General features: G+C 59.8%; 58 protein-coding genes (1 of these 58 only partly in view). 28 read left to right on the top strand and 30 right to left on the bottom strand.

Features of this window, described 5'->3' with window-relative positions; genetic code table 11:
- Positions 1-1153, top strand: the 3' portion of a protein-coding gene (locus tag NF676_RS16065; protein WP_252886376.1) for a helix-turn-helix transcriptional regulator. 344 nt of this gene lie to the left of the window's left edge; 1153 of the gene's 1497 nt are visible here — the last part of the coding sequence; its start codon lies beyond the left edge, outside the window; the stop codon is at positions 1151-1153.
- A 140-nt stretch (positions 1154-1293) separates the two neighbouring features.
- Positions 1294-1551 carry a DUF1652 domain-containing protein gene (locus NF676_RS16060; protein WP_150635024.1) on the top strand — a complete coding sequence of 86 codons (258 nt, stop codon included), beginning with the start codon at positions 1294-1296 and terminating at the stop codon, positions 1549-1551.
- Between the two features lie 1076 nt (positions 1552-2627).
- On the opposite strand, the gene NF676_RS16055 is transcribed toward NF676_RS16060, so the two are convergent.
- The 4 genes from NF676_RS16055 to NF676_RS16040 form a co-directional block, all read right to left on the bottom strand.
- The gene (locus tag NF676_RS16055) at positions 2628-3395 is read right to left on the bottom strand and encodes an SDR family oxidoreductase (RefSeq protein WP_041480848.1); all 768 of its coding nucleotides are present in this window, start codon (positions 3393-3395) and stop codon (positions 2628-2630) included.
- 37 nt (positions 3396-3432) lie between these two features.
- The gene (locus NF676_RS16050; RefSeq protein ID WP_056789195.1) at positions 3433-4500 is read right to left on the bottom strand and encodes a phosphotransferase family protein; all 1068 of its coding nucleotides are present in this window, start codon (positions 4498-4500) and stop codon (positions 3433-3435) included.
- A 163-nt stretch (positions 4501-4663) separates the two neighbouring features.
- The gene (locus NF676_RS16045; RefSeq protein ID WP_056789197.1) at positions 4664-5632 is read right to left on the bottom strand and encodes a 2-hydroxyacid dehydrogenase; all 969 of its coding nucleotides are present in this window, start codon (positions 5630-5632) and stop codon (positions 4664-4666) included.
- Positions 5633-5787: 155 nt separating this feature from the next.
- Positions 5788-6171, bottom strand: a complete 384-nt coding sequence (locus tag NF676_RS16040; RefSeq protein ID WP_056789204.1) for a tautomerase family protein — start codon at positions 6169-6171, stop codon at positions 5788-5790.
- 248 nt (positions 6172-6419) lie between these two features.
- Here NF676_RS16040 and NF676_RS16035 point away from each other — a divergent pair, with 248 nt between their 5' ends.
- The 3 genes from NF676_RS16035 to NF676_RS16025 all read left to right on the top strand — a co-directional run bounded on the left by NF676_RS16035 (position 6420) and on the right by NF676_RS16025 (position 8369).
- The gene (locus NF676_RS16035) at positions 6420-6614 is read left to right on the top strand and encodes an FtsB/FtsL family cell division protein (RefSeq protein WP_056789207.1); all 195 of its coding nucleotides are present in this window, start codon (positions 6420-6422) and stop codon (positions 6612-6614) included.
- Between the two features lie 49 nt (positions 6615-6663).
- Positions 6664-6834 (top strand): hypothetical protein, encoded by a 171-nt coding sequence (locus NF676_RS16030; protein WP_163032915.1) that lies wholly within the window; start codon positions 6664-6666, stop codon positions 6832-6834.
- Between the two features lie 254 nt (positions 6835-7088).
- Positions 7089-8369 carry an HAAAP family serine/threonine permease gene (locus NF676_RS16025; RefSeq protein ID WP_252886375.1) on the top strand — a complete coding sequence of 427 codons (1281 nt, stop codon included), beginning with the start codon at positions 7089-7091 and terminating at the stop codon, positions 8367-8369.
- A 198-nt stretch (positions 8370-8567) separates the two neighbouring features.
- Here NF676_RS16025 and acnB read toward each other — a convergent pair whose 3' ends face one another.
- Positions 8568-11177: a bifunctional aconitate hydratase 2/2-methylisocitrate dehydratase gene (gene acnB, locus NF676_RS16020; RefSeq protein WP_039763151.1), complete on the bottom strand. Its 2610-nt coding sequence runs from the start codon at positions 11175-11177 to the stop codon at positions 8568-8570.
- A 467-nt stretch (positions 11178-11644) separates the two neighbouring features.
- Between acnB and NF676_RS16015 the strand changes: the two genes are divergently transcribed.
- The gene (locus tag NF676_RS16015; protein ID WP_024013275.1) at positions 11645-12115 is read left to right on the top strand and encodes a DUF1289 domain-containing protein; all 471 of its coding nucleotides are present in this window, start codon (positions 11645-11647) and stop codon (positions 12113-12115) included.
- 85 nt (positions 12116-12200) lie between these two features.
- On the opposite strand, the gene NF676_RS16010 is transcribed toward NF676_RS16015, so the two are convergent.
- The gene (locus NF676_RS16010) at positions 12201-13064 is read right to left on the bottom strand and encodes a universal stress protein (RefSeq protein ID WP_041480840.1); all 864 of its coding nucleotides are present in this window, start codon (positions 13062-13064) and stop codon (positions 12201-12203) included.
- A gap of 159 nt (positions 13065-13223) precedes the next feature.
- Here NF676_RS16010 and NF676_RS16005 point away from each other — a divergent pair, with 159 nt between their 5' ends.
- The 3 genes from NF676_RS16005 (at position 13224) to NF676_RS15995 (ending at position 16089) form a co-directional block, all read left to right on the top strand.
- The gene (locus tag NF676_RS16005; protein WP_056789213.1) at positions 13224-13832 is read left to right on the top strand and encodes a MiaE family protein; all 609 of its coding nucleotides are present in this window, start codon (positions 13224-13226) and stop codon (positions 13830-13832) included.
- Between the two features lie 262 nt (positions 13833-14094).
- Positions 14095-14802 (top strand): response regulator, encoded by a 708-nt coding sequence (locus NF676_RS16000; RefSeq protein WP_252886374.1) that lies wholly within the window; start codon positions 14095-14097, stop codon positions 14800-14802.
- Positions 14803-16089 carry an ATP-binding protein gene (locus tag NF676_RS15995; RefSeq protein ID WP_095180248.1) on the top strand — a complete coding sequence of 429 codons (1287 nt, stop codon included), beginning with the start codon at positions 14803-14805 and terminating at the stop codon, positions 16087-16089.
- Between the two features lie 99 nt (positions 16090-16188).
- On the opposite strand, the gene NF676_RS15990 is transcribed toward NF676_RS15995, so the two are convergent.
- Positions 16189-16677 (bottom strand): GFA family protein, encoded by a 489-nt coding sequence (locus NF676_RS15990; RefSeq protein WP_095180247.1) that lies wholly within the window; start codon positions 16675-16677, stop codon positions 16189-16191.
- A gap of 139 nt (positions 16678-16816) precedes the next feature.
- Between NF676_RS15990 and glsB the strand changes: the two genes are divergently transcribed.
- A complete protein-coding gene (glsB, locus tag NF676_RS15985; protein ID WP_024013269.1) occupies positions 16817-17725 on the top strand; it encodes a glutaminase B in 909 nt (302 codons plus the stop codon).
- Positions 17726-17921: 196 nt separating this feature from the next.
- Positions 17922-19424, top strand: coding sequence for an aldehyde dehydrogenase family protein (locus tag NF676_RS15980; protein ID WP_252886373.1), 1503 nt, complete (start codon positions 17922-17924; stop codon positions 19422-19424).
- 119 nt (positions 19425-19543) lie between these two features.
- Here NF676_RS15980 and NF676_RS15975 read toward each other — a convergent pair whose 3' ends face one another.
- Positions 19544-20203, bottom strand: a complete 660-nt coding sequence (locus NF676_RS15975) for a carbonic anhydrase (protein ID WP_095180245.1) — start codon at positions 20201-20203, stop codon at positions 19544-19546.
- Positions 20204-20261: 58 nt separating this feature from the next.
- A complete protein-coding gene (cynS, locus tag NF676_RS15970; protein ID WP_041480833.1) occupies positions 20262-20729 on the bottom strand; it encodes a cyanase in 468 nt (155 codons plus the stop codon).
- Positions 20730-20849: 120 nt separating this feature from the next.
- Between cynS and cynR the strand changes: the two genes are divergently transcribed.
- The gene (gene cynR, locus NF676_RS15965) at positions 20850-21737 is read left to right on the top strand and encodes a transcriptional regulator CynR (RefSeq protein ID WP_252886372.1); all 888 of its coding nucleotides are present in this window, start codon (positions 20850-20852) and stop codon (positions 21735-21737) included.
- Positions 21738-21990: 253 nt separating this feature from the next.
- On the opposite strand, the gene NF676_RS15960 is transcribed toward cynR, so the two are convergent.
- Complete coding sequence (locus NF676_RS15960) at positions 21991-22320, bottom strand: hypothetical protein (protein WP_252886371.1); 330 nt, start codon at positions 22318-22320, stop codon at positions 21991-21993.
- A gap of 542 nt (positions 22321-22862) precedes the next feature.
- Positions 22863-24806 carry a DNA topoisomerase III gene (locus NF676_RS15955; protein ID WP_252886370.1) on the bottom strand — a complete coding sequence of 648 codons (1944 nt, stop codon included), beginning with the start codon at positions 24804-24806 and terminating at the stop codon, positions 22863-22865.
- A 192-nt stretch (positions 24807-24998) separates the two neighbouring features.
- Here NF676_RS15955 and NF676_RS15950 point away from each other — a divergent pair, with 192 nt between their 5' ends.
- Entirely contained in the window at positions 24999-25361 is a 363-nt protein-coding gene (locus NF676_RS15950) for a DUF427 domain-containing protein (RefSeq protein WP_056789235.1), read from the top strand.
- 53 nt (positions 25362-25414) lie between these two features.
- Here the strand turns inward: NF676_RS15950 and NF676_RS15945 are convergent, their stop codons facing one another.
- Together NF676_RS15945 and NF676_RS15940 are read right to left on the bottom strand one after the other, a co-directional pair.
- Entirely contained in the window at positions 25415-27037 is a 1623-nt protein-coding gene (locus NF676_RS15945) for an MFS transporter (protein WP_024013261.1), read from the bottom strand.
- 132 nt (positions 27038-27169) lie between these two features.
- On the bottom strand, positions 27170-28831 hold the full coding sequence (locus NF676_RS15940; RefSeq protein ID WP_095180242.1) for a GMC family oxidoreductase: 1662 nt from the start codon (positions 28829-28831) through the stop codon (positions 27170-27172).
- A gap of 133 nt (positions 28832-28964) precedes the next feature.
- Here NF676_RS15940 and NF676_RS15935 point away from each other — a divergent pair, with 133 nt between their 5' ends.
- Complete coding sequence (locus NF676_RS15935) at positions 28965-29876, top strand: LysR family transcriptional regulator (protein ID WP_150635036.1); 912 nt, start codon at positions 28965-28967, stop codon at positions 29874-29876.
- 34 nt (positions 29877-29910) lie between these two features.
- The gene (locus NF676_RS15930) at positions 29911-30390 is read left to right on the top strand and encodes a GNAT family N-acetyltransferase (RefSeq protein WP_056789243.1); all 480 of its coding nucleotides are present in this window, start codon (positions 29911-29913) and stop codon (positions 30388-30390) included.
- 102 nt (positions 30391-30492) lie between these two features.
- Here the strand turns inward: NF676_RS15930 and NF676_RS15925 are convergent, their stop codons facing one another.
- From NF676_RS15925 to NF676_RS15915, 3 genes are all read right to left on the bottom strand, one after another.
- Positions 30493-31596: a DNA alkylation repair protein gene (locus NF676_RS15925; protein ID WP_252886369.1), complete on the bottom strand. Its 1104-nt coding sequence runs from the start codon at positions 31594-31596 to the stop codon at positions 30493-30495.
- 2 nt (positions 31597-31598) lie between these two features.
- Positions 31599-32204: a glutathione S-transferase gene (locus NF676_RS15920; RefSeq protein WP_252867782.1), complete on the bottom strand. Its 606-nt coding sequence runs from the start codon at positions 32202-32204 to the stop codon at positions 31599-31601.
- Positions 32205-32265: 61 nt separating this feature from the next.
- The gene (locus tag NF676_RS15915; RefSeq protein ID WP_236168658.1) at positions 32266-33174 is read right to left on the bottom strand and encodes a MurR/RpiR family transcriptional regulator; all 909 of its coding nucleotides are present in this window, start codon (positions 33172-33174) and stop codon (positions 32266-32268) included.
- Positions 33175-33577: 403 nt separating this feature from the next.
- Between NF676_RS15915 and NF676_RS15910 the strand changes: the two genes are divergently transcribed.
- The 3 genes from NF676_RS15910 to NF676_RS15900 all read left to right on the top strand — a co-directional run bounded on the left by NF676_RS15910 (position 33578) and on the right by NF676_RS15900 (position 36126).
- Positions 33578-33982, top strand: a complete 405-nt coding sequence (locus NF676_RS15910; RefSeq protein ID WP_016775095.1) for a TraR/DksA family transcriptional regulator — start codon at positions 33578-33580, stop codon at positions 33980-33982.
- A gap of 227 nt (positions 33983-34209) precedes the next feature.
- On the top strand, positions 34210-35814 hold the full coding sequence (locus NF676_RS15905) for a methyl-accepting chemotaxis protein (protein ID WP_252886368.1): 1605 nt from the start codon (positions 34210-34212) through the stop codon (positions 35812-35814).
- A 108-nt stretch (positions 35815-35922) separates the two neighbouring features.
- Entirely contained in the window at positions 35923-36126 is a 204-nt protein-coding gene (locus NF676_RS15900; RefSeq protein WP_016775093.1) for a hypothetical protein, read from the top strand.
- Between the two features lie 6 nt (positions 36127-36132).
- Here NF676_RS15900 and NF676_RS15895 read toward each other — a convergent pair whose 3' ends face one another.
- Together NF676_RS15895 and NF676_RS15890 are read right to left on the bottom strand one after the other, a co-directional pair.
- The gene (locus NF676_RS15895) at positions 36133-36372 is read right to left on the bottom strand and encodes a DUF2789 family protein (RefSeq protein ID WP_041480818.1); all 240 of its coding nucleotides are present in this window, start codon (positions 36370-36372) and stop codon (positions 36133-36135) included.
- A 49-nt stretch (positions 36373-36421) separates the two neighbouring features.
- The gene (locus tag NF676_RS15890; RefSeq protein ID WP_224787248.1) at positions 36422-36634 is read right to left on the bottom strand and encodes a hypothetical protein; all 213 of its coding nucleotides are present in this window, start codon (positions 36632-36634) and stop codon (positions 36422-36424) included.
- 459 nt (positions 36635-37093) lie between these two features.
- Between NF676_RS15890 and NF676_RS15885 the strand changes: the two genes are divergently transcribed.
- From NF676_RS15885 to NF676_RS15870, 4 genes are all read left to right on the top strand, one after another.
- The gene (locus NF676_RS15885) at positions 37094-37564 is read left to right on the top strand and encodes a hypothetical protein (protein ID WP_039763128.1); all 471 of its coding nucleotides are present in this window, start codon (positions 37094-37096) and stop codon (positions 37562-37564) included.
- Positions 37561-37758: a hypothetical protein gene (locus NF676_RS15880; RefSeq protein WP_076562405.1), complete on the top strand. Its 198-nt coding sequence runs from the start codon at positions 37561-37563 to the stop codon at positions 37756-37758. Before NF676_RS15885 ends, NF676_RS15880 begins: the two co-directional genes overlap by 4 nt.
- 125 nt (positions 37759-37883) lie before the next feature.
- Complete coding sequence (locus tag NF676_RS15875; protein ID WP_252886367.1) at positions 37884-38900, top strand: ABC transporter substrate-binding protein; 1017 nt, start codon at positions 37884-37886, stop codon at positions 38898-38900.
- Positions 38901-38992: 92 nt separating this feature from the next.
- Positions 38993-39433, top strand: a complete 441-nt coding sequence (locus NF676_RS15870) for a DUF3995 domain-containing protein (protein ID WP_150635046.1) — start codon at positions 38993-38995, stop codon at positions 39431-39433.
- Between the two features lie 116 nt (positions 39434-39549).
- Here NF676_RS15870 and NF676_RS15865 read toward each other — a convergent pair whose 3' ends face one another.
- From NF676_RS15865 to NF676_RS15835, 7 genes are all read right to left on the bottom strand, one after another.
- Complete coding sequence (locus NF676_RS15865; RefSeq protein ID WP_041480808.1) at positions 39550-39912, bottom strand: Na+/H+ antiporter subunit G; 363 nt, start codon at positions 39910-39912, stop codon at positions 39550-39552.
- Positions 39909-40187 (bottom strand): K+/H+ antiporter subunit F, encoded by a 279-nt coding sequence (locus NF676_RS15860; protein ID WP_041480807.1) that lies wholly within the window; start codon positions 40185-40187, stop codon positions 39909-39911. Before NF676_RS15860 ends, NF676_RS15865 begins: the two co-directional genes overlap by 4 nt.
- Positions 40184-40672: a Na+/H+ antiporter subunit E gene (locus NF676_RS15855; protein ID WP_041480806.1), complete on the bottom strand. Its 489-nt coding sequence runs from the start codon at positions 40670-40672 to the stop codon at positions 40184-40186. Before NF676_RS15855 ends, NF676_RS15860 begins: the two co-directional genes overlap by 4 nt.
- Positions 40669-42348 carry a monovalent cation/H+ antiporter subunit D gene (locus tag NF676_RS15850; RefSeq protein ID WP_095180236.1) on the bottom strand — a complete coding sequence of 560 codons (1680 nt, stop codon included), beginning with the start codon at positions 42346-42348 and terminating at the stop codon, positions 40669-40671. The genes NF676_RS15855 and NF676_RS15850 overlap by 4 nt, the downstream gene beginning before the upstream one ends.
- Positions 42345-42689 carry a Na+/H+ antiporter subunit C gene (locus NF676_RS15845; RefSeq protein ID WP_016775082.1) on the bottom strand — a complete coding sequence of 115 codons (345 nt, stop codon included), beginning with the start codon at positions 42687-42689 and terminating at the stop codon, positions 42345-42347. Before NF676_RS15845 ends, NF676_RS15850 begins: the two co-directional genes overlap by 4 nt.
- On the bottom strand, positions 42689-45607 hold the full coding sequence (locus NF676_RS15840; protein WP_150635048.1) for a monovalent cation/H+ antiporter subunit A: 2919 nt from the start codon (positions 45605-45607) through the stop codon (positions 42689-42691). Before NF676_RS15840 ends, NF676_RS15845 begins: the two co-directional genes overlap by 1 nt.
- Positions 45608-45777: 170 nt before the next feature.
- Positions 45778-46713, bottom strand: a complete 936-nt coding sequence (locus NF676_RS15835; protein WP_252886366.1) for a DMT family transporter — start codon at positions 46711-46713, stop codon at positions 45778-45780.
- An 85-nt stretch (positions 46714-46798) separates the two neighbouring features.
- On the opposite strand from NF676_RS15835, the gene NF676_RS15830 reads away from it, so the two are divergent.
- On the top strand, positions 46799-47362 hold the full coding sequence (locus NF676_RS15830) for a helix-turn-helix domain-containing protein (RefSeq protein WP_056789270.1): 564 nt from the start codon (positions 46799-46801) through the stop codon (positions 47360-47362).
- Complete coding sequence (locus tag NF676_RS15825; protein WP_252886365.1) at positions 47363-48766, top strand: FAD/NAD(P)-binding protein; 1404 nt, start codon at positions 47363-47365, stop codon at positions 48764-48766.
- Positions 48767-48968: 202 nt separating this feature from the next.
- Here the strand turns inward: NF676_RS15825 and ppnN are convergent, their stop codons facing one another.
- Complete coding sequence (gene ppnN, locus NF676_RS15820) at positions 48969-50342, bottom strand: nucleotide 5'-monophosphate nucleosidase PpnN (RefSeq protein ID WP_056789275.1); 1374 nt, start codon at positions 50340-50342, stop codon at positions 48969-48971.
- A 222-nt stretch (positions 50343-50564) separates the two neighbouring features.
- Between ppnN and NF676_RS15815 the strand changes: the two genes are divergently transcribed.
- Positions 50565-51092 carry a DUF3087 domain-containing protein gene (locus NF676_RS15815; protein WP_095180232.1) on the top strand — a complete coding sequence of 176 codons (528 nt, stop codon included), beginning with the start codon at positions 50565-50567 and terminating at the stop codon, positions 51090-51092.
- On the opposite strand, the gene NF676_RS15810 is transcribed toward NF676_RS15815, so the two are convergent.
- Positions 51089-51475, bottom strand: a complete 387-nt coding sequence (locus NF676_RS15810; protein ID WP_041480792.1) for a DUF2784 domain-containing protein — start codon at positions 51473-51475, stop codon at positions 51089-51091. The two genes, NF676_RS15815 and NF676_RS15810, sit on opposite strands and share 4 nt — an antisense overlap.
- 129 nt (positions 51476-51604) lie before the next feature.
- On the opposite strand from NF676_RS15810, the gene NF676_RS15805 reads away from it, so the two are divergent.
- Positions 51605-51748, top strand: coding sequence for a hypothetical protein (locus NF676_RS15805; protein ID WP_164488351.1), 144 nt, complete (start codon positions 51605-51607; stop codon positions 51746-51748).
- Between the two features lie 44 nt (positions 51749-51792).
- On the opposite strand, the gene NF676_RS15800 is transcribed toward NF676_RS15805, so the two are convergent.
- Both NF676_RS15800 and NF676_RS15795 read right to left on the bottom strand, forming a co-directional pair.
- Entirely contained in the window at positions 51793-52065 is a 273-nt protein-coding gene (locus NF676_RS15800; protein ID WP_041480791.1) for a hypothetical protein, read from the bottom strand.
- A gap of 263 nt (positions 52066-52328) precedes the next feature.
- Positions 52329-53009 carry an SOS response-associated peptidase gene (locus tag NF676_RS15795; RefSeq protein WP_252886364.1) on the bottom strand — a complete coding sequence of 227 codons (681 nt, stop codon included), beginning with the start codon at positions 53007-53009 and terminating at the stop codon, positions 52329-52331.
- 198 nt (positions 53010-53207) lie between these two features.
- On the opposite strand from NF676_RS15795, the gene NF676_RS15790 reads away from it, so the two are divergent.
- Together NF676_RS15790 and NF676_RS15785 are read left to right on the top strand one after the other, a co-directional pair.
- Positions 53208-54107: a polysaccharide deacetylase family protein gene (locus NF676_RS15790; protein WP_252886363.1), complete on the top strand. Its 900-nt coding sequence runs from the start codon at positions 53208-53210 to the stop codon at positions 54105-54107.
- Positions 54108-54212: 105 nt separating this feature from the next.
- Positions 54213-54455, top strand: coding sequence for a DUF1652 domain-containing protein (locus NF676_RS15785; RefSeq protein ID WP_016775073.1), 243 nt, complete (start codon positions 54213-54215; stop codon positions 54453-54455).
- A 3-nt stretch (positions 54456-54458) separates the two neighbouring features.
- On the opposite strand, the gene NF676_RS15780 is transcribed toward NF676_RS15785, so the two are convergent.
- Positions 54459-54821 (bottom strand): NUDIX hydrolase, encoded by a 363-nt coding sequence (locus NF676_RS15780; RefSeq protein WP_150741031.1) that lies wholly within the window; start codon positions 54819-54821, stop codon positions 54459-54461.
- Between the last annotated feature and the right edge of the window lie 56 nt (positions 54822-54877).

Genomic DNA, 54877 nt, shown 5'->3' with positions numbered 1-54877 from the left:
GGTGCTGACCGACCGCGTCGGCCAGCCCGAGTCGCTGGTGCTGATCATGAGCGACGTCACCGATTGGGCCAACGCTGAGCTGCGTTTCGAAAAAACCTTCAATGCCAACCCTGCACCGGCAGTGATCTGCCGACTCAGCGATTTGCGCTACATCAAGGTCAACCCGGGCTTTCTGGAAATGACCGGCTATACCCGCGATCAGGTGATCGGCACTTCGGCTTACGAAATCGATATCTTCGAGCAGGCGGATCAGCGCGATCTGGCTGTTCAGCGTTTGCGCGATGTCGCGACCATTCCGCAAATGCAGGCGGAGTTGCGCCTTCCCGACGGTGGCAGTAAACAGGTGATCGTTGCCGGTCAGCCGCTGCTGCTCAATGACGAGAATTGCATGCTGTTCTCCTTCGTCGACATGGAGCCTCGGCGCCGGGTCGAAGTGGCCTTGCGTCAGAGCGAGGAGCGCTTTGCCAAGGCTTTTCGTCTGACTCCGGTACCGATTTTGATCTGCACCGCTGACAAGCAGGAGGTCATCGATGTCAATCAGGCGTTCCTCGATACCCTGGCCTATGACAGCGATGATGTACTCGGCAAAACCGTGACGCAGCTGAGCTTCATCCACGATGACAGCGCGCGCACGCGCCTGCTGTCGGCGCTGGCGAAGAACGGTCGGGTCGATCGGGTCGACGTGCCCGTGCGCAAGAAGGACGAGGAGTTGCTGGAGTGTGCGGTCTCGGCTGACACCGTGAACATTCACGACACGTCCTGCTATCTGCTGGTGTTGATGGACATGACCGAGCGCAAGCGCACTGAGCTTGAGCTGGTCGCGGCGATCGAAGAGGTGATGAAGGATGCGTCGTGGTTCAGCCGAACGCTGATCGAGAAGCTGGCCAACGTGAAGAAGATCAACTCGCCGCAGCTGCCCAGTGCCTCATTCACTGACCTGACGGCCCGTGAGCGCGATGTCCTAGGCTTGATCTGTGAAGGTCTGGCAGACAAGGAGATCGCTGCGCGGTTGAAGCTGGCGCCCAATACCGTGCGCAATCATGTGGCCACCGTGTACTCGAAAATCGATGTGCATAGCCGCAGCGAGGCGATCGTCTGGGCTCGAGAGCGCGGTTTGTTTTCGGGGGAGTGGGGCACCAAGGGCCAGCGCTGAGGGGTGCAAATGCACTAGTTACAAGGGTGCAAATTCATGTATTGGCCAAGACGTTGTGTTCTTAGGCTGGTGGGGTGCGGTGTGGGCCATTTCGGGCCTGCGATCGTGCCCCTTTTGAAACAGTCATAGGAACAACGTCAATGATGAATCTTGCGCAGTTGCGCGCTCGGCTCGAGCACAGTTTTGCGCCGCTGGCTTGTGAGTGTTCGGTGGATGGTGATCATTCGCTGACGGTCAAGTTGTATCACCGGGATTCGGGGCAGGTGGATCTGGTGATCAGTGGGCTGGATCTGGCTGCGCTGCGTACGCCCGGGGCGGTCGAGGCGTTGGTGGGGGAGTTGCGGTATGAGCTTGAGAGCAATTCCTTGCGTTCTTCGCGGGATCCGGATTTGGCTTAAGCGCGCTTTGGGTCTTGGCGGCCTTTGGGCCGGCCATGCTCTGGGGATTTTGGGTGTATATCCGTTTTTTTGGGTGTTGCGGCTGGCGGTTTCGCCCTTACGGCGAGTCCCTTTTGGCAAACGCCCCAAAAGGAACCAAAAGGTCTTCGCCCTGACGTTCGGCCCGCTCGCTTAGGCTCGGGGTTCCTTCGCTGCGGGATCGATCCTGGCGCAGCGGCTCCGGTTTGCTTCGCTGCACCTACACTCGCTGTGTACGACTGCGTCGTACGGTCGCTGCGCTCCCACGCCCGGATCAATCCCTCCACTCAGCCTGCCGACGGGCTCCAAGATCAAAAGCGGTACTCGAGCTAACGCTCATCGTGTGTAGGAGCTGCCGAAGGCTGCGATCTTTTGATTTTGATTTTGATTTTCTGTGGGAGCGAGCCTGCTCGCGAAGGCGGCCTGACAGCCGACCTGGTTGTTACTGAACTCACTCGATCAAACCTGTGGGAGTGAGCCTGCTCGCGATGAGGCCCTCGCCGACAACCATCATCCCAATCCAGCCCTCTGCCGGACAATCCCCGCAAAACCGACAGCCAATCCCACCCAATCACCCCAATCCACTGGCGCTAACAAGGCGCTCAGCTATAAAGAATGAGTGGTCAGGTCTTCCGCGGCCGGTTGGGTTGCGGGAGTTTGTCTCTCTTTACCGCGGGTCGTCCTATGAATAATCCTGGGAAACGCGTATTGCCGTTGGCTTTTCTTGCTGTGCTGTTGGCCGGTTGTGCCAGTCCTCCACCCCCTGCGCCTGTCGCGCCGCCGCCACCGCCGGAACGTCGGTGTGAGGTGCTGGAAAATACTGAGGTTGCCGGGGATGTGTATGTGGATGGGCAGGTGACGCGCCACATCACCACTACGCGTTGCATAACCCAATAAGCCGGCCAATCCCGCGGATGCAGGAGTTCTGGATTTCGGCACCGCCCCTGTGGGAGCGAGCCTGCTCGCGAATGCGTGGTATCAGTCAAAACATAGCTGACTGACACAACGCCTTCGCGAGCAGGCTCGCTCCCACACGGGTTAGCAATTTGCCCTGGAAATCAGGACAGGAATCCGCCATCCACATTCAGCGCCACGCCAGTGGTGTAGCTCGACGCATCGCTGGCCAGGTACAACACCGCGCCGGCCATTTCGCTTGGATCGGCTACGCGTTTGAGCGGGATCTGGGTCAGTGCCTGTTTCAGAATCGCGTCGTTCTTGACCAGCGCCGAGGCGAATTTGGTGTCGGTCAGGCCGGGGAGCAGGGCGTTGCAGCGGATGCCGAATTGCGCGCATTCCTTGGCGAAGACTTTGGTCATGTTGATGACCGCCGCTTTGGTTACCGAATAGATGCCTTGGAAGATGCCCGGCGAGATGCCGTTGATCGACGCGACGTTGATGATGCTGCCGCCACCGTTTTCGCGCATGAGCTTGCCGGCTTCGACCGACATGAAGAAGTAGCCGCGAATGTTCACATCGACGGTCTTCTGGAACGCCCCCAGATCGGTGTCCAGCACGTTGCAGAATTGCGGGTTGGTCGCGGCGTTGTTGACCAGGATGTCGAGGCGGCCGAATTGTTCCTTGATCCCGGCGAAGACCTGGCTGATCTGCTCCATCTCACCGATGTGGCAGGCCACGGCTGTCGCCTTGCCGCCGGCGGCGATGATGGCGTCGGCGACGTGTTGGCAGCCTTCGAGCTTGCGGCTCGAGACGATCACGTGGGCGCCTTGCTGGGCCAGCAGTTTGGCGATGGCTTCACCGATGCCACGGCTGGCGCCGGAGACGAAAGCGATTTTGCCGTCGAGGTCGAACAACTGAGTCTTGGACATGGGTTTCCCTTGTTGAAAGTCTTGTTATTGGCCCGGATCAGAGGCTGGATTTCTGAATGACCTGCAGGCTCATCTGCTCCAGCAGTTTGTTCATGTGAATGAACTGCGCGAAGCGTTTGTCCTGCGTCTGGCCATGGTAGAAGCGGTAGTAGATCTGCTGCACGATGCCGGCCAGGCGGAACAGGCCGTAGGTGTAGTAGAAATCGAAATTGTCGATGCGGATGCCCGAGCGCTCGGCGTAGTAGTCGACGAATTCGCGGCGGGTCAGCATGCCCGGCGCGTGGCTTGGCTGGCGGCGCATCAGTTGCACCGGTGCCGGGTCGCCGGCTTCGATCCAGTAGGCGAGGGTGTTGCCCAAATCCATCAGCGGGTCGCCGAGGGTGGTCAGTTCCCAGTCGAGCACGCCGATAATTTGCATCGGATTGGCCGGGTCGAGGATGACGTTGTCGAAGCGGTAGTCGTTGTGGACGATGCTCGACGTCGGGTGGTCGGCCGGCATCTTGTCGTTGAGCCAGGCTTTGACCGCTTTCCAGTGCGGCGCGTCCGGGGTCAGGGCTTTTTCGTAACGCTCGCTCCAGCCCTTGATCTGCCGGGCGACGTAGCCTTCAGGCTTGCCCAGATCGCCGAGGCCGCAGGCGTTGTAATCGACCCGATGCAGTTCGACGAAACGGTCGATGAAGCTTTTGCACAGCGCTTCGGTTTTCGCCGAATCGAGGCCCAGCTCCGGCGGCAGTTCAGCGCGCAGGATGATGCCCTTGACCCGTTCCATCACATAGAACTCGGCGCCGATAACGGCTTCGTCGGTGCAATGCACGTAGGCCTTCGGGCAATACGGAAAGCCGTCGCGCAGTTGGTTGAGAATGCGGAACTCACGGCCCATGTCGTGGGCGGATTTGGCTTTGTGGCCAAACGGCGGACGGCGCAGAACGAACTCTTGCTCGGGGTATTCCAGCAGGTAGGTCAGGTTCGACGCGCCGCCAGGAAACTGGCTGATCTGCGGCGTGCCGGTCAGGCCGGGAATGTGCGCCTTGAGGTACGGATCGATCAGGCTGGCATCAAGTTCTTCGCCTGCACGGATCCGGGTGGACTGGTCAGTAAGCGCCATGCTTATCCCTTCTGCTTATTTTGGAGGCCAGACATCATTGGCTAATCTAATGGCGCGCTCGGGTGCTCACAAGCGCGGGTCGGTCTTATAGGTTAGCGTGTTGCTGGATAATCAACTTTGAGAATGGGGCAAAGATCGGCGCGGTTCGACGATGCCACGCGCGTTAATGCACGCGCTGGTTGTTCAACTTGGGCGGCAGGGCGACGGGAGTCAGCACCGGTTGCCCGGAGAAAAACGCCATCAGGTTTTTCCCCACCAGTTCAACGGTGCCTTGCGTGGCTTCGGGGGAAAGCCCAGCGACGTGGGGAGTCAGCACAACGTTGCTGAGGTGTTTCAGGGCATCAGGCACTTCCGGTTCGTGATCGAACACGTCCAGTGCAGCGCCGGCGATACGACGTTGCTCAAGTGCGGTGATCAGGTCTGCCGTTGCGATAACGCTGGCGCGGGCGATGTTGACGATAAAACCCTTGGGGCCGAGCGCATCGAGCACTGCTCGCGTCACCAGATGTTGCGTACCAATGCCGCCGGGCGTGGCAACGACCAGGAAGTCCGAGGCTCGCGCAAGATCGGTGGGTGTCGAGCAGAACGCATAAGCGACTTCGCTGCGCACCTGGCGGTTGTGGTAGCTGATCTGCATGTCGAAACCCAGCTCCGCACGCTTGGCAATCGCCATGCCCACCGCGCCCAGTCCGAGGATGCCCAGACGCTTGCCGGCCAGCGACGGGCGCATGATTTTCGGCCATTCACCGCGGCGCACGGCTGCATCGCAGCGCGGGATATCGCGGACCAATGCCAGCAGCAACGCCATCGCATGATCGGCCACTGACGAGGCGTTGACTCCGGCGCCATTGGTGACGGTGATCCCACGGTCACTGGCCGCTTGCAGATCGACCTGTTCGTAACCGGCGCCGATCACCGTGATGATTTTCAAGGCGGGCAGGGCGCTGATCTCTTGCGCGGTCAGACCCAGCGGGCCGCGAGTGAGCACGGCATCGATGCGACTGCCATGGGTGGCGATGGCTTGCGCACGTTCGGCTGGCGTTGGTGCGAGGATCAGGTGGAATCCCTGATGCTCAAGAATCGGCAGATAGTCATTGATCGTTTCAACCAGTACCAGAACGGTTGCGGGCATTGCGCGGCTCCTGTGATTGGCGGCGGGTGGGTCGCGAAAGTCGACTCAGAGTGCTGAATCCGCAGCGGCTTGGCAATCGTTGCATTCGCGCAGTGGTGCTTTGATTCTGGACGGGTTCGTGGAACAAGCAAGCACGCAGGCATGGACGCTGCGAATCAGCTGAGGTATTGCGCAATGCCGTTGCCAAACGACCAGTTCTCTTTCTTTACCTCCAGCAGATTGATGAACACATCCTCCAGGCGAATACCCAGTTGCGCATGCAGGCTCTCGGCAATGGTCTTGAACAGCAATTGTTTCTTTTCCACGCTGCGCCCTTCGCTGATGGTGATCTGGATGAACACCACGCCGTCGCTGCGCTCGATGCCGAGGTATTGCGGGTCGTACACGAAGTGCTGGCCGTCGTGCTCGTTGAGAATCTGGAAGTTGTCGTGCTCGGGCACATCGATACAGGTGCGCAGGGCGGCGTAGATCTGTTCGCCGATGCGCCTGGCGAAAGTGGGGTCTGGGTTTTGCTGGATGTCGACGCGGACCAGTGGCATGGGAGGCTCCTTGGGTTATGGCTTCTCTCACGCTAGATCAATGGCGGAGTTCTGGCAGGTAGTTGGTCTGGAATATTGCGGACCACTCGTATGAGGAGGCTTACGTGAATCGCGGATTTTGCCTACGGGGATGGCAGATGCGTCTGCTGGTCAGCGTGAATGGAACAGTTTGATGATAAGGGCATGACGATAGCCGTCGATGTGCATGCAAATGCTGACACCGATCCGCCAGCAGCCAAGGAGGGCAAATGTTCCATAACGATCGCGAAAATCTGGAGCTAGACAGGCTGGAAAACGAATCAAGGAAACTCGTGGCTGAATGGAAAAAGCTTCAGGCTGAAGAGAAAAAGTTATCAAGGGAGACGAAGCTCTATCCAATTGCAGTGTTTGGTGGAGTCTTGACTGCAATCACCGCAGTGGCAGGGTTTTTCTTCAAGTTGTGAGTCTTCATGCTTCACGACCGTCAGGCGCATTATTCAAAGGTTAATCAGTATGAGCACATATGACCGTAAGGCACGACTGGAGCAAATTGAGCGAGAGTTCGCAGAATATGACGAAGCGGTGCGCAATAGAGACAAGCGCGAAAATGGCAAGCTCTGGTTGCTTTTCGGCTTCGGGCTGTACTGCGTTTTATTGGGTTTCATGCTCGGCATATCGCTCTAGGCGCATTCGATGACGCATGGGTGGGTGCAAAACGTATCCGTTTGCGGCATCTGACGTATCCATAAACGACCTTGTTTTTTCCATAAACGACCATCCTTGGATCTGCTCCGCACAACCATTCCTCAGCTAAGTCTTTGCTTGCATTGATTTATCGCGGAGAATCGCGCCCCTGTTTCGGCCGGAGCATGTCTGTCGGTTTTTTCCGACGCGTCCTGACCGAGTGGCAAGTGACCGGAATGCGGAGATCCGACCGGATGAATGATCAGGCCAATAGCCTCGAAAAGCGCTTCGACTCAGCAGCACCCGCTGAACTTTCGAGCTGGAATCGCCAGGACACCACCTGGATGCTGGGACTGTTTGGGACGGCCATTGGCGCCGGCACCCTGTTTTTGCCGATCAACGCAGGATTGGGTGGCTTCTGGCCGCTGGTGATCCTCGCGCTTTTGGCATTCCCGATGACGTTTTACGCGCACCGTGGCCTGACCCGTTTTGTCCTGTCCGGTCGCGAAGGCGCCGATATCACCGAAGTGGTCGAGCAGCATTTCGGTATCAAGGCCGGTGCCTTGATCACGCTGCTGTACTTCTTTGCCATCTTCCCGATCCTGCTGATCTACAGCGTCGGCCTGACCAACACGGTCGCCAGTTTCCTCGAACACCAACTGCACATCACGCCGCCACCGCGCGCATTGCTGTCGTTCGTGCTGATTCTCGGCCTGCTGGCCGTGGTTCGTTGCGGTGAGCAGGCGATCGTCAAGGCCATGAGCCTGATGGTCTATCCGTTCATCGTTGCGCTGCTGTTCCTTGCCGTGTACCTGATTCCGCACTGGAACGGCGGCATCCTCGCCACCGCCTCGCAAGTGCCGGCGCCGTCAGCGCTGCTGCACACGCTGTGGCTGGCGATTACGGTGATGGTGTTCTCGTTCAACCATTCGCCGATTATCTCGGCGTTCGCGATGGATCAGAAGCGTCGTTACGGTGTGCATGCTGACGAGCGCAGCTCGCAGATCCTCGCGCGCGCTCATGCATTGATGGTCATTTTGGTGCTGTTCTTCGTATTCAGTTGCGTGCTGACCCTGTCGCCAGAGCAACTGGCTGAGGCAAAAGAGCAGAATCTGTCGATCCTGTCGTACCTGGCCAACCACTTCAGCAACCCGACCATCGAGTTTGCGGCGCCGTTGATTGCGTTTGTGGCGATCTCCAAGTCGTTCCTCGGTCATTACATCGGGGCCAGCGAAGGCCTCAAGGGCCTGATCGTCAAGAGCGGCAAACGTCCGGGCGCCAAGGCGCTGGATCGCATCGTGGCGGCGTTCATGCTGGTGATCTGCTGGATCGTCGCAACGCTTGATCCGAGCATCCTGGGCATGATCGAAACGGTCGGTGGGCCGGTGATTGCGGCGATTCTGTTCCTGATGCCGATGTACGCGATTCGCAAGGTGCCAGCGATGGCGCGCTATCGCGGGCAGGCGTCGAACGTGTTTGTTACGGCGGTGGGTCTGGTGGCGATTTCGGCGCTGGTTTACAAGCTGGCTGTCTGACCTGTCACTGATGACTGATCGTTCCCACGCTCTGCGTGGGAATGCCTCTTGTGACGCTCTGCGTCACGCTTGGGGACGCAGAGCGTCCGGGGCTGCGTTCCAACGCAGAGCGTGGGAACGATCAGAATGCTTGCCCGGCAGGCATAAAAAAACGCCGCTCATCTCACGATGGGCGGCGTTTTTTATGGCCTTGCAGCGTTAGGCTTGAACGACCGGGATCTTGGCGTTCGCAGCAGCTTCACGGAACTCGGCGATCTGGTCGAAGGACAGGTAGCGGTAGACATCGGCCGCCATGCTGTCGATCTTGCCAGCGTATTCCATGTACTCCTCGACGGTCGGCAGGCGACCCAGGATCGAAGCAACGGACGCCAGCTCGGCCGAGGCCAGGTAGACGTTCGCGCCGTCGCCCAGACGGTTCGGGAAGTTACGGGTCGACGTCGAGACCACGGTGCTGTTCGGCTCAACGCGTGCCTGGTTACCCATGCACAGCGAGCAGCCTGGCATTTCCATGCGAGCGCCAGCCTTGCCGTAGATGCCGTAGTAGCCTTCTTCGGTCAGTTGGTGAGCGTCCATCTTGGTCGGCGGCGACAGCCACAGACGGGTTGGCAGCTGACCCTTGACCTGATCCAGCAGTTTACCGGCAGCGCGGAAGTGACCGATGTTGGTCATGCACGAACCGATGAACACTTCGTCGATCTTCTCGCCAGCAACGCTGGACAACAGACGGGCGTCGTCCGGATCGTTCGGCGCGCAGAGCACAGGCTCGTTGATCTCGGCCAGATCGATTTCGATGACTTCGGCGTATTCGGCGTCGGCATCGGCTTCCATCAGCTCAGGATTGGCGATCCAGGCTTCCATCGCTTGAGCACGACGTTCCAGGGTACGCGCATCGCCGTAGCCTTCGCCGATCATCCAGCGCAGCAGGGTGATGTTGGACTGCAGGTACTCGGTGATCGACTCTTTCGACAGCTTGATGGTGCAACCGGCAGCCGAGCGTTCGGCCGAGGCGTCGGACAGTTCGAACGCCTGCTCCAGGGTCAGACCTTCCAGACCTTCGATTTCCAGGATGCGGCCGGAGAAGGCGTTTTTCTTGCCTTTCTTCTCGACGGTCAGCAGACCGTTCTGGATAGCGAAGTACGGAATGGCATGAACCAGGTCACGCAGGGTGATGCCAGGTTTCATCTTGCCTTTGAAGCGCACCAGGATCGATTCCGGCATGTCCAGCGGCATGACGCCAGTGGCAGCGGCGAACGCGACCAGACCGGAACCGGCCGGGAACGAGATGCCCATCGGGAAACGGGTGTGCGAGTCACCACCGGTACCGACGGTGTCCGGCAGCAGCATGCGGTTCAGCCACGAGTGGATGATGCCGTCGCCCGGACGCAGGGAAACGCCGCCGCGGGTCATGATGAAGTCAGGCAGGGTGTGGTGGGTGGTCACGTCGATCGGCTTTGGATAAGCCGCGGTGTGGCAGAACGACTGCATCACCAGATCAGCGGAGAAGCCCAGGCACGCCAGGTCTTTCAGTTCGTCACGGGTCATGGGACCGGTGGTGTCCTGAGAACCCACGGTGGTCATCTTCGGTTCGCAGTAGGTGCCAGGACGCACGCCCTGGCCTTCTGCCAGACCGCAGGCCTTGCCGACCATTTTCTGCGCCAGGGTGAAACCCTTGGTGCTTTCAGCCGGAGCTTCCGGCTTCTTGAACAGGTCGAACGGCGGCAGACCCAATTCGGCGCGAGCCTTCTCGGTCAGGCCACGGCCGATGATCAGCGGGATACGACCGCCGGCACGGACTTCGTCCAGCAGCACCGGGGTTTTCATTTCGAAAGTGGTGATGACTTCGTCGGTACCGTGCTTGCAGACTTTGCCAGCGTGCGGGTACAGATCGATCACGTCGCCCATGTTCATGTTCGACACGTCGAACTCGATCGGCAGGGCGCCGGCATCTTCCATGGTGTTGTAGAAGATCGGAGCGATCTTGCTGCCGAAGCAGAAACCGCCAGCGCGCTTGTTCGGCACGTACGGGATGTCGTCGCCGAAGAACCACAGCACCGAGTTGGTGGCCGATTTACGCGAGGAACCGGTACCGACCACGTCACCGACGTAGGCGATCGGGAAGCCCTGGCCGCGCATTTCTTCGATCTGCTTCATCGGGCCGGTCTTGCCTTGCTCGTCCGGAACGATGCCGTCACGGGCCATTTTCAGCATGGCCAGGGCGTGCAGCGGGATATCAGGACGCGACCAGGCGTCTGGCGCAGGGGAGAGGTCGTCGGTGTTGGTTTCGCCGGTGACCTTGAATACGCGCAGGCTGATCTTGTCGGCCAGCACCGGGCGCTTCTTGAACCACTCGCCGTCAGCCCAGGATTGCAGCACGGCCTTGGCGTGAACGTTGCCGTTCTTGGCTTTTTCGGCGACGTCGTGGAAGGCGTCGAACATCAGCAGGGTGTGCTTGAGTTCTTCGGCGGCGACTGGCGCCAGCTCGGCGTCGTCCAGCAGTTCAACGAGGGTGACGATGTTGTAGCCGCCCTGCATGGTGCCGAGCAGTTCTACAGCGCGTTTCTTGTCCAGCAGAGGGGAGGTGGCTTCGCCCTTGGCCAGGGCAGACAGGAAACCGGCCTTGACGTAGGCGGCTTCGTCCACTCCAGGCGGTACGCGATTGGTGATCAGGTCAACGAGGAAAGCTTCTTCGCCAGCCGGAGGGTTCTTCAGCAGCTCGATCAGGCCTGCTGTTTGTTCGGCGTTAAGCGGCTGGGGAACGATACCCAGGGCTGCACGCTCTTCGATATGTTTGCGGTAGGCTTCAAGCACAGTTATTACCCTCATCAGTGGTCCCAAATGGGTGTCCGGGACGCTCATCCCGAAATTGCCGTACTCATGCGCCTCACGACGTTGTGGGTCGTTCGGCCAGAATTACCGGCAATTCCTTACAGAAGCTGCTTTCAAAGTTTTACGCCTGCAGAACGGGGAGCTGATGAGGGTTGGCGTTGGGCTTTTCCCCGCTGGAAAAACCCTTCGCCAACACCGCTCTGAAGGAACGACTGTGCTCGTGACGCTTTGAAAACAGCTTCTAACGGACATTGGCGCCTTAAAAGGCTGGCTGATTCTACGGCAAAAAAAATTTAAAGGTAAGTCGCGCTCTATTGGACTTTCGTGGCAATCAGCGTGGCCGGAGCAAACCTGCGACGCCGGCGAGACCTTGCTGTTTGAGGGGTGATCAATGCCCGACAAAGGGCTAACATGCCGGCCTGTTCCGCGTTTCAGTGTTCTGCCCATTTATGCCCAATCAGACCATCAAGACCCCCTGCGTCGGCCTCTGCTCCACCGTTTACGGTGACCTGGTGTGCCGTGGCTGCAAGCGTTTCCATCACGAAGTGATCCATTGGAACGGATACAACGAGGAGGAAAAGCGCGCGGTGTGGCTGCGTCTGGAGCAATTGCTGTCACAAGTGATGGCGAGCAAAGTCGAGATCTTCGATCCGGCGCGCCTGCGCGAGCAGCTCGAACAGCGCAAGATCCGCTTCGTACCGCATCAGTCGGAATATTGCTGGGCCTATCAGCTGATCGCCCGGGGGGCGCGGGTGATCATTAATCTCGAGGCGTACGGGATGGTGTTGCTGCCGGAATTCCGCGACTGGAACCTGCCGGAACTGCGCGATGCCATTGATCGGGAATTCTTCCTGCTGTCGGAAGCGCATTATCAGCGTTACATTGCCCCGGGCTTTCTGAAAGACGCCTTCGGCGCCTGAACAGCAAAAGATCGCAGCCTTCGGCAGCTCCTACATGGGAATGCGTTCTACCTGTAGGAGCTGCCTAAGGCTGCGATCTTTGCTCTTAATGTTTCACGGCCAGTTCCACCAGATGATCCTCAACCTCCTGCGGCTTGAGCACCAGCACATCGCTTTCCAGGGTATCCAGCACCGCTTCCGCCGTATTGCCGATCAACGCGCCTGACAAACCACTGCGCGCCACCGTGCCAATTACCGTTACTGCCGCCTGGAGCTTGTGCGCCATGAACGGGATCAACACATCCGCCGGGCCTTCCTCGATGTGCAGGTGCTCGTCATCGACATCGAACTCCGCCTGAAACGCCCGGCACTGCTCGCGGTATTTGGCTTCTATGGTCGATTTGAGCTGAAACGTCGGGTCTGCCGCCGAGAGCATCGGCGACGGATGCGCGGTGATCACATGCAGATGCGCCTTGGCCAGACTGGCGATGTCGTAGCCGTGATCAATGATGGTGCTGTGCAGATGCCGATGCTCACCATCGGCATTGCCGACATCGACGGCGGCGAGAATCACTTTGTCTTTCCACGAACCGGCGGTTTTGACCAGCAGCACCGGGGTAGGGCAGTGGCGCAGCAGCTTCCAGTCGGCCGGGGTCAGCAGGGCTTTTTTCAGCGAGCTGTCGGGGAAGTGCTGTTTGATCACCAGGCCGCAACCCTCGGCCTGCTGCACATCGATGATGGTTTCGTGCAGGCTCTCGTTCCATGCCTGTTCGGTGGTCACGCTGTACCCTTCGGCTAGCAACGCCGCCTTGAGCACACTGAGCAGGCCGGCGTGGTCATGCTTCTTGTCGCACACCAGAAGATGCAGATGGGCCTGAGTGACACCGGCGATCAGCTTTGCGCGTTTGAGCGCCAGGCTTTCTGCATGTTCAGGTTCGATGACCACCAGAATGCTGCGAATGGCTTGCATGAGCGGAGTCTCCAGCAAAGAAAAGGCACGGCGTTGCACAACTATAGTTGCTACCCGAACGTCTGCGACTTGATGCATATCAACAGCCCCCGCTGGTGGTCTGCGGACAGGCCGGTATAATCGGCGCCCTTCGCTCGAACACCTTTTACCGTGAGCCCCATGATCCTTCCCGAAATCCACGAATTCCTTGGCTGCCGCACCCCCGACGCCTGGGTCCAGGCGGCATTGGCCGACCAGGAAACCCTGCTGATCGACCACAAGAACTGCGAGTTCAAGGCTGCCAGCACGGCGCTGAGCCTGATTGCCAAGTACCACGCCCACGTCGACCTGATCAACATGATGTCGCGCCTGGCCCGGGAAGAACTGGTGCACCACGAGCAGGTCATGCGCATCATGAAACGGCGCAAGATCGAGCTGCGTCAGCTGCACGCCGGCCGTTACGCCTCGGGCCTGCGCAAAGTGGTGCGCAGCCACGAACCGGTGAAACTGGTCGACACACTGGTGGTTGGCGCGTTCATCGAAGCACGCAGTTGCGAACGCTTCGAAGCACTGGTGCCGCATCTGGATGAAGAGCTGGGCAAGTTCTATTTCGGCCTGCTGAAAAGCGAGGCGCGGCACTTTCAGGGTTATCTGAAACTGGCCTATCAGTATGGTGATGCCAAGGATGTCGCGCAGGTGATCGAGCGCGTCCGTGTGGCCGAGCAGGAACTGATCGAGTCGCCGGACGAGGAGTTCCGCTTCCACAGCGGCGTGCCGGTCGCCGCATGATCGGGTAGGAGCTGCCGCAGGCTGCGATCTTTTGATCTTGTTGTTACAAATCGAAAATCAAAATATCGCAGCCTTCGGCAGCTCCTACAGAGGTCCGCAATTCAATCGGACATCATTGTCGGATTGTAAAAAAATCTTAAAAGTATGAAACATCACCGAAAACCGGCCCAAGTGGCCGGTTTTTGCTGTCTGCCGTCATCGCCTGTGCGATGAATGCCAGCATAATATCGGCCCTTCCACGTTTGGCTTGGCAACGATCGTTATGGATAACCTGGGTTTCGGCAAAGTCCTGCTGGTCGAAGACGATGAGCGTCTCGCCGCACTGATCGCACACTTTCTTGAACAACAGGGCTACGAGGTGCGCACGGTGCATCGCGGCGATCTCGCCATGGCTGCATTCCTGGAATTCAAGCCGAAAGTGCTGGTGCTCGACCTGATGTTGCCGGGGCAGAGCGGTTTGCAGGTTTGTCGGGAAATTCGCAGTGTCTCGGACACGCCGATCGTGATCCTCACCGCCAAGGAAGACGATCTCGATCACATCCTCGGTCTGGAGTCCGGCGCTGACGATTACGTGATCAAACCGATCAAACCGCCGGTATTGCTTGCGCGGCTACGGGCGCTGCAACGGCGGCAGACGCCGGACAGCAGCGTGGTGAGTTTTCTTGAGTTCGGGCAATTGAGCATCGACCGCAGTTGCCGTGAAGTGCGCTTGACCGGTGAGCTGATCGAGCTGACCACCATGGAGTTCGAATTGCTCTGGTTGCTCGCCAGCGCGGCAGGCAAGATTCTTTCCCGCGATGACATTCTCAATCGCATGCGCGGCATCGCTTTCGACGGCCTCAATCGCAGCGTCGACGTCTACATCAGCAAGTTGCGCAACAAGCTCAAGGACAACCCTCGCGAGCCGGTGTGCATCAAGACCGTGTGGGGCAAGGGCTATCTGTTCAATCCGTTCGCGTGGGAGCTGTAGATGCTGCGTTTGTTCCTCGGGCTGTTTCTGGTGATGACGGTAGGGCTGGTGCTGGCGTTGCAGACGGTCGAGCACACCTTCAACGCGTTGCTCGACAGCCAGACGCAGGATTACAACCGTGAAGCCGTGCGCGGTCAGGCGTGGTCGCTGGTCGATCATCTGCAAGGCCGCCAAGGGGCCGAGCGTGAACAGAAACTCGATTCATTGCGCGCGCACTATGGTCTGTCGCTGAGTCTGGTCGAGGCCGATCAACTGGCCCTGACACCGCAGGAAAAAGCCGAGCTCGCGCGGAACCTGTTGGTGATCCGCGACGATTACACGCAGTTCATCAGCAACATCGATGGCGGCTCGCAATTGCTCAGCATCAAGCTGCCGCCGGAGCCGAGCCTGATGCCGTTCTACATCACCGCGGCGTACATGATGCTCGCAGTGCTGATCGGCATCGTTCTGTTTTTCTGGGTGCGCCCGCACTGGCGCGATCTGGAAAAGCTGCGGCTGGCGGCCGAGCGTTTCGGCGACAACGATCTGTCGGTGCGCATCCAGTTGTCGCGGCGCTCAAACATCCGCGATCTGGCCGAGCACTTCAATCTGATGGCGGCGCGCATCGAGGGCTTGATCGCCAATCAGCGCGAGCTGACCAATGCGGTGTCGCACGAATTGCGCACACCGATTGCGCGGCTTTCTTTTGAGCTCGATCAGCTCAAACAGCAACCGGACGCGAGCCAGAATCGCGAGCTGATCGCCGACATGTATGCCGACCTCGGTGAGCTGGAGGAGATGGTCTCGGAGCTGCTGACCTACGCCAGCCTTGAACACGGCGCGACAGTGATCAAACGGGAGAATATTCATGCGGCCGACTGGCTCGACAGCGTTGTCGGCAGTGTGGCGCTTGAGGCCGAAGCAGTGGGCGTGCAGTTGACGATCGCGGGTTGCCAGGTCGACACCGTAAGCATCGAGCCGCGCTTCATGGCGCGCGCGGTGATCAACCTTTTACGTAATGCCATTCGCTACGCCGAGCAGCGCGTCGAGGTGTCGCTGCTGCGCAATGGCGATGACTATGAAGTGCGGGTCAGCGATGACGGGCCGGGTGTGCCGCTGGAGGGACGGGAAAAAATCTTCGAACCGTTTTCCCGACTGGATGCCAGCCGTGATCGGCGCACCGGTGGTTTCGGACTGGGCCTGGCGCTGGTGCGGCGGGTGTCGCAGTCCCATGGCGGGCAGGTTGAGGTTGGCGACTCGGTGTGGGGCGGGGCGTTGTTCAGGATGACCTGGGCGCATCTGGACTGATTGATATTGCGTGACCCGGTCCCTTCGCGAGCAGGCTCGCTCCCACAGGGGATCGCATTCCAAATGTGGGAGCGAGCCTGCTCGCGAAGGGCGCGGTGTTCAGCGAGTTACACCGAGTCGCTCATGCCACTGGGCGATCGATTCTTCAGGATATTCATCAAACTGCTGATCCTTCGGCTTCGCCTCCACCTCGACCCACGGCGCTTTCGAGCCAAGCATCAGGTGCGTGTGTTCCGGCGGCACCGGCAGTGGCGTGTCGATCGCCGAGGCGAATGGGTGAATCAGCTCTGGCCACTCCGGGCTGAACAGCCACAGGCCGCTGCCGCACAGCGAGCAGAAGTGGCGTTCGGCGCTGCTGCGATGGGCGCGCTTGTCGCCGTCGGCTTTCATTTTGGCGTGGTAGACGCTGATGTTTTTGCGTCCGCGAACCTTGAGAGTGGTCGCGTCGCCGCCAAGGTTGATCGCATAACCGCCACCGCCCTGGGTCTTGCGGCAGATCGAGCAATAGCAGCGTTGATAGGGATAAGGATGGGCGCTGTCGAGGCTGAACGTGACTTCGCCGCAATGGCAGGAGCCTTCGAGGTGCATGGTGCTCTCCCGTGTCTGAATGGTCCGCTCCAGCCTAGAACATTCTGCCTGATGCTTGCCGGTGTGATGCGACCGGCGGGCGCAGCGTCTAGCCCCAGTGTCCCCGCGATCCCATGGGGCGAGACTTTCGGAACCCGGCATGCAAGCGCTGTTGAACGAGATCCTTGACGCCGTCCGGCCCCTGATCGGGCAGGGCAAAGTTGCTGACTATATTCCCGCCCTCGGCACGGTGCCGGCCAACCAGTTGGGCATCGCCGTGTACAGTAACGACGGCGAAATGTATTGCGCCGGCGACGCTGAAACGCCGTTCTCGGTGCAGAGTATTTCCAAGGTGTTCAGCCTGGTGCAGGCCATCGATCACTCCGGCGAAGCGATCTGGGAACGGCTAGGCCACGAGCCGTCCGGCCAGCCGTTCAATTCGCTGGTGCAACTGGAATTCGAGCGCGGCCGCCCGCGCAATCCGTTCATCAATGCTGGGGCGCTGGTGATCTGCGACATCAACCAGTCGCGCTTCGCCGCGCCGACATTGTCGATGCGCGACTTCGTCCGACGCCTGTCGGGCAACCCGCAGATCATGATCGACGGCAAGGTCGCCGACTCCGAATACCAGCATCGCGCGCGCAATGCCGCGATGGCCTATCTGATGCAGTCTTTCGGCAACTTTCACAACGATGTCGAAGCGGTGTTGCGCAGCTATTTCAGCCATTGCGCACTGCGCATGAATTGCATCGATCTGGCCCGGGCGTTCTGCTTTCTGGCCAATGACGGGTTCTGCAAGCACAGCGGCGAGCAGATCCTGACGCGCCGCCAGACCCAGCAGGTCAATTCGATCATGGCCACCAGCGGTTTGTACGACGAGGCGGGCAATTTCGCCTATCGCGTCGGCCTGCCAGGCAAGAGCGGGGTCGGCGGCGGCATCGTTGCGGTGGTGCCGGGGCAGTTCAGCGTGTGCGTGTGGTCGCCGGAGTTGAACGCCGCCGGCAACTCGCTGGCGGGGATGGCAGCGCTGGAACTGCTGAGCTCGCGGATTGGCTGGTCGGTGTTCTGACCCACCTGAACACCACATGACCCTGTGGGAGCTGGCTTGCCAGCGATGAGGCCCTGTCAGTCACTATAAATTTGCCTGAACCACCGCTATCGCTGGCAAGCCAGCTCCCACAGGTTTCTTTAGTGTTTGAGGAGGTGTATTTCAGCCAGTAATCCGCTACATTTTCCGGCCGCCCTCTGCATGGTGAATCCGCTTCATGTCTCTTGCGCTCGAACGTCTAGTCGCTGGCACGCCGATCCCTTTCGCTGGTAACCGCGTCACCGTGGTCAGCCCCGAACTGGCCGCGCGGTTTCAGCCCGGTGACCATTTGCTGGTCGAGCAGGTCAGTGGCGAGTTGTTGCTGATCCCCGTGGCCGATCAACAGGCCGCCTCGGTGGCAATCGAGCGTGCGGCTGCGGCATTCACCGCGTTGTCGGCGGTGTCCGATGAAGCCATCAGCCAATTCTTCGACCTGTTTGCCCAGCGCCTGGAAAATCCTCAGTGCTGGACGCAGATCGAAGCCGCCAACCGCGCCGACATCGAGCGGGCCAAGGCGCGCGGTCGCTCGACCACACGCTTGCTCGCCGATGAACGCATGCGCCGCGACATGATCGCCGGGCTGCGCGCCTGGCGTGATGCGCCGCCCACGCGTGGCAAAGTGATCAGCAGTGTCGAGCACGACGGCTGGAAGGTTGAGCAAGTCGTCTCGCCGCTGGGCATCGTCGCGTTTGTCTTCGAAGGCCGGCCCAACGTATTTGCCGACGCCGCCGGCGTGTTGCGCACCGGCAACACCGCAGTGCTGCGCATCGGCAGCGATGCGTTGGGCACTGCGCAAGCCATCGTCACTCACGCCTTGAACCCGGCGCTGGCCGAAGCCGGTTTGCCGGTGGGGGCGGTGTCGTTGGTCGAAAGTGTCAATCACGCCGCCGGTTGGGCGATGTTTGCCGATCGGCGTCTGTCGCTGGCGGTGGCGCGCGGCTCGGGCCGTGCGGTCAGTCAGTTGGGCAGCATCGCTCAGCAGGCCGGCACTGCCGTCAGCCTGCACGGCACCGGCGGCGCGTGGCTGATCGCCGACCGTGACGCCGACGCCACACGCTTCGCGGCGGTGGTGCGCAACTCGCTGGACCGCAAGGTCTGCAATACCCTCAACGTCTGCCTGATTCAGCGCGAACGCGCCGATGAGCTGGTGCCGCTGTTCCTCGAAGCTTTGAAATACGCCGGTACTGTGCGCGGCCAAGGCTGCAAATTGCACATTGTCGCGGGCAGTGAAAGTTGCCTGCCAAGCGAATGGCGGAACGCAACGGTCGAGGTTTATCGCGCCGAGGGTTACCAGACCGAAGCGCTGGCCGAATCCTTGCCCGAGTCGGACCTGGGCCGCGAGTGGGAATGGGAAGAAACCCCGGAAGTCAGCCTGATGATTGTCGACGATCTGGATCAGGCGATTGCGCTGTTCAACCGGTACAGCCCGCAATTCACCGTGTCGTTGATCAGCCAGGCGGCGGCGGTTCAGGAACGCTTCTACAACGCGGTGAATGCGCCGTTCGTAGGCAACGGCATCACCCGTTGGGTCGATGGCCAGTACGCGTTGAACAAGCCGGAACTGGGCCTTTCGAACTGGGAGAGCGGGCGCCTGTTTGCGCGCAGTGCGATTCTTTCCGGTGACGGCGTGTTCACCGTGCGCAGCCGAATGACTCAGGTAGATCTCACGGTAAAACGCTGATCTGTTGATCGTTCCCACGCTCTGCGTGGGAATGCAGCCCGTGACGCTCCGCGTCACTGGACGCAGAGCGTCCCTAGAGGCATTCCCACGCAGAGCGTGGGAACGATCACGGTGGGGAGTCAGGCAGCGTGGCTGGCTTGCGCGCTGATCGCGCAAGTCTCAGGCCGCTCGGCCAGCGGCACAAAGGTGCGACGATCGGAAGAGAGTGCGTCGATCGAACCGGTCTCGATGTCGTAAACCCAGCCATGCAGATTCAACCGGCCTTGCTCCTGGGCCAGGCGCACACTCGGGTGGGTCTGAATATTCGCCAGTTGCGCGATCACGTTCTCGCGCACCATCGAACTCAATTTCGCCGCGTCGCTGCCATGCACGCGCGCTTCGTTGACTACCTTCGCCGATTCGGCATGCTGCAGCCAGCCACTGACAGCGGGCAGGTGATCCATGCATTTGCACTGGGCAATTGCGGTCATCGCACCACAATCGGAGTGGCCGCAAATCACGATATCGGTCACCCCCAGCACTGCCACCGCATATTCCACCGTCGCCGACACCCCGCCCGGATGTGGGCTGTAGGAGGGCACGATATTGCCGGCGTTACGGATCACGAACAGTTCGCCGGGCTCTTGCTGGGTCAGCAGCTCAGGCACCACACGGCTGTCGGAACAGGTGATGAACAGCGTGCCGGGTTGCTGAGTCGTGGCCAGATGTTTGAACAGTTCGCTGCGTTGCGGGAAGGCTTCGTTCTGGAATTTCAGGAAGCCGTCGATCAGGGCTTTCATGGACGTGTCCTCGTGACAGGAGTGAGAAGGCCCGCACCCAAGGTGCAGGCCGGGCGTATCAGAACGGGCGCAGCGGCAGGAACTTGCCGTCGAGGGTCACCACGGCGCGGGAGCCGCCTTCCGGGTCTTCGACTTTCTTGATGTCCAGTTTGAAGTTGATCGCACTGATGATGCCGTCACCGAACTGTTCGTGAACCAGAGCTTTCAGCGTGGTGCCGTAGATCTGGATCATTTCATAAAAGCGGTAGATGGTCGGATCGGTCGGCACGCCGCTGAGGCTGCCGCGCAAAGGAATGATCTGCAGAGCGGCGACGTCATCTGCGCTGAGGTCAAGCTTGTCGCCGACCACTTGAGCAGCGTTTTCCGGCAACGGATGCTGGCCGAGCAGGGCGGCGGTGACATAAGCCAGGCTGAGGCCGGTGCCGTCAGCGAGATCCTGCCACGACAGATCTTTTTTCGCCTTGGCGTCGAGAACGCGGGTGGTCAGGGCCAGGCTGTTGTCGTTGTAGGCGTGGGACTGTTGCATGGTGTCACTCCTTTCAGGGGTTGGCTTGCTGTGTGGAAGCAATGTTGCGCCGGTTGATTCATAGCGTCCAAGATCGATATACAATGCTTCGCATAAGTCCTGCCTATAGATGGTGTGTTCATGCTGTTGCGACATTTGCGTTATCTGCTCGCCGTTGCCGATCACGGCGGCTTCACCCGCGCCGCCGAAGCGCTGCATGTATCGCAGCCGACGTTGTCGCAGCAGATCCGGCAGTTGGAAGAAACCCTCGGCGTCAGCCTGTTCGATCGCACCTCCCGCACGGTGAAACCGACCGATGCCGGCGCGGCATACATTGAATGCGCGCGGCGCGTGCTGGTGGAGCTGGAGGCCGGGCAGCGCGCCTTGCACGATGTGAAGGATTTGTCGCGCGGCACCCTGCGCCTGGCGATGACGCCGACGTTCATGGCGTATCTGGTCGGGCCGTTGGTGCGTGATTACAGGGCACGGTTTCCCGGGATTCATCTGGAAATATTCGAACTGTCGATGGACGACATCGAGGCAGGGCTGGCGGATGATTCGCTGGATGTCGCGATCGCGTTTACGCCGGTGCGCAATGCCGATATCGAATGCTTACCGGCGTTTACCGAGACGCTGGGGATCATGGTCGGGCCTGGGCATCCGCTCTATGGCAGCCCTTCGGTGTTGACGCCGGCGGAATTGGCATCACTGGATTTCGCCTTGCTGGCGCCGGGCTTCATTACGCGGTTGTCGGTGGATGAGTATTTCCGTGAGCACGGGATTACGCCGCAGGTGCGGATTGAAGTGAATTCGGTGAGTACGTTGCTGGAAGTGGTGCGGCATGCGCCGCTGGCGACCATGCTGCCCGAGGCGATTGCCAGCGAAGACCGCGCGTTGCGCCGCTTGCGTGTTGAAGGGGAGGCGCCGCAGCGGGGAGCGGCGTTGTTGCGGCGCAGGAATAATTATCACAGCGCGGCGGCGTTGGCGTTTGTGGAACTGGTGCTCGGCATGAAAAGCCCCTCACCCTAACCCTCTCCCAGCGGGAGAGGGGACTGACCGAGGTGTTTGGTCAAGTCACGCCGACCTGAACGAGCTTCGTTGACTCATAATCGCCACGGTCATTCAGGTCTACGGTTGAGCTGAGGCAACTCGGTCGGCTCCCTCTCCCTCGGGAGAGGGCTGGGGTGAGGGGCGACGGGGGCACTCACGCCGCATAACTCAAAAGAACAACAAAGGGCCTGCTCCCAATCGGAAGCAGGCCCTTAGTCAAATAATCTACAACTCAATAAAACCGATCAATCACCCGAACTTCATTTTTGTTCTGCATCGAATCCCACGCCTGTTTCAGCGTCTGCAGCACGTTCTCAATGAAGTCCTTGTCGGCCGCAGCCTTCTTGCCGACATAACCGTGGCCGCGGCGGTACATCTTCAGGCGGGCCAGCAGGTTCTGGTGATTGCGGTCGAATTCTTCTTCGCCAGCGTGGGGCGACAGGCAGTCAATGTGTACCTGCCCCGACTTGCTGATCCAGAGAATATGGCTGTCGTGGCTGTCTTTCTGCGCCGCGAACATACGCGCCAGTTCTTCGATGGTGGGTTGATTGTTCAGATTCATTGTTATGCCCCTTGACCAGTCTGGTGATCTTTCAAAGTTGATTCGCTAATACAGGTAGCCCATCGGTTAGTTGATCCCTGGCACCGAAACCAGGACGTCAGCGTTCGCCCGTGTGAAGTACGGGGTCGTGCATCTGTTGCATGTAGTCGTGTTGAATAACTGCTACGCAATAGCGTCACAACGAGGAGAAGCAGCGAAAACCGGGAGGCTCCTTGACGACAATCCAGTGTCGGCCACAAGCGTCTTGAGAATTTTCGCCAGCGCTTCTCGTCCTTGTACTGGACGTTCAGGCCAGGTCAGCTTCTTCAATCTGCCTTGTGGGCAGCGTGTATCCGGAAAAAACAACTCGGCGGTCAGACGAGTTTGCTCAAGCGTGTTACCAGTGTTCCCGATCGGGGAACGTCTTCATCATGCAAAAGCAAAACGACGCCGTCAACGGTTTTGTAGTGATTATTTTCAAGCACTACATATTGTCGGACAAAGCTGTTTTGGAATGAGAAAAGATCCGTTTCAACAACGTCGAGAAGGGAACGGCGAGGGATTCAGCGAGTCGTCGGACGCGCCGTGCGTTTGCGCGTACCGGCGGTTTTGCTGGCAGTCGACTTGCGCTTTTTTTTCCACGGCGCTGCGGCTTTGCCGGCAGGCGGCGGGCCGCTGATGGTCAGGCTGAGGGCGGAGCAGCGGGTGACCTGCTTGCTCATCCACGCGGCCTGTTTGGTCACGAATTCTTCCAGACTCATCTCGCCGCTCTGCACCATGTCCAGGGCCTGTTCCCAGATCGCCGTGGTGCCAGGGTCGGCGATCGCGCGAGGCACTGCGTCGATCAGGCTGAACGCGGCAGGTGTCGCCGCCAGCGCCTTGCCGTTCTTGACCAGATAACCGCGATCCAGCAGCCCTTGGATGATCGATGCACGGGTAGCTTCGGTGCCGATGCCGGTGGTGTCCTTGAGTTTCTGTTTGAGCAGCGGATCCTCGACCAGTTTGGCGACGTTTTTCATCGCCTTGATCAGATCGCCTTCGGTGTAGGGTTTTGGTGGCTGCGTCCACAGATGCTTGAGATTCACTTTCGACACAGCGCATTCGACGCCCTGGCTGAGGGTCGGCAAGGTTTGCGGTGCTGGTGCTTCGCGGCCCCTGGCCGGTGCCAGTGCTTCGGGCAATGCGCGCTTCCAGCCCGCTTCGATGATCTGCTTGCCCACCGCGCGCAGGGCCTGCCCGTTGCAATCGAAATCGGCCTGGGTGCGATCGTATTCGTGATTGGGCAGGAACTGCGCCAGGTAGCGCGCGCGAATCAGCGTGTACACCGCGCGATGTTTGCCGGTCAGACGTTCAAGATTCTTCGCGGCGATGGTGGGAATGATGCCGTGGTGAGCGCTGACCTTGGCGTCATTCCACGCCCGCGAGCGCCGTTGCGGTTCGAGATAACCCTGCAAGGCTTCAAGGCTCGGATCGGCCTGGCGCAACGCTGTGAGGATCGATGGCGCCTCACTGTGTTGGCTCAAGGGCAGAAAGCCGCAATCACTGCGCGGATAGGTGATGACTTTGTAGGTTTCGTAAAGGGCCTGGGCGATGTCGAGGGTTTCCTGCGCGCCAAGGCCAAGCTTTTTCGAGCAGACTTCCTGCAAGGTGCCAAGATCGAAGGGCAGCGGCGCCACTTCGCGCATGCGCTCGGTCTTCAGCTTGATCACCCGTGCGCTGTCAGCACTGCTGATCGCCGCCGCCGCTTGTTGCGCCAACGGCTGATTAAGGCAGCGATCCTGATCATCACAAATGTCCGACGGCGCGCGCCATTGCGCGGTAAACGCCGTTCCGTTGTGCAGCAAATCCACGTCGATTGCCCAGAACGGTACGGGGACGAAATCGGCGATGCTGCGGTCGCGGTCGACCACCAGTCGCAGGGTGGGCGTTTGTACTCGTCCTACCGGCAACACGCCCTGATAACCCGACTGACGGCCCAGCAAGGTGAACAGTCGGCTCATGTTCATGCCGATCAACCAGTCCGCCCGCGAACGGCCCAGCGCCGAGTGATACAGGCTGAACGTCTCTGCGCCCGGTTTCAGCGCTGCCAGCGCCTTGCGAATCGATGCCTCGTCCAGTGCCGACAGCCACAAGCGGCGGATCGGCCCGCGATAGCGGCAGTGCTCGACCAGTTCCCGGGCGATCATCTCGCCCTCACGGTCGGCATCGGTGGCGATGATCAGTTCGCTGGCATCGCCGAGCAGGCGCTTTACCGCTTTGTACTGGCTGGCAGTGCGCGGCTTGACGGTCATTTTCCACTTGTCCGGAATGATCGGCAGATCGGCCAGCACCCAGCGTTTGTAGCGCGCGTCGTAGGCGTCCGGCGGCGCGGTTTCAAGCAAATGGCCGATGCACCAGGTCACTGTGACGTCCGTCCCCAACCAGCAGCCGTCGCCGCGACGCTTGGCGCCGAGTACGGCCGCAATGTCTTTGGCCTGGGAAGGTTTTTCACAGAGGTACAGCCGCATAGCTACCATCGCTGGTTGGTGTGTGGAGAGGGCACAGGATGGCGGGAGTTCGCGGCGGGAGCAACTTTTATCTGTATGGATATACAGATAAAAGCGTTGCAGGAGGTTTAGCCGTTCGGCCGTAATCCAGTCGAGCTGCGCAACCATCAGCTATACCTGAACCGGTCTCTTCGCTGTGCTCAGGAGAACCTCATGAAAAGCCCCAGTCCCGTGATCAGCCTGGAACAACTTGCCGGCTGCCTGCTGGTGAAGTTCCACGGCATCCAGGTCGCCGCGTCCTCTCACGCGATGATCCTCAACGAAGCCAACTATCCGCCGGTGTACTACATCCCGCGCGAAGACATCGACGAAAAATACTTCGCCCGCACCGACCACACCAGCTATTGCCCGTACAAGGGCGACGCCAATTACTTCAGCCTGCAAGTGCCGGGGCATGAGGGCGCCAATGCGGTGTGGACTTACGAAAAACCCAAGATCTCGGTTGAACCGATCCGCAACTATGTGGCGTTTTATCCGGACCAGGTGAAATTCGAAGTGATCAAAGCGGACGCCTGAAGCAAAAAATGGCGAGAGAATCGCTTCCCTCGCCATTGTTGTCAGCGGGTTTTTCAGTTTTTATCGAGATCGATATTCTTCGTCTCACGCAGACAGATCATCCCCACCACCAGGCTCACCCCGGTGATCAGCACCGGATACCACAGCCCGTAGAAAATATCCCCGGTGTACACCACCAGCGCAAACGACACGGTGGGCAGGAAGCCGCCGAACCAGCCGTTGCCGATGTGATAGGGCAGCGACATCGAGGTGTAGCGAATGCGGGTCGGGAACAGTTCGACCATCAACGCGGCCAGCGGGCCGTAGCACATGGCCGAGATGATGATCAGCGCGACGATCAGGGCAACGATCATCGGTTTGTTGATCTGCTGCATATCGGCTTGTTGCGGGTAGCCGGCGAGGGTGATCGCGCCGCGCAGTGCCGCCTCATCGAAACCATCCAGCTTCACGTCGCCGACACTCACTTGCACGGCGCTGCCCGCAGGTGCAGCGACGCTGGAGTAGGGCAGGCCTTGCTTGACCAGGAAGGTCTTGACCTTGTCGCACGGGCTGTCGAATTTGGCCTTGCCCACCGGATCGAACTGGAAGGTGCAAGTGGCGGGATCGGCGAGGACGGTGATCGGTGCCTGACGGCTGGCCTGATCGATCGCCGGGTTGGCGTAGTGGGCCAGGGATTTGAAGATCGGGAAGTACAGCGCGGTGGCCAGCAGCAGGCCGAGCATCAGCACCGGTTTGCGCCCGACCTTGTCCGAGAGCCAGCCGAAAAAGATGAAGAATGGCGCGCCGATCACCACGCTGATGATCAACAGGCTGTTGGCCACCGCCGGGTCCATTTTCAGGAACTGGGTGAGGAAGAACAGCACATAGAACTGCGCAGCGTAAAAGGTCACCGCTTGCCCGGCGTTGATGCTGAACAGGGCGATCAGCACGACTTTGAGATTTTCCCATTTGCCGAAGGATTCGCGGATCGGCGCCTTCGAGGTTTTGCCTTCTTCCTTCATTTTCAGGTAGGCCGGCGACTCGTGCAGGCTCAGGCGAATCCAGGTGGAAATACCCAGCAGGACGATCGACAGCAGGAACGGAATGCGCCAGCCCCAGACTTCAAACTGGTCGCCGGTGAAGTAGCGGCAACCGAGCACTACCAGCAGCGAGAGCAACAGGCCGAGGGTCGCGGTGGATTGAATCCAGCTGGTGTGAAAGCCGCGTTTGCCGATAGGCGCATGTTCGGCCACGTAGGTCGCCGCACCGCCGTATTCGCCACCGAGCGCCAGGCCCTGAAGCATGCGCAGCACCACCAGAATGATCGGCGCGGCGATGCCGATGCTGGCGTAGGTCGGCAGCAGGCCGACGCAGAACGTCGCCACGCCCATCAGAATGATCGTCGCCAGAAAGGTGTATTTGCGCCCGATCATGTCACCCAGGCGGCCGAACACCAACGCGCCGAACGGCCGTACGATGAAGCCGGCGGCGAACGCCATGAGCGCGAAGATGAACGCCGTGGTGTCATTGACCCCGGCAAAAAACTGCTTGCTGATCACCGCCGCGAGGGCGCCGTAGAGGAAGAAGTCATACCACTCGAACACCGTCCCGAGTGATGAAGCGAAGATGACTTTCTGCGTGGCGTTGCTGGTCTCGGCGCTGCCCGCAGCGTCCAGCGGCTGAACGTGTTCTGACATATCGGTATCCCTCACAGTGATTGTTTTTGTTGTTCCACTGGTGTTGCGTGTCCGGTAATGCGCGATGCCTGAGTCTGGTGATGATTGCTGTGGGAGCGAGCCTGCTCGCGAAAGCTTTTTGTCAGTTAACTCCTAGGCTGAGTGAGCTACCGCATTCGCGAGCAGGCTCGCTCCCACAGGGGAGATATCTGCAGATCTGGACAAAATCAGTTGTGCCGCCTTCTCGGCAATCATCAGCGTAGGCGAACAGGTGTTGCCCGAGGTGATGCGCGGCATGATCGACGCATCGGCAACGCGCAGACCCGGCACGCCATGCACGCGCAATTGCGCATCGACCACCGCGTCACCGTCATTGCCCATGCGGCAAGTGCCGACCGGATGGAAAATCGTCGTGCCGATTTTCGCCGCCGCTTCATGCAATTGTTCTTCGCTTTGCAAGCTGTCGCCGGGCAGGTATTCGACCGGTTTGAACGCTTGCAGGGCAGGGGCGCTGACGATGCGCCGGGTCAGGCGAATGGCATCGGCGGCGACGCGCAGATCTTCTGGATGGCTGAGGTAATTGGGCTGGATCAGCGGCGCTGCTTGCGGATCGGCCGAGCGAATCTCGATGCGTCCACGGCTCTGTGGGCGCAGGTCGCACACCGAGGCGGTGAACGCCGGGAAGCTGTGCAGCGGCTCGCCAAAGCGCTCCAGCGACAGCGGTTGCACGTGATATTGCAGGTTCGCCGAGGTTTGCTCGGGACCGGAGCGGGCGAATGCGCCCAACTGACTCGGCGCCATCGACAGCGGCCCGCTGCGGTCATACAGATAGCGCAGGCCCATGCCCATCTTGCCCCACACGCTGCCGGCGATCTGGTTCAGGGTGCGGGCGTTTTCCAGCTTGTAGATCAGGCGCAGTTGCAGGTGATCCTGCAGGTTGCCGCCGACCCCCGGCAGCTCATGAATCACGCCTATCCCTACGCGTTCGAGCAGCGGCCGCGGACCGATGCCGGAGCGCTGCAGAATGCTCGGCGAGCCGACTGAACCGGCGCACAAAACAATCTCCTTGCGCGCCTTGAACTGTTTGATCTGACCTTCATGCTGCGCGCTGACTTTCGCCGCGCGGCCGTTCTCCAGCAACACACGATCAACCTCGACGCCGGTCAGCACGGTCAGGTTCGCCCGGCTGCGCAGCGGTTTCAAAAAGGCCTTGGCCGCGTTCCAGCGCACCCCGGCTTTCTGGTTGACCTGAAAGTAACCGCAGCCTTCGTTGTCGCCCTGGTTGAAGTCATTGATGCTGGCGATGCCGCTCTGCTCGGCGGCGCTGCGAAAGGCATCCAGAATCGGCCACGACAGGCGCTGCTGTTCGACCCGCCATTCACCCTGATCGCCATGAAATTCAGCGCCGCCGGCAAAGTGGTTTTCGCTCTGTTTGAACAGCGGCAGCACATCCTTCCAGGCCCAGCCCGGATTGCCTGCGGCCGCCCAGCCGTCATAGTCGCCGGCCTGGCCGCGCATGTAGATCATGCCGTTGATCGACGAACAGCCGCCCAGCACCTTGCCGCGCGGATAACTCAGCGCGCGGCCATTGAGGCCCGGTTGTTGTTCGGTTTTGAAGCACCAGTCGGTGCGCGGATTACCGATGCAGAACAGGTAACCCACAGGAATGTGAATCCAGGCGTAGTTGTCGCGTCCGCCGGCTTCGAGCAGCAACACCCGTTGCTGTGGATCCGCTGAGAGCCGGTTGGCCAGCAAGCAACCGGCGGGGCCGGCGCCGACCACGATGTAGTCGAATTCATCCAGGGACGTCTGCATGCCCTGACCTCGCTTTTTGTTTTTATTGTCGGACACTCTAGTTGTTAGCTTTCGTTAAAAGAATGTTAGTTTTTGCGCAGCCGCTGTGCGTTTTCAAACAGCGTGCAACGACGATAGCCGACAAGGACCCGCCATGTTCGACTGGAACGATCTGCGCTTTTTTCTCGAGCTGCAACGCAGCGGCCGCCTGCTCACTGCCGCGCGCCGGCTCAACACCACCCACGCGACAGTGGCGCGGCATATTGAATCGATCGAGAAAAGCCTCGGCACTGCGCTGTTCGTCCAGCACGCCCAGGGCTATGAGATGACCCCGGCGGGGGAGGCGCTGCTCAAGCACGCCGAAGCGATGGAAAACGTCGCGCTGCTGGCGCAGGAAGAAATCACCCAGTCCACCGCGCCGCTGGGCAAGATCCGCGTCGGCGTCACCGAAGGCCTAGGCATCAAGTTTCTCGCCAGTCGCATGATTGGCTTGTTCGAGCGTTATCCGGGATTGGAGGTGGAACTGGTTGCAGTGCCGCGCTTTGTCAGCATCCTCAACCGTGAAGCGGAGATCAGCATCCACCTCGAACGGCCATCCGCCGACATGCTGGTCACGCGCAAGCTCACTGACTATCGACTCGCGCTTTACGCCAGCCAGACCTACCTCGACAAAGCGCCACCGCTGCATAGCCGCGAAGACCTGGGCCGACATGCGTGGATCGGTTACGTCGACGATCTGCTGTTCAGTCAGGAACTGATGTTCCTCAACAGCTTCTGCCGCAGCCCGCGCGTGGTCTTTCACAGCACCAGCGTCATCGCCCAGCAAGAAGCGGCGCGCTCGGGGTTGGGCATCGCCGTGCTGCCGTGTTACATGGCCGCGTCCGACCCGGATCTGGTGGCGCTGCTGCCGGATGAAAGCATCGAACGCAGCTACTGGATCAGCACGCGGCGGGAGTTGCACAAATCGGTGCGGCTGCGGGTGGTCTGGGATTATGTGGTGGGGTTGTGTGAGGCAGAGCAGGAGTTGTTGCTGGGAAGATCTCAGGTTGGCTCCTCTTTTGCTTGAAAGCGCCAAGGACTTTTAGCAATGGAGAGCAGCAATGAGGGAATGGCTTACCGTTCGCGACATCAATCCGGACACCATGAAGGCCATCAGTGACGGCGTCTTACAGCATGGCCGAGCCTTGTCCGAGGCTCGCGGCGGACAAGCTGAGGCCATCGCCTGTTCGCTGATGGAGAACGGGGCACTAATCGGCGGCGCTTCCGGTAGAACCGAATTCAGGCGTCTGTTTGTCAATTACCTGTGGATCAACGCGCAATGGCGTGGAACCAGGCTGGGTACTCAGGTGTTGCACAAGCTTGAGGCATTAGCGGTTGAAAGAGCATGCGTAGATGCGTTGATCGAAACACTGGATGACGACGTCGCCCGTTGGTACACCCGCTGCGGATACCGATTGATCGCGCACGTGCCTGAGTACTGCGGCCCGTGGAGTCGCCATACGCTGTTGAAAGTGCTTGTGACAACGGGTGCTCCCTCAGGGCTTAATTCGGCGTCCCATACGGAAGTTGGTAACTACTGAAGGCGGGAGTTTGTCCATTGTGCTGCCGCGCTCATTATCGATGCACGGCTGCCAGTGCACTGATTCGCGACCGGTCTTCAAGACCAATCAATGACTCATTTCTCAAATCAAAACCTCAAACCCTGCACTACCCAACACCTCCCCATTAACCATCACCTGCACCCCATGCCGACCAGCGAAATGCTTGCGCGTCGTGAAATCCTTGATTACTTGATTCCGTCGCACTACCTCAGTCCCGAACCCCGCTAATCCCAGAGTCTTCAACTTGAATACCTTCCTCGAAACCCCGCCATTCGCCTTCACATACTCAATCGCATAGTCGATCACCAGCCGCTGTTCATGCGCCACCGTCGACTTCACCGTAAACGACAACGTAATCGCGTCCCCCAACCTCACCACCGCCGGCTCAACCCGCACATCCAACAACTCAACCTCAGCCTTCGCCCCTGCGCCAATCACCGTCAGCGCGCGCACGTTGCCCTGTTTGATCAAGCTGCGCAGCGCATGTTTGGCAATCCAGGCCGTATGCTTGTTGTTCAGCGACCAACCTTCAATCGTGTCCAACGCCCACTCCGGATGCACTTTCGTCACATCATTCAAATGATTCGCCACGGACTTGCGCACGTACAAGCTCTCATCCGCCTTCAACCGATTCAGTATCCCGGCGGCCAGCAGCGGATCCGCTTGTACCGCTTCCAACCGAAAGGACCACGGCAGGCGAGGGCGGCTGCCTTCGCTGGCGAGGCGGCGGACGTGGTGGTTTTCGTCGCGGGTCCACTCGTGCATCCGTTCCAGCGAGCGTTCAAGGTCGGCGCGCAGAAAATGGCGGATGGCGAACTCGGAGGAGCCGAAGGTGGTGAAGTACTTCAGGGCGTCCATGGAGGTATCGAAGGCGTGCCCGCCATAGCTCGCGACGTAATGCGGCAGGCACATGCTGACGAAGCCGCTGTTCAGCCGTGGCGCGAGTTCGAACAGCACTTGGAGGGAATCCTCGTAGTCCAGCGGCAGCACGGCATGCAGGCTTTCGGCGACGCGGGCCATGCGTTGCATCACTGATAATTCAGCGAGTCCGTCCTGGGCGTGTTTGAGAAACGCCTTGGCCTTGAATGCCGGGTACACCGCGCTCATTTCGTCAGCGATGTGCTGCAAGCGCTCGGCGTTGAAGATTTCCTTTAACGCCGGGGCGGCGGTGTCGGTCGTGCTCATGGTCAGGTCATCGGTGTGCTGATGAACGCATCGGTGCCTTCTGCGTAGGCGGTGTATTCGGCGATGCGCGCATAGCGCGCGGAGTCGACCTGATCGGGCACGACGAGGTTGGTGAAGCTCCAGGCAACCGCCAGGCTTATGCCGGTCTGGGAGAGGGAGCCGTCGACCGGCAAGTCAATTTGCTCAAGTTCTTTTTCCAGGGCGGTAAACGCGGCGGCGAGTTGGCCTTCAACGCGTTCAACCCAAGGTTGATACTGAATGTCGGCCGGGCGCAAGTTGCGTTCGTAATACAGCTGCACGGCTTTTTCGCAAGCGGCGAGGCTGAGGCCGATCAGACGCAGGGCGTGGGCGCGTTGTGTGAGATCGCTGGGCAGCAGGCTCTTGCCGGAACTGGCTTCGAGGTAGTCGAGGATGAGGGTCGAGTCCATCAGGACCACGCCGTCGTCGAGGATCAGCGTGGGCGCCTTGACCACCGGGTTGATCTGCTGGAATTGCTCGAAGTGGCGGAACACCGAGACCGACTCGTGTTCGAGGTCAATCCCCAGGCATTTGGCGGAGATTGCTACGCGGCGTACGTAAGGGGAGTCGAGCATGCCGATCAGTTTCATGACGCGTTCCTTCAAGTCGAACCGGTGGGAACGCATAACCTAGCCGAGCCTGAGACAATTGTCAGTCGTCGAATCCGGGTTGTTCGTGAATCTCATCGACATTCAGTTCCAGCCGATAGGCCACCGCCACAAACAGCGCCTGACATAAACACAGTGTCGCGCTTAGCGAACGAAAGGCCAGCGCACTGCCTTCATTGACCAGCAACACGCTATTGGCAAGTTTCGCCAGTGGCGACAGAGGGCTGTCGGTGATGATCAGGGTATTGGCGTCTTGCTGTTGTGCGAATCGCAGGCAGTGCTGGGTTTCCTTGGCGTAGGGCACAAAACTGATGGCGATGACCAGGTCGTTGGCGCGCACGCTGCGCATTTGCTCGCGATAGCTGCCGCCGATGCCGGAGACGAGATGAATGCGCTTCTGGGTGTGCTGCAGGTTGTAAACCAGATAATCGGCGACGGCGAACGAACGGCGGACCCCGACCACATAGATGTCGTCGGCATTGACGATGAGATCGACAGCTTTGTCGAACGCAGCCCCATCCAGTTCGCGGCCCAAACGTTCGATGCCCGATAGCGTTGCGTCGATGCACTCGCGGACAAGCTCGCCGCTGTTGGCGGTCTGCGATTTGTTGGCGATCAGGCTGCGGATGCGTTTTTGATAGTTCTGCGCCGGCGTGGCCTTGTGCGTCCAGGCCTGGCGGAACAGCGCCTGCATTTCGCTGAAGCCGCTGAACCCGAAGCGCTGCGAAAAACGCACGATGGCGGACGGATGCACCTCGCATTCACGAGCGATGTCGCTGATGCGGTCGACCATGATTCGCTCGCTCTGCTGGCTAATGTAACTGGCGATGCGTTTAAGCTGACGCGGAAGGGCGTCATATTCGTCGCTAATCGTTTGCAGCAGACGCTCGGCAGTGATCGGGGGGCTGGCGAGCGAAAGTTCGTCGGCGGCCGGCAGATCGGGGCGGGGCATAGGACATCCTTCGGGCGGGTTGATCACGCGGTAAGCCTGATCATAGAAGGGCTGCGCGGGCTCTGCCGGGCTGAAACGATGCACCTTGCGAGAATAATTTCCGCTGTCGATGGCGGCATGGTTAGCCGTTTGTCTTCTATATACAGCCGCTGGAGTGAATTTCTTGCTATAAACGCACTCCTATGGCCGTGTGAAGCCTGTGTCAGAGCAGTTTCCTGGTCCTGTCGGACAAATTCCCTGTATTTACAGTTGCTGAGGCCTTGATCGGGCCTTAGACTGCCGCCCCTCGTAAATTGAGTGCCGGGTGGCGTTTGCAATAAAACGATGCCTTTTCGACGGCCGACACGGTTCGCCGAAACGCTCCCTTATTCGCCTTAATGCACGTTTTTTTATAGAGATATCAATGACAAAGGACAAGTTGCTGGCTATGCCGGCAGATGACTACATGAATGCAGAGCAACACGCTTTCTTCACTGAGCTGTTGCAGAACATGAAAGTCGAAACCCACGAGCGCATTGAGCAAAACCGTATCGCCATCGAAAGCCTGGACACCCCGGCTGACCCGGCGGACGCGGCTTCGGTTGAAGAAGAGCGCACCTGGCTGGTCAACGCGATCGATCGCGACCAGCGCATGCTGCCGCAGTTGGAACAAGCTCTTGAGCGCATCAAGGACGACAGCTTTGGCTGGTGCGACGACAGCGGCGAGGCCATTGGCCTGAAGCGTCTGCTGATCAGCCCGACCACCAAGTACTGCATCGAAGCTCAAGAGCGTCACGAGCAGATCGACAAGCACCAGCGTCAGGCCTGATTCTGTGGGGTGACCCTTTCAACAGGGGCGCCTTGAAAAGATCGCAGCCTTCGGCAGCTCTACACGGAGTTGCGCGAGGCTGCGATCTTTGTTTTTGCTCGTCTGCGATATTTCCCCGTCGTTCCCTTGACCTGCCACAGACCTCACGACTAACGGACCATGGATAATGGCGTTGTAGTGGCGTTTAATGCAGTCACAACAATGAGAACAAACGTGGGGTGATCAAGATGACGAGAGATGGATCTCTGGTTGCGGCGCTGCCTGCACCAGTGCTTTTGCCGAAAAACCGCTGGATCGCGCCGACCCTGCAAAGCATCGCTCTGATGCTGTTGCTGGCCGGCATGGCTCTGGCCGAATGGTCGCTTTACCTCGGCATGCCGCTGGCGGTGCTGATTGTCTGGCTGCCGCGCCTACGTTCGCGCAACGTTCCAGCTGCTGTCCCGGTCGATAGTGCGAGCGCATTGTCCGCACTGACTCGCGATCTCTCCTACACCACCAGTCACAACGCACTGTCTGCCGCCGGCGTGGCGTTTTCGGTCAAAGCGCTAGCCAGCAAACTTGAATCGCAACTCGACGCGGCGGCGCAGATCGTCAGCAACGCCGAAGTGATGATCGCCACCGAGCAGGCGACTTCACAGCTCAGTCGCGACGCGCTGGACGCCGCCAGCGAAGCGCATCACAGCAGCGCGGCGGGGCGCAGCGAACTGCTCGACTCGATTTCGCGCATGCAGCAACTCAGTCAGCGCGCCAACGCCAGTCGCGAGCTGATCGAGGCCCTGAGTGTGCGCAGCGACGACATTCAGCGGGTGACGCTGGTGATTCAGTCGATCGCCAGCCAGACCAATCTGCTAGCGTTGAACGCTGCGATTGAAGCAGCCCGTGCCGGTGAGCATGGTCGCGGTTTCGCTGTGGTCGCCGACGAGGTGCGCGGACTGGCAGCGCGTACGGCGGCGGCCACGGGTGAGGTCGGTGAGATGGTCGCTGACATTCAGCAGCGCACCGCGCAAGTGGTGGCGCAGATTCGCGAGTTGTCGAGTGATCTGCATACCGGCGTCGAACAGGTCGAGCACACCGGTCAGCATCTGGAGAACATCGCGCGACTTGCCGCCGGAGTGGAAACCCAGGTCAGCGAAATCGCCCGTGGCGCGCAAACCAATCGCGAGCAGCTTGATGCGCTGTTCAGCGCGATTGAGCAAATGCGTAGCGATCTGGCGATCAGCGATCAGCAGACCCGCCGCCTCGCCGAGGCAGCGGTGCATATGGAAGGGCAGGCGGAAACCATCAGCGAACGCTTGGCCGAAGTCGGTCTGGACGACTATCACCAGCGCATTTATGACCTGGCGCGCGAAGGTGCGAGCCTGATCGCAGCGCGCTTCGAAGAGGATGTCGAGCAGGGGCGGATCAGTCTGGATGACCTGTTCGATCGCAGCTACCAGCTGATTCCGGGCACCGAACCAGCCAAATTTCAAACCAGGTTTGATCAGTACACAGATCAGGTCTTGCCCGCGATTCAAGAGCCTCTGTTAACGCGTCATGAAGGTTTGGTTTTCGCGATCGCCTGCACGCAGCAGGGTTATGTGCCGACGCATAACCAGGCATTCAGCCAGCCGTTGACCGGTGATGTGCAGGTCGACACGGTAAATAACCGCACCAAACGCAAATTCGCTGACCGCACCGGTATCCGTTGCGGCAGCCATCAACAACCAGTTTTGCTGCAGACTTACACGCGCGATACGGGTGAGCTGATGCATGATCTTTCGGTGCCGATCATGATCAAGGGCCGGCATTGGGGCGGATTGCGGCTGGGCTACAAACCGGAGAATCCACGCTGAGATTGTTACCGTTGACGCAATGAATCTGTGCACGGCGGTTGCTGTTTCCTCTCGAAGGAAAGCTTTAACCTGCGACTTAGTTAGGTAGCTAATTATTTCGGAGGGCACATGCAGTGCAGGGTAGACGTGGCAGTGATGATCGGCAGCGGTGTTCCGGCCGGCTTACGCGCGATGGGGCGCAGTGTGTGCTGGGTGGTTTTGCTCAACGGTGAGCGACGCGGCACAGCCTTCGCCAGTCGCGATGAAGCGGAGGAGTGCAAGGCTGCCTGGCTCGAACAATTGAACATCGAGCCCGGCGACAGCCTGCACTGATCGCCCTTATTTGCCGCGATGCAGGCGGACGTTCAGCTCATCGACAATTACCGCTTCCTCACCGTCAGCACGCAGCCACTCTTTGAGTAATTGCGCCTGTTGAGCCGACCAGAAATCGGCCTCGATGAGTTTGGTATCAGAGTCCAGCGGATGGGCTTCGACAAAGTCATTGATCGACGCTTCATCGGAAGGAAGGCCCAGCTGTTCGAAAAGGGTGGTCAGGTTAAGCTCGGTTGGCAGTTCCATCATCTACTCCTGGGTTGGTGCCGGTACGGCTTGTTCGTTCACTCCCTTATCAGAGGCAGGCGCTGGCGCGGAGTTCGATTTTTGATTCAAGCGAGCGGGCAAGGGCGCAGGCTTCGTTGTGATTGCCGCGGAAACCTCTGACACGTCCCGTGGATATCTCCTTGATGTGAAAGAACGCAATACCTGCCGGCACCACTTGAAAGTGCGGGGTTCGATGATTGTTAGAAGATGTCGGAAGGTTGTCGAGTTCGGCAACCTTCATCGTCAGAGATGGGGTGATTCGCGCGTCAGCCGACGTGGCAAAATGAGTCAAAGTGCACATATGAAGTCCTTTTCATCAGTCGGCCGGGATTTAACGGCCGTTGCGGGTAGTCGTAATGAGCATCGCTGCTCTAGAATCGCCAGTACCTATTGACGACCGGGCTTATCTAAAGCAATTTTTCGCCAGCGATATGTCGGAAAAGTGCTTTTTTTCGTGAGAAATTTCCCTGAAGTTCGTAGTCAGAATTGCTCTAGTCGCACTTGAGGCGTTTTCCTTCAAGCTTTGGCGATTTCAGAGCAGGTTTCACTAATGACAATCCAGTAGTCTACGAACCTCGCGATTCAAGAGTGCTTTGCTCGCTTCGGGTGTTTGAATGTTTTTGCAGTTTTCATCGGCCTGGCCGTTTCTTTGCCGTGGGCGTTTTTCGCTGCGCGGTTTTTCAAATGTGGGGATGTTTCTTTGGCAGTCAGTAACCTCGATATGCATGCTTTGTTCGTGCTGGGTGATTTGCGTGCAAAGCTGGTCAAGCAATTCCAATCACGTTTTGTTTACATCACCGAGCAAAACGCCGAAGGCATTTACATCGCCGAAATCGACACCGAAAGTGCATTGGTAGTCGATGACAAACCGGGACTCAAACTCAAGGTTGGCGACCATTTCATCGCGTCAGTTTTGCCCAGCCGTGAAGGCGGCAAGATGGACATTCGTTTTCGCGACATCAAACTGACGGTCTACGGCCTGGGCGATTACGCCTTTGTCAGCACGGCCGACGGTCACGCGATCCTGTTCAAGGAAGGCCATAGCGTCGTCACCGTGTTCGCCGCCAATGAGCAGCTGCAGGAAGGTTTGACCAAAACCCTCAAAGCCGTCACTGCCAAAGCCGCCAAATGGCGCAAGGGCGAGCTGGTGACCTTCAAGGCCAGCGAGTGAAGCGCGCGGATTTCCATGCGCAAAATCTCGACAGCGCACGCGAAGAAGCTCAGCGCTTGTTCGCCCGCAAGGCCGAACTGCAAGGTGCCTGGCTGAGTTGGGTAGCGTCGCAGCTCTATGCATTGCAACCGGCGGCATACGCCAGCATGGTCAGACGTGAGCTGCAAAGCCTGCAGGAAAAGTCTGAAACGTAACCTCGCACGCAGCGGACCCCGGAAAAAGCAGGAACCTCGGCTAAAGTCAGTTGACTGAGTCATTCAGAGGCTTGCGTTTCTGTCAGGCCAACTGCCATTGCTGTGAACAGCACGAGGTGCGATGCATGAACGGATTTCGACGGTTACTGGCCGCCAGCGTGGCCACCTTTGGTTTGCTGACGTCAGCGCAATCGCTGCAGGCGGCACAGGCGCCGATCCACTTTGCCGACCTGAACTGGGAAAGCGGCAGCCTGATTACCGAGGTGCTGCGGGTTATCGTCGAGAAAGGCTATGGCCTGCCGACCGACACTTTGCCCGGGACCACCATCACGCTTGAGACCGCGCTGGCCAACAATGACATCCAGGTGATTGGCGAGGAGTGGGCCGGACGCAGTCCGGTCTGGGTCAAGGCCGAAGCCGAGGGCAAAGTGGTCGGCCTGGGCGATACGGTAAAAGGCGCCACTGAAGGCTGGTGGGTGCCGGAGTACGTGATCAAGGGCGATCCGGCCAAAGGCATCAAGCCGCTGGCGCCGGATCTGCGCAGTGTCACTGATCTGAAGAAATACAAGGACGTGTTCAAAGACCCGGAAAGCCCGGGCAAAGGGCGTTTCCTCAACAGCCCGATCGGCTGGACTTCGGAAGTGGTCAACAAGCAGAAGCTCACGGCGTATGGCTTGCAGGACGACTACACCAACTTCCGCAGCGGCTCCGGCGCTGCGCTGGATGCCGAGATCAGCTCTTCGATTCGTCGCGGCAAACCGGTGTTGTTCTATTACTGGTCGCCGACGCCGCTGCTTGGCAAATTCAAACTGGTGCAGCTGGAAGAGCCGCCGTTCGATGCCGAGGCGTGGAAGACGCTGACAGATGCCGATAATCCCAATCCGAAACCAACCCGCTCGCTGGCATCGAAGCTGTCGATTGGCGTGTCTACGCCGTTTCAAAAGCAGAACCCGCAAATTGCCGAATTCTTCAGCAAGGTCGATTTTCCCATCGAGCCACTGAACAAGGCATTGGCGGAGATGAGTGACAAGCACACCGCACCTCGTGAGGCGGCGGTCGCGTTCATGAAAGCGCATCCGGACGTGTGGCAGGCCTGGTTACCCAAGGATGTGGCTGACAAGGTGATGGCTGATCTGAAATAACGCGGTCAACGCAGCGCACCGCCGACCGGTCGTGCAGGGGCAAAAAATCCGACTAGGATGGTTTGTTCAAATCCCTTTGAAGGATTTCAACCATGACCTTTGTGTTGGCTCAATGGCTGGTGACTGTGTTCGCGGCAATCGGCCTGATGCACGTGTATTGGGCGTTGGGTGGGCAATGGGCGGCTGCGGTGGTGGTGCCGCAGGTGCCGGTGTCGGGCTTCGTGGCCTCGGTACGCCCGGCCTTCAAGCCCTCAGGCTGGCTGACGCTGGCAGTCGCCGCTGCGTTGCTGATAATTGCCGCGCTGGTTTGCATGCGGGTCGGTTGGGGCGTGCCGGCGGTGCAGCACAAGGCACTGCAATGGGTGATCAGCGCGATTGCGTTGTTGATGTTCGCCCGAGCGATCGGTGATTCGAACCTGGTCGGATTTTTCAAGGAAGTGAAGGATTCGCGATTCGCGCGCCTCGATACCTGGGTGTATTCGCCGTTGTGTGCGCTGCTGGGGGCGGGGTTGTTGGCGGTGGCTTGGGTTTGAGCTGATCCGGAATTTGCGACGCCCCGACTGGCCGCTTCGCGAGCAGGCTCGCTCCCACACATGGGAGAGCGGATTTCTGGTGTAGCGATGGCGCCATCACAGGCGCCACATGATCATCAGTTACCACTTTCAGTCTGACGACTGCTCACCTCAGCCGGCACATCATCCCCGGCCATCCGCTTGCGGAACAACGCCGCCCGCGCCAGCAGCAGGGTGGTCACTGGCACGGTGATGGCCAACAGAACCGGAATCAGCCAGGCATGCACCACTGGCCCGGACTTCAGCGCTGAAAAGCAGATGATCGACGCCAGTGCCACACACCAGGCACCGATTGTCGACGCCAGCGCTGGCGGATGCATACGCTGGAAGTAATCCTTCATGCGCAGCAATCCGGTTGCGCCCAGCAGGGTAAACACGCCGCTGAGCACCAGCAGGACCGCCACCGGAATCTCGACCCACAAAGACAATTCGGCATTCATTCGATCACCTCGCCACGCAGCAGGAATTTCGCCAGGGCAAACGAGCCGACGAAGCCGAACAGCGCGATCAGCAGCGCCGCTTCAAAGTAGGTATCACTGGCGTAGCGAATGCCCAGGGTCAGCATCATCAGCATGGCGACGATATACAGGTAATCCAGCGCCAGTACCCGATCCTGCGCTGACGGGCCTTTGAACAAGCGCACCAGCGTCAGCGTCATCGCCACGCAGTACAGAAACAACGTCAGCAGAATCGCATTCGAAAGCAATGGGCTCATTCGAAAATCTCCATCAACGGTCGCTCGTAGGTGCTTTTGAAGTGCTCGATGAACTGCGCCTCGTCGTGCAGGTCCCAGACGTGCAGCAACAGAACGCTGCGGTCCAGCGCCAGCTCCGACCATACGGTGCCGGGCACCACGGTGCAGATCATCGCCAGTGCCGCCAGACCATGAGCATCGCGCAGATCGAGCGGCACCTTGATAAAGCATGAGTTGGGCGGGCGCCGTCCGGCGTTGAGTACGCCCCAGGCGACGATCAGGTTGGACATGATCACGTCACGACCGACCAGGAGAAACAGGCGCAGCACGGCCATCGGATTGCGAATGCGCGCACGTTTCGGCCGCAATTTGCGCATCATCAGCGGCGCGGCGAAACCCAGCGCGGCGCCGAGCAGCAGGTTGCCCGGGCTGACGGACAGGTTCAGGGTCAGCCACAAGACCCACAGCGCCAGTGATAACCACGGAGCCGGAAACAGTCGATTCATGGCTGCACCTCGAGCATGTCGGCTCTGGCTTGCGGGCTCGGCACCGCACGTGTACCGAGAACTGCGAGCACATATTGCTGCGGATTGTTCAGCGCATCGGCCGTAGCCTGGGTGTAGCGCAACAGCGGTTCAGCCTTGAACGTCAGAACAATGCTCAGCCCGAGCAGCAGAAAAATCGGCGCGCATTCGAGTTTGCGCAGCAGTGGTGACGGGCGCTCCTCCGGCGTCCAGAAGCGCTGGATACCCAGGCGAGAGAAGGCCATGAGGGAGGCCAGACCGGTCAGGATCAACAGGGCCAGCAATCCCCATGCACCGGGAGGCAGCGGCGCCGCAGTGCCAAGTCCCGACGGGTTGAGCAATGCCCCGATCAGGCTGAGCTTGCCGATAAATCCGGAGAGCGGTGGCATGCCGATGATCAACAGCGCGCAGGCGATAAAGCTCAAACCGAGAAAGGCCATGGTCCACGGGATGACCTGACCGACCACGGCTTTCTGTTCGTCGTCGAGGTTGATGCCCTTGGGCGGTTGCAGCGATTCTTGCGGGCGCGGAAGCAGTTCGCTTTCGTCCTCCAGCGGAATTTCGTTGGCCGAGCGCGAGCGCTCGATCAGTTCGGCCAAGAGGAACAGCGCGCTCAGCGCCAGGGTCGAGCTGACCAGATAGAACAGCGCAGCGCCGATCAGGTTCGGCTGGGCGAAGCCGATCGCCGAGAGCAGGATGCCTGCCGACACCAGAATGCTCAGGCTGGCCATACGCTCCAGGCGTTGCGCGGCGATAATCGCCAGCCCTGCGCAAGCCATGGTCGCCATGCCGCCGTAGATGAGCCAGTCGCCGCCGAAGAATGCCGAGGCGCCGGCCTGACCGGAAAACAACAGGGTCCACAAGCGCAGCAGGGTGTAGACGCCGACCTTGGTCATGATCGCGAACATTGCCGCCACCGGCGCGCTGGCGGATGAATAAGCCGGCACCAGCCAGAAATTCAGCGGCCACATCCCAGCCTTGGCCAGAAACGCTACCGCTAGAATCCCCGCGCCAGCGTGCAGCAGACCACGATCGGCTTCCGGCACCAGCGGGATTTTCATCGCCAGATCGGCCATGTTCAGCGTGCCGGTCACCCCGTAGATCAATGCAGCGCCGATCAAAAACAGTGACGATGCCAACAGGTTGATCGAAATGTAATGCAACCCCGACGACACCCGCGCCCGGCCCGAGCCGTGCAGCAACAAACCATAGGATGCCGCGAGCAACACTTCGAAGAATACGAACAGGTTGAACAGATCCGCCGTCAGGAACGCGCCATACAGGCCCATCAGCTGGATCTGGAACAGAGCGTGAAAGCTTGAGCCGGCGCCGTCCCAGCGGGCCATGGCAAACAGCAACGCGCTGACGCCGATAACGCCGGTCAGCACCAGCATCAGTGCCGACAGACGATCAACCACCAGGACGATGCCGAACGGTGCCTGCCAGTTGCCCGGCAGGTACACACCGATGGAGCCGGGCACCCCGGTGGTCTGCGTCCATTGCAGCAGCATCACTGAAATAAACAGGCCGAGGAGGCTGGAGAACAGGTTGATTTTCGCCTTCAGCGGCCGGTGTTTCTCGCCGAGCATCAGCATGATTGCGGCGGTCAGCAGCGGCAGCAGGATCGGTGCAGCGATCAGGTGAGTCATCGCCATCATTCTTTAGGCTCCCGGCCGTCGACATGGTCGGTGCCGGTCAAGCCGCGCGAGGCGAGCAATACGACGAGGAACAGTGCGGTCATGGCGAAGCTGATGACGATCGCCGTCAGCACCAGCGCCTGGGGCAGCGGGTCGGTGTAATGCAGCAAGTCCTGGGTCACGCCGTCCTTGATCACCGGCTCCTTGCCGATGAACAGGCTGCCCATGCTGAAAATGAACAGGTTGACCGCATACGACAACAGACACAGGCCCATGACCACCTGAAAGGTACGCGGGCGCAGGATCAGCCAGACCCCGGACGCGGCGAGAATGCCGATGGCGATTGCGATGACTTCTTCCATCAGACGGCTCCTTTGCTGGCGACTGACTTGGGCAGCGAGGCCGTCTTGTGGCCGCGCACCGATTGGTGGGCGAGGGCGGTGAGAATCAGCAGCGTCGACCCGACCACCACGGCGTACACGCCGATGTCGAAGAACAGCGCACTGGCGATATGGATGTCGCCCAGCACCGGCACGCTGATGTGCCAGGTGTGAGTGGTGAGGAACGGATAGCCGACCAGCATCGCACCGAGACCGGTGGCGGTGGCGAACAGCAGACCGGTGCCCATCCAGCGCAATGGGCGCAGGCTCATTTGCGCCTCGACCCACTGCGTGCCGGCAACCATGTATTGCAGGATAAAAGCCACCGACATCACCAGCCCGGCGACAAAACCGCCGCCCGGCTGATTGTGCCCGCGCATGAACAGGTAAAACGACACCACCAGCGCGACAGGCAGCAGCAGGCGCACTAGCACCGCCGGCACCATCATGAAGCCGAGCGCGGTGTCGCTGGCCGAACGCGGGTTGACCAGATCGGTGACCACGTCGGGCGCGAGCAGGCGTTGCTGCGCCGGCAACTGCAGGCTTTCCTTCGGCGGGCGGAAGCGGCGCAGCAGGGCGAACACGGTGAGCGCCACGGCGACCAGCACGGTGATTTCACCGAGGGTGTCGAAGCCACGGAAGTCCACCAGCATCACGTTGACGACGTTGCTGCCGCCGCCCTCGGGCAGGGCGCGACTGAGGTAGAAAGAGGAAATATGGTTCGGCGTCTGCCGGGTGAGCATGGCGTAGGACAACAGCGCCATCCCCGCACCGACCGCAATCGACAGCAGCAAGTCGCGCAGACGACGGATACGCGCCTTGCGCAGGCTGCCTGGCAGTGGTGAGACTTCTTCGATGCGTCTCGGCAACCAGCGCAGACCAAGCAGGATCAACACCGTGGTCACCACTTCGACCGCCAGTTGCGTCAGCGCCAGATCAGGCGCGGAGAACCAGACGAAGGTCACGCAGGTCATCAGGCCACAGACGCTGACCATGGTCAGTGCAGCGAGACGGTGATATTTGGCCTGCCATGCGGCGCCGAGCGCACAGGCGATCGCCAACAGCCACAGGGTCACGAAGACGATGGAACCAGGTATTTTCGGCCGGTCGCCCCAGGTCAGCGTGCTGTGCAGCATCGGGATCAGACCGGCGAGCACGGCGGCCGAAACCATCAGGAACAGCTGCATCTGCAAGCGCTTGGTGCCGAGGCGCCGCTCGACGCGCCGGGCGATGCGCATCATCACGACCAGACTGCGCTCGAACAAACGCTTGCCGTTGAAGCGGCCGACCAGCGGCGGATACTTGAAATGGCCGAGCTTGAACTGCTTGCGCAGCAGCAGATAGAGGATGATGCCGCCGGACATGGCGATCAGGCTCATGATCATCGGTGCGTTCAAACCGTGCCAAATGGCCAGGCTGTATTCCGGCAACTCACCACCGACCACCGGCAGTGCCGCAGCGGCGAGTAATGGCCCGACGATCTGCGCCGGGAAAATCCCCACCAGCAGACAGGTGAAGACCAGCAACTCGACCGGGGCGCGCATCCAGCGCGGCGGCTCGTGCGGCGTGTGTGGCAGGTCAGTGGCGGTGGGGCCGAAGAACACGTCGACGGTGAAACGCAGGGAATAGGCAACGCTGAACATGCCGGCGATGGTCGCGACGATTGGCAGACTGGTCTCGACCCACGCGGTGGCGTTGATGAACACGGTTTCGGCGAAGAACATTTCTTTCGACAGGAAACCGTTGAGCAGCGGCACGCCGGCCATTGAGGCACTGGCGACCATGGCCAGCGTCGCCGTATAGGGAATCAGTTTGATCAGACCGCTGAGCTTGCGGATATCACGGGTGCCGCTTTCGTGGTCGATGATGCCGGCGGCCATGAACAGCGAGGCTTTGAACGTCGCGTGGTTGAGAATGTGAAAAACTGCTGCCACTGCGGCCAGTGAACTATTGAGGCCCAGGAGCAAGGTGATCAGACCGAGATGGCTGATGGTCGAGTAGGCCAGCAAACCTTTGAGATCGTTCTGGAACATCGCGCAGTACGCGCCAAGCAATAGCGTACAGGCGCCCGCTCCGCTGACGATGTAGAACCATTCCTCACTGCCGGACAGCGACGGCCACAGACGTGCCAAAAGGAAAACCCCGGCCTTGACCATGGTCGCCGAGTGCAGATAGGCCGAGACGGGCGTCGGTGCCGCCATCGCGTGGGGCAGCCAGAAGTGAAACGGGAATTGCGCGCTTTTGCTCAGCGCGCCGATCAGGATGAGTGGCAAGAGAACAGGGTAGAGGGCATGTGCACGAATCAGATCGCCGGCGGCCAGGACCTTGTCCAGGTCATAGCTGCCGACGACATGGCCGAGAATCATGACCCCCGCCAGCAGACATAACCCGCCGGCACCGGTGACCATCAGCGCCATATAAGCCCCGCGCCGCGCATCGGCGCGGTGGTGCCAGTAGCCGATCAGCAGGAACGAGAAGAGGCTGGTCAGCTCCCAGAAGAACACGATCTGAATCAGGTTGCCGGAGATCACCAGCCCGAGCATGGCGCCCATGAACGCCAGAAAAAATGCGAAAAAGCGCGGCACCGGATCGTCCGGCGACATGTAATAACGGGCATATAAGGAGACAAGTGTGCCGATGCCGAGCACCAGCATCGAGAACAGCCAGGCGAAGCCGTCCATGCGCAAAATGAAGTTCAGCCCGAGGCTGGGCAGCCACATGAATTCTTCGCGGATCACGCCACCGTGGGCGATTTGCGGGTACAGCATCGCGACCTGAACGGTGCCGATCAAAGCGACCAGACCCGCCAGCAGCGATTCGGCATTGCGCGCATTGTGCGGCAGCACCGCTGCCAGACAGCTGCCGATGAACGGCAGAAGCAGTAGAACTATCAGGGACATAGGCTTCTAATCTGCGGAAGTTTGTGAAGCATCATACGTGCCAGCTCCCTGATCACCAAACGCGAGGATGTCTCAGAATCCTACAAAGTAGTCTGGAATTTTGTGTTTGGCGTTGTTTCAGAGGCAACAATGGTGCGGCGCTTTCGCGAGCAGCCAGAAAAGATTGCGGGTCACGCCTGCGTTTCCCGCTCCAGCTCAGCTTCTGCCTCGGTGGTCCTTCCCTTGGTCTTCAACTCACTGACAATCACCGCCGCCACAATCAGCCCGGCGCCCACCAGTGCAATCGCCGGCAAGCGCTCTCCGGCAATCCGTCCGACAATCCCGGCCCACACCGGTTCACCGGCATAGATCAACGTCGCCCGAGTCGGCGAAACACTCTTCTGCGCCCAGTTCATCGCCACCTGAATCGCCGCACTTGCTGCGCCCAGACCCAAAGCGGTCACCAGCAACAACCAGGAAAAGTCCGGAATCACTTCACCGGTCGGGACCACCAGCAAGAACGACAACACCGCCGTCACCGCCAGTTGCACCACCGTCACCCGCCGCACATCAACCTGTCCGGCGAATGTGCTGATCAAGATGATCTCGGCCGCAATCGCAACGGCGCTGATCAAGGTCGCAATTTCTCCCGGACTGAAATTCAACGCCGCCCCCGAAGGACCCGACAACAGCATCAACCCGGTAAACGCCAACATGATACCGATGCTCGGCATCAATCCTGGGCGACGGCCAAGTACCAGCCATTGCAGCAGCGGCACAAACGGCACATACAGCGCGGTAATGAACGCCGACTGGCTGCTCGGAATACTTTGCAGCCCGACCGTCTGAAGGCCGTAACCGAGCATGATCGCCACGCCGATGAACGACCCGGCCTTCACTTCGAACAAGGTCAGTTCGCGCAGATGACGCCAGGAGAACATCGCCACGATCGCCGCCGCGGCCGCAAAGCGCAGGCCGACAAAAAACATCGGGCCGCTGACCGTCATGGCATGTTGCACAATCAGAAACGTGCCGCCCCAGATCATGGTGATCAGCACCAGCACGCACTCGGCTTTGCTGAAGCGGGAAAAGCGGATTCGGGACGCAGAATTGTTTGGCGACATCATGACCTTGCGCACATTAAAAGGGAGGCCGCACAATGCCGCCAACGTTGCGCAGTATACTGCCCAACCCCACCGAGTGAGCAATATAGTGCACAAAGATTCGACCCAGCGAGCCTCCGTCCTGCAACACGTCAGCCAGAACGTTCGACGCCTGCGCCATGCGGCGGATATGAGCCAGACCGCACTGGCGGAAAAGTCCGGGGTCAGCCGACGGATGCTGGTGGCGATCGAGGCGGGGGAAAAGAATGTCAGCCTGACCACGCTTGATCGCGTCGCCGAAGCGCTCGACGTTGCGTTCAGTGATCTGATCCAGGCGCACGATGCGCGCGACCCGAGCCGGATCAATGAGGTTGCCTGGGCGGGCACGATTCCCGGCAGCAGAGCCGTGCTACTGTCCAAAGCCACCGCGAGCCGCGAAGTCGAGCAATGGGAGTGGTGCCTGCAACCGGGCGAAGTTTATCCGTCACAACCGGACGCCGATGGCTGGAGCGAGCAGATCTACGTATTTGAGGGTTGCCTGACGCTGATGCTCGGCGATCAGCCGCAGTACATCAACAAAGGAGAGTTTTTCATGTTCGCCAGCAATCAGCCGCATGCCTACCGCAACGATGGCGATGTGGCTGCGCGGTTCGTGCGTAATGTGGTGATCTGAATGGAGCAGCCTGCGGACATTCTGATCATCGGCGGCGGCCTCAGCGGCACGATGCTGGCGGTGCAGTTGCTACGTCTGCCTGGACAACGGAGAACTGTGATCATCGAGCCTCGTCCTGAACTGGGCCGGGGCGAGGCTTACAGCGCAGTCGAGTTGGGACATACGCTGAACGGCAACGCGGCGCGGATGAGCGTCGATCCGGATAATCCTGATGATCTGACGCAGTGGCTGACCGCGCATATTGCCGGCGGCGGCTGGCCGGAATCTGCCGAGCAGGACGTGCCGGTCAGTGAGCTGTTTCCGCCGCGCGGCCTTTTCGGGGTCTATGTGCAACAGCGTCTGGCTGAGGCCCGGGCGGTGGGCGCGCTGCAAGGTTCGACCGTAGAACACATCTGTGCTGAAGCCGTCGACTTGCAAAGCGGGACCGGCTCAATGCAGCTCACCTTGAGCGATGGCCGGATTTTGCGTGGATCGCAGGCGGTGCTGGCCACCGGCATGTTTCCCGCCGCCCGCACGCCGCAGACGCACTCCAGTGGCCTTAATGCCGCCGCGCTTGATCCCTGGGATGTGGCGGCCATGCGCGAACTCGACCCGCAGTCCACCGTGCTGATCATCGGCTCCGGTCTGACCATGGTCGATGCCGTGGTGTCGCTGGAGCAGGCCGGCCATCGCGGGCCGATCGAGGTGTTCTCCCGGCATGGCCTGCTGCCGCACGTGCGCCGTCAACCGCCGGCCTGGGTGGATTTTCTGGCAGCAGATCACAGCATCCGCACGCCACGCCAGTTGGTGCGCGAATTGCGCCGACATTGTCGCGACGCAATCGCCCAAGGCATCGACTGGCAGGCGCCGCTGGATACGGTTCGCGCGCATATCGCGCGGTTGTGGAGTCAGGCGACTGACGTGCAGCGTCGACAATTCGTACGGCATGTACGGCCATGGTGGGAGAGTCACCACCATCGTTCGCCGCCACTGAGTGCCGAGTTGATCGAACGGCTGCACAAGGAAGGACGCTTGCGCATTCACGCCGCGTCATTCAAGGGCATTGAGCCCGGCTCTGGCGATGCTGTGACCATTCGCATCCGTCCTCGGGGTGAGGCTGAAACATCTACTGTGAGTGGTGCGGCGCTGATCAACTCCAGCGGTATTGAATACGACTGGCGGCGAGTCGCACGACCGTTGCCACAGCAGTTGCTGGCGCGGGGGCTGGTGCGGCCGGGGCCGCTGGCGCTGGGGATTAGAGCAAAGGACGGCGCAGTGGTGGATGCCGAAGGGCGCGTGAGTAGTCAGCTGTTTGCCATGGGACCGCCGTTGCGCGGGATGTGGTGGGAGAGTACGGCGGTGACGGACGTCGCTGCGCAGGCCAAAGCGTTGGCTGGGCGGTTGGTGGATAGCCTGAGAGACTGATGTGTTTTTCTTGGGCCTCTTCGCGAGCAGGCTCGCTCCCACAATGGGATTCAGGTTGTGACTACAATTTGCGGCACACCATAAATCCTGTGGGAGCGAGCTTGCTCGCGAAAGCGTCATCTGATTCAACGTCTCTGTTGAATGAAAGACCGCTATCGCTGGCAAGCCAGCTCCCACATTGGGCTTTTGTGACGGCTTGAGATTATGCGACGACCCGGTAGCAAGGCACATACGCCGCGCCACCCGGAAGTTTCATCCGGTGCTGGGCGACGAAGGCTTTGAGCAGTGCATCAAGCGGCTGCATGATCGCCGCATCGCCACGGATCTGATACGGCCCGTGCTCTTCGATCAGGCGAATGCCCTTGTCCTTGACGTTACCGGCGACGATCCCGGAAAACGCCCGACGCAGATTGGCCGCCAGTTCATGCGGTGGCTGGTCGCGGTGCAGTTTCAGGTTGGCCATGTTTTCGTGGGTCGGATCGAACGGACGCTGGAAGCCCTCATCGATCTTCAACAGCCAGTTGAAATGAAACGCATCGTTACGCTCGCGGCGGAACTGCTTCACCGCTTTCAAGCCTTGAGTCATCTGCCGCGCCACTTCGGCCGGATCATCGATGATGATCTCGTAATGCTGTTTGGCTTCTTCGCCGAGGGTCGCGATGACAAACGCATCCAGCTGTTCCAGATACGGCGCGGCATGCTTCGGCCCGGTGAGGATCACCGGGAACGGCAGACCTTCATTGTCCGGGTGCATCAGGATGCCGAGCAGGTACAGGAACTCTTCGGCCGTACCGGCGCCGCCCGGGAAAATGATGATGCCGTGGCCGACACGGACGAAGGCTTCCAGACGTTTTTCGATGTCCGGCAGGATCACCAGCTCATTGACGATCGGGTTCGGCGCTTCGGCGGCGATGATGCCTGGCTCGGTCAGGCCGAGGTAGCGACCGCCGTGAATGCGTTGTTTGGCATGGGCAATGGTCGCGCCCTTCATCGGACCTTTCATCACGCCAGGGCCGCAACCAGTGCAGATGTCGAGGCTGCGCAGGCCCAGTTCGTGGCCGACTTTCTTGGTGTATTTGTATTCTTCGGTATTGATCGAGTGGCCGCCCCAGCACACCACGATCTTCGGCTCGACGCCCGGGCGCAGGGTGCGCGCGTTGCGCAGCAGATGGAACACGTAGTCGCTGATGCCTTGGGAATTGCTCAGGTCGATGCGTTGGCTGTCGAGTTCGTTCTCGGTGTAGACGATGTCGCGCAGGGCGCTGAAGAGCATTTCGCGGGTGCTGGCGATCATCTCGCCGTCGACGAACGCGTCCGCCGGAGCGTTCAGCAGCTCCAGGCGTACGCCGCGATCCTGTTGGTGAATACGGATTTCGAAGTCCTTGTAGGCTTCGAGGATGGTCTTGGCATTGTCGACATGCGCGCCGGTGTTGAGGATGGCCAGGGCGCACTGGCGGAAGAGGGTATAAGTGCTGCCGGATCCGGCTTCGCTCAGTTGCTGGACTTCACGTTGAGAAAGGGTTTCCAGACTGCCTTTCGGGCTGACCGAGGCATTGATTACGTGTCGTTGGGTCATGCAGTGATCCTTAAAACGATGTCATCCACAACGCAGCGGATGGCATCCGAATAGTGTGTATCCATGAATGAAGATGGCACGATCTGCGCTATACCGCCATGTCCCGTTGGACTTTGAAAAGATGAAAAGGAGCTCCAGCATAGCTAAAACCCGGTGCGATGCGATAATGCGCCGGCGAGTTTTTTCCGTTGCGCGTTTTGTCACTCAAGGAAGTCATTTTCGATGTTCGAGATTCAGCCGATGGACCCCGCTACCTTTCGTCAGCAGACCCGCCGCAGCACGATTATCATCGCCGTGCTGTTTCTGCTGCTGGCCATGCTGTTTTCGTCTGTCGCGGTGGCGGTATTTGGCGAGCCCGATGGGGATAATCTGCGATTCAACGTGGGCGGGGTATTTGTGGCGTTTCTGCTGACGGCGGCGCTGTTGCGCGGACGTTTCTGGCATCAGACCTGGATGGCTCCGGCGGTGTACAGCTGGCGCCTCAAGCGCAATCTGATGAGCATCACCAATGTGATGCATCAGGTAACAGCGGCGGCGCAGAACAACGATCCGACGGCGATGAAGGTGCTGCGTTTCTACCACTTGGGACTGCTGCAGATGCATGAGCTGGACGGCAACTCCAGCGATCATGGACAACTGCGTGACGAAGTCGCACAGCACAAGGCGCGGATGCAGGCGCTGGGCCTTGATCCTGACCAGCCACGCTTCGATCCGCAGTGGCTGGAAACGTTGAAACCGGCCTCGCGTTAAAACGGAATGCGCCGGGCCCGGCGCAGTTTCCACGAGCGCAGCAGTCGTGCGTACACCAACAGGTTGACCGCCAGTACCACGCTGCCAAGTGCCAGTTGAATCTGCGGCGTCAGACCGGCCGGGTAGATGATCGGCCAGATGTAATGCTCAATGAAACCGCCGGCGTATTCGGTCTGCCCGGCCGCGTGGCGCATGAGGTTTTCCCAGTAGGTCAACGGACAAGTCAGGTGCAACACCTCGACCGCTACGCCCCAGGCAGCCGCCGGCAGGTGCAGCCACATCAACCGTGGCCAGCGCAGCACCAGCAGCCCGCCGAACAGTACGAACAAGATGAAACACAAGTGAAACAGCACCAGCCCGTCGGCGGCGATTCGGTACAGCATGGCGTCTTCCTGACGTAAGGGGAGATGGCGCTATGGTACGCCGCGCGGGACAAAATGCGTTGGTGAATCTGGGCGCGCAAAAGTGTTCTACCCTTTAACGATCATCAACTGTTCTGAGGTGAGGTGCACATGGCAACTGAGCAAACGCGCGCGGAAGATGATGAGCCAACGGAAGAAGAAATCGAGCAGCAGAAGAGGCAGGAAAAAACCTGGAAGCATGATGACAGCCGCGAGCTGTCGGACCGCGACCAGGAGCGTCCTCTGAAACCTTGAACAGCGCATACGAAGAGCCCCGCATCAGCGGGGCTCTTCGCGTTTCAGAAGTCTTCCAGCTGCGTGAAATCCGGGTAGGTCGCTCGATACCCCAACGTTCGATCGATCCACGCATTGAGCTCATTGACCATCACCGGCGGATGGCCGGGATATCCCTCGAGGGTGCTGCGCAGGGTGCGTTCGATATCGGGCACGCTGTGCAGGTTTCGGGTCTTGATGTAATGGCCGATAAAACAGTCGAGTTCCAGGCGTTCTGTCTTGGACAGATGGACACACTTCAGGCCGCTGACCTGTTTGATTGCAAAATCGTCGCTCACTTATTTCTCTGCAAGGCTTGAAAGTTGTTGATGGATTCCTGATTTCTTTGACTCTTTGGTCAACTGGTATACCAATCGGAAAGGCGGCGCGCATGCTATCCGCAGCGCGGGGAAATGTATGTATGACTGTCGAAATGTCTGACAGGCGGTTGATTCGCTCAAACGGCTGTTTTATGGGGGTTGTATCGCGGTTGAAACACTTTTTGTAACGCGCGGGATTCAGTGACGGGCTCGCTTGATTAACGCAGCAGTGAAGTAATTATTTAGTCGACTCGTTCTATCAATTGCGCACCTTGATTACGCGTATTACCGACCGCTTTGCCGACTTTGTACCATTCGAAGGCATCACTGGGCTCGCCTTCAAACAGCAGCATCTGCTCGGCGCGTTCCAGCGGCGTAGCCGGATCAAGCCATTCCCGAGCCCGCGTCGAATCGAAGACCACTGGGCGGCGGTCGTGAATATCGAGGAGGCCGCCCAGGCTGTCAGCGGTGATGATGACGAACCCGTCGTCCTCCCTCGGCACAACCCCCGGTGCCGGAAACTGGCCGATACCAGCACAGAAAACCGGAGCCTGATCCGCCCGACGAATCAACCAGGGCTGTCGGGATTTTTCCCCGGTATCAACCCATTCAAACCAGTTGTCGACCGGCACAATTAGCCGCTGCCGCCAGATCGCCCGGAAGAACGCGCCATGGGCGACTTTTTCCACCCGTGCGTTGATGGGCGCGGCACGATCCTTGGCCCAATGCGGCCGCCAGCCCCAGCGCAGATTGTCGGCATGAATGGCCTGTTCGTGCTGGTGCAGAACCGCCAGCGCAGTGGTGGGCGCTGCGTTGTAGCGATTGAGCGGCGCATCGCCAACGTGATTGATCAACGCATCGGGGATGCTGAGCACCGCGACGAAATCGTGAATCCCACGGTACTGCGTGAGTCTTCCGCACATGGCTGAAATCTCCTTGAGGAAATTTGAGTCTAGTCGGACATGCCGATGTGCCTGGCCGATGACGCACTGAAACCAGCACCGGAACCAAACCCTGTGTACCTTATCCAACCTGCGCTCGCGGATAGCCGCGCAGGGATGGACAAAGGCGAGGGAGGTTTGCCATTCGACAACACCACGGCCGCGGCCTCGGGGCAAGACATGACATCCGGATGCAAACTTCTTTGTGTTGCGCTCATCGCGCTCGGTCTGGCCGGTTGCATCGCCGCGCCGATTGAAATGACCACGCAAACCGAAACGCGCCTGAAGGCTCAGGTCCCCGTACGTTTTCTGCTGACGTTTGACGATGGCCCCAGCGCTTCAGGATGGTGGAATCCCACGGCGACGGTGCTCGACAGCCTCAAAAGCAATCCGCTGCAGGCAAACATCAAAGCCGTGTTTTTCGTGCAGACCCGAGCACCCAGAGCAGGCAACAGCGAGATCGGTCGCAGCCTGATGCGTCGTGAACACGCCGAGGGGCATATTCTCGCCTTTCACACCGCAACCCACTGGCACACCAACCATCGCTCGCTCGATCCGCAAGAGCTGGAGCAATCGCTGACCGATGGCAGCGCTGACATTGCCGCCATCACCGGAGCGCCGCCCAAGCTGTTGCGCCCACCGTTCTGGAACTACGACAAGCGCACATTTGCGGCCTATCAAAAACACGGCTTGCACGTCTTGCTCACGGACCTGAGTGCCAACGACGGCAAGATCTGGGGCTTCAACGCCAGCCCTCGGCGTCGGGCGAACATGCTGCGGCAGTTATCGGAAGTGCGCGAGCGCATCGCGGTGGGTCAATTGCCGACCGTGGATGGCGTGATTCCGGTCGTGGTGACGTTCCATGATCTCAATCGCTACACCGCGCGCCACACTCGCGAATATCTGCAGATTCTGCTCGATAGCGCGGCGGCGAGCGGGGTCAGACTCGCCGACAAGCCGTTCTACGACGATCAGGCCGCACTGGAAAAAGCCGCGTTGGTGCGTACGGTTCAACAAAGCGCTGAGCCGGTGAATCTGCCCGGTATGTGGAACTGGATCTGGGATCACGACGCGCATTGAATGGCGTGAGTGAGTTGTGATCGGCTTGGCATTCCCGAGCGGGCAATTAACAGACCGTACGTCTATGCTCGATGGATCGATTCTCCGCCTGCGAGGCGCCCGTCCATGCTTGCCATTGCCGATATTTGCCGGATCGTCGAGTCAGGCTTCCCCACGTTCAAGTGTGATTGCACACCGACCGGACAAGGTCTGTTGCGGATCAAGGTGTATGAGCCGGGCAGTGGGCGTGTCGAGTTGTTGCTTGACGGCGTTTCTCCCGAACATCTGGTGACGATTCGCGATATTTCCAATTTCATCGGTGAGTTGCGCACGGAAATCAGCGCCGGTCGCCGGGCGTTCGCCGGCTGATTGTCATAAACGGCGTTGAAAGGCCTGCACGATGCGCCGTGTCGCGTCGTTGGTTTCAAGATTGTGCAGGGCATCGAGCGGATACCAGATGCAATCGACGATTTCATTCTGCGGGCGCACGTCGTCGATGTTGACCACCGACGCCTCATAAACGTGATGTCGCGTACTGCCCGCCTGCAGATCCATCAGATACAGGACGTCCTCGGCATTCAGCCCGGTTTCTTCTTCCAGCTCGCGAACGGCAGCCGCCGCGCGGGTTTCCCCGGGCTCGATCTTGCCTCCGGGCAGCGACCAGTGATGGCGGGGTTTGCGCACCAGGAGGATATGCCGATCCTGTTCGCAAATGACGGTAGCGCGTACTTTCATGAATGCCCTGCTGATGCTTGTCATAAAAATGTAATTAAACTGCAATATTCGAGCCG

Origin of the sequence: Pseudomonas siliginis, from assembly GCF_024072275.1 — a bacterium.
In the GTDB taxonomy this organism is placed as follows: domain Bacteria; phylum Pseudomonadota; class Gammaproteobacteria; order Pseudomonadales; family Pseudomonadaceae; genus Aquipseudomonas; species Aquipseudomonas siliginis.
Note: the sequence above shows the minus strand (reverse complement) of the source record. Positions and strands in the feature narration are given on the sequence as shown.

What these genes read in the sequence shown, in the direction of transcription:
- NF676_RS16015 (WP_024013275.1), top strand. Translation starts at nt 11,645, where the DNA reads ATGCCCAATCAGACCATCAAGACCCCCTGCGTCGGCCTCTGCTCCACC.
- NF676_RS15870 (WP_150635046.1), top strand. Translation starts at nt 38,993, where the DNA reads ATGACCTTTGTGTTGGCTCAATGGCTGGTGACTGTGTTCGCGGCAATC.
- NF676_RS15845 (WP_016775082.1), bottom strand. Translation starts at nt 42,689, where the DNA reads ATGGAAGAAGTCATCGCAATCGCCATCGGCATTCTCGCCGCGTCCGGG.
- NF676_RS15850 (WP_095180236.1), bottom strand. Translation starts at nt 42,348, where the DNA reads ATGATGGCGATGACTCACCTGATCGCTGCACCGATCCTGCTGCCGCTG.
- NF676_RS16035 (WP_056789207.1), top strand. Translation starts at nt 6,420, where the DNA reads ATGTTCCATAACGATCGCGAAAATCTGGAGCTAGACAGGCTGGAAAAC.
- NF676_RS15855 (WP_041480806.1), bottom strand. Translation starts at nt 40,672, where the DNA reads ATGAATCGACTGTTTCCGGCTCCGTGGTTATCACTGGCGCTGTGGGTC.
- NF676_RS15785 (WP_016775073.1), top strand. Translation starts at nt 54,213, where the DNA reads ATGCTTGCCATTGCCGATATTTGCCGGATCGTCGAGTCAGGCTTCCCC.
- glsB (WP_024013269.1), top strand. Translation starts at nt 16,817, where the DNA reads ATGCAAGCGCTGTTGAACGAGATCCTTGACGCCGTCCGGCCCCTGATC.
- NF676_RS15915 (WP_236168658.1), bottom strand. Translation starts at nt 33,174, where the DNA reads ATGCCCCGCCCCGATCTGCCGGCCGCCGACGAACTTTCGCTCGCCAGC.
- NF676_RS16055 (WP_041480848.1), bottom strand. Translation starts at nt 3,395, where the DNA reads ATGTCCAAGACTCAGTTGTTCGACCTCGACGGCAAAATCGCTTTCGTC.
- NF676_RS15980 (WP_252886373.1), top strand. Translation starts at nt 17,922, where the DNA reads ATGTCTCTTGCGCTCGAACGTCTAGTCGCTGGCACGCCGATCCCTTTC.
- NF676_RS15875 (WP_252886367.1), top strand. Translation starts at nt 37,884, where the DNA reads ATGAACGGATTTCGACGGTTACTGGCCGCCAGCGTGGCCACCTTTGGT.
- cynS (WP_041480833.1), bottom strand. Translation starts at nt 20,729, where the DNA reads ATGCAACAGTCCCACGCCTACAACGACAACAGCCTGGCCCTGACCACC.
- cynR (WP_252886372.1), top strand. Translation starts at nt 20,850, where the DNA reads ATGCTGTTGCGACATTTGCGTTATCTGCTCGCCGTTGCCGATCACGGC.
- NF676_RS15895 (WP_041480818.1), bottom strand. Translation starts at nt 36,372, where the DNA reads ATGGAACTGCCAACCGAGCTTAACCTGACCACCCTTTTCGAACAGCTG.
- NF676_RS15795 (WP_252886364.1), bottom strand. Translation starts at nt 53,009, where the DNA reads ATGTGCGGAAGACTCACGCAGTACCGTGGGATTCACGATTTCGTCGCG.
- NF676_RS15975 (WP_095180245.1), bottom strand. Translation starts at nt 20,203, where the DNA reads ATGAAAGCCCTGATCGACGGCTTCCTGAAATTCCAGAACGAAGCCTTC.
- NF676_RS15945 (WP_024013261.1), bottom strand. Translation starts at nt 27,037, where the DNA reads ATGTCAGAACACGTTCAGCCGCTGGACGCTGCGGGCAGCGCCGAGACC.
- NF676_RS15815 (WP_095180232.1), top strand. Translation starts at nt 50,565, where the DNA reads ATGTTCGAGATTCAGCCGATGGACCCCGCTACCTTTCGTCAGCAGACC.
- NF676_RS16025 (WP_252886375.1), top strand. Translation starts at nt 7,089, where the DNA reads ATGAATGATCAGGCCAATAGCCTCGAAAAGCGCTTCGACTCAGCAGCA.
- NF676_RS16040 (WP_056789204.1), bottom strand. Translation starts at nt 6,171, where the DNA reads ATGCCACTGGTCCGCGTCGACATCCAGCAAAACCCAGACCCCACTTTC.
- NF676_RS15840 (WP_150635048.1), bottom strand. Translation starts at nt 45,607, where the DNA reads ATGTCCCTGATAGTTCTACTGCTTCTGCCGTTCATCGGCAGCTGTCTG.
- NF676_RS16010 (WP_041480840.1), bottom strand. Translation starts at nt 13,064, where the DNA reads ATGCAAGCCATTCGCAGCATTCTGGTGGTCATCGAACCTGAACATGCA.
- NF676_RS15780 (WP_150741031.1), bottom strand. Translation starts at nt 54,821, where the DNA reads ATGAAAGTACGCGCTACCGTCATTTGCGAACAGGATCGGCATATCCTC.
- NF676_RS15940 (WP_095180242.1), bottom strand. Translation starts at nt 28,831, where the DNA reads ATGCAGACGTCCCTGGATGAATTCGACTACATCGTGGTCGGCGCCGGC.
- NF676_RS15930 (WP_056789243.1), top strand. Translation starts at nt 29,911, where the DNA reads ATGAGGGAATGGCTTACCGTTCGCGACATCAATCCGGACACCATGAAG.
- NF676_RS16000 (WP_252886374.1), top strand. Translation starts at nt 14,095, where the DNA reads ATGGATAACCTGGGTTTCGGCAAAGTCCTGCTGGTCGAAGACGATGAG.
- NF676_RS15890 (WP_224787248.1), bottom strand. Translation starts at nt 36,634, where the DNA reads ATGAAGGTTGCCGAACTCGACAACCTTCCGACATCTTCTAACAATCAT.
- NF676_RS15910 (WP_016775095.1), top strand. Translation starts at nt 33,578, where the DNA reads ATGACAAAGGACAAGTTGCTGGCTATGCCGGCAGATGACTACATGAAT.
- NF676_RS15860 (WP_041480807.1), bottom strand. Translation starts at nt 40,187, where the DNA reads ATGAGCCCATTGCTTTCGAATGCGATTCTGCTGACGTTGTTTCTGTAC.
- NF676_RS16005 (WP_056789213.1), top strand. Translation starts at nt 13,224, where the DNA reads ATGATCCTTCCCGAAATCCACGAATTCCTTGGCTGCCGCACCCCCGAC.
- NF676_RS15900 (WP_016775093.1), top strand. Translation starts at nt 35,923, where the DNA reads ATGCAGTGCAGGGTAGACGTGGCAGTGATGATCGGCAGCGGTGTTCCG.
- NF676_RS15935 (WP_150635036.1), top strand. Translation starts at nt 28,965, where the DNA reads ATGTTCGACTGGAACGATCTGCGCTTTTTTCTCGAGCTGCAACGCAGC.
- NF676_RS15805 (WP_164488351.1), top strand. Translation starts at nt 51,605, where the DNA reads ATGGCAACTGAGCAAACGCGCGCGGAAGATGATGAGCCAACGGAAGAA.
- NF676_RS15995 (WP_095180248.1), top strand. Translation starts at nt 14,803, where the DNA reads ATGCTGCGTTTGTTCCTCGGGCTGTTTCTGGTGATGACGGTAGGGCTG.
- NF676_RS15955 (WP_252886370.1), bottom strand. Translation starts at nt 24,806, where the DNA reads ATGCGGCTGTACCTCTGTGAAAAACCTTCCCAGGCCAAAGACATTGCG.
- NF676_RS15960 (WP_252886371.1), bottom strand. Translation starts at nt 22,320, where the DNA reads ATGAATCTGAACAATCAACCCACCATCGAAGAACTGGCGCGTATGTTC.
- NF676_RS16045 (WP_056789197.1), bottom strand. Translation starts at nt 5,632, where the DNA reads ATGCCCGCAACCGTTCTGGTACTGGTTGAAACGATCAATGACTATCTG.
- ppnN (WP_056789275.1), bottom strand. Translation starts at nt 50,342, where the DNA reads ATGACCCAACGACACGTAATCAATGCCTCGGTCAGCCCGAAAGGCAGT.
- NF676_RS16050 (WP_056789195.1), bottom strand. Translation starts at nt 4,500, where the DNA reads ATGGCGCTTACTGACCAGTCCACCCGGATCCGTGCAGGCGAAGAACTT.
- NF676_RS15835 (WP_252886366.1), bottom strand. Translation starts at nt 46,713, where the DNA reads ATGATGTCGCCAAACAATTCTGCGTCCCGAATCCGCTTTTCCCGCTTC.
- NF676_RS15925 (WP_252886369.1), bottom strand. Translation starts at nt 31,596, where the DNA reads ATGAGCACGACCGACACCGCCGCCCCGGCGTTAAAGGAAATCTTCAAC.
- NF676_RS15905 (WP_252886368.1), top strand. Translation starts at nt 34,210, where the DNA reads ATGACGAGAGATGGATCTCTGGTTGCGGCGCTGCCTGCACCAGTGCTT.
- NF676_RS15810 (WP_041480792.1), bottom strand. Translation starts at nt 51,475, where the DNA reads ATGCTGTACCGAATCGCCGCCGACGGGCTGGTGCTGTTTCACTTGTGT.
- NF676_RS15920 (WP_252867782.1), bottom strand. Translation starts at nt 32,204, where the DNA reads ATGAAACTGATCGGCATGCTCGACTCCCCTTACGTACGCCGCGTAGCA.
- NF676_RS15990 (WP_095180247.1), bottom strand. Translation starts at nt 16,677, where the DNA reads ATGCACCTCGAAGGCTCCTGCCATTGCGGCGAAGTCACGTTCAGCCTC.
- NF676_RS15790 (WP_252886363.1), top strand. Translation starts at nt 53,208, where the DNA reads ATGACATCCGGATGCAAACTTCTTTGTGTTGCGCTCATCGCGCTCGGT.
- NF676_RS16030 (WP_163032915.1), top strand. Translation starts at nt 6,664, where the DNA reads ATGAGCACATATGACCGTAAGGCACGACTGGAGCAAATTGAGCGAGAG.
- NF676_RS15825 (WP_252886365.1), top strand. Translation starts at nt 47,363, where the DNA reads ATGGAGCAGCCTGCGGACATTCTGATCATCGGCGGCGGCCTCAGCGGC.
- NF676_RS15950 (WP_056789235.1), top strand. Translation starts at nt 24,999, where the DNA reads ATGAAAAGCCCCAGTCCCGTGATCAGCCTGGAACAACTTGCCGGCTGC.
- NF676_RS16060 (WP_150635024.1), top strand. Translation starts at nt 1,294, where the DNA reads ATGATGAATCTTGCGCAGTTGCGCGCTCGGCTCGAGCACAGTTTTGCG.
- NF676_RS15865 (WP_041480808.1), bottom strand. Translation starts at nt 39,912, where the DNA reads ATGAATGCCGAATTGTCTTTGTGGGTCGAGATTCCGGTGGCGGTCCTG.